Below are 55,924 nucleotides of genomic sequence, written 5' to 3'. Positions count from 1 at the left end.
CGCGCTTTACGCCCAATAATTCCGGACAACGCTTGCCCCCTACGTATTACCGCGGCTGCTGGCACGTAGTTAGCCGGGGCTTTCTTCTCAGGTACCGTCACTCTCATAGCAGTTACTCTATGAGACGTTCTTCCCTGGCAACAGAGCTTTACGATCCGAAAACCTTCATCACTCACGCGGCGTTGCTCCGTCAGGCTTTCGCCCATTGCGGAAGATTCCCTACTGCTGCCTCCCGTAGGAGTCTGGGCCGTGTCTCAGTCCCAGTGTGGCCGTTCACCCTCTCAGGTCGGCTACGCATCGTCGCCTTGGTGAGCCGTTACCTCACCAACTAGCTAATGCGCCGCAGGCCCATCCTCAAGTGACAGATTGCTCCGCCTTTCATAACTCCGCCATGCAGCGGATTTAATTATCCGGTATTAGCTACCGTTTCCGGTAGTTATCCCAGTCTTGAGGGCAGGTTGCCTACGTGTTACTCACCCGTCCGCCGCTAACCAACGGTTTCCCGAAGGAAACCATTAGTCCGCTCGACTTGCATGTATTAGGCACGCCGCCAGCGTTCGTCCTGAGCCAGGATCAAACTCTCCAATAAGGATTTTTCGAGTGAACACCTTCCTGGATTACTCCAAGAAAATATCCAACCGATGAGTTTGTAGCTCATTAGAAAAACTGACGAGAATTTGTTCAATTCTCTATTGTAACTCCCCGCCGAAGCGGTTCGTTTTTTACTCACTCGTTGTTCAGTTTTCAAAGATCAATCTGTGTTTCTTATCGTCATCCGCATCTCAGCGGCGACTTTTATAATATATCATACTTCCTAGCAACTTTGCAATACTTTTTTTAAAAAAAGTTTTTTGAAGTTTTTGGTGAAGTTTGATGGCCGCCGACCGGCGGCATCACCTTCGGAAAGGAAGCGAAAATTAATTTACCACACACTCGGCGAGTTCGTCAACACTTTTTCTGCGAATTAGTGTTTGAATTGCGGGAACTTCCCGTTACGAGCATATTTGGAGAGTTCTTTCTGAGGAGCAAAGCGGGCATACATGCGAAATACCGTCTTATAGCGATTCGCGATCGCCTGTCTAATATTCTGGTCCAATCGTTGGTCGCTTAAGTCCAGCAGCATTTCATCCAGTTCTTTTCGCAGTACATAATCAAGCTCTTTGCATTCTTTCTCATTGAATAGCATTCCCAGCATGATAGGACCTCCTTATATATTAGCGAACAATGAAATTTCACTTTCATCGGATTAAAGCAGCTCTTCCCTATGTAAGGTTGATTAACCGATATGGCCGGATCTCTAAACCGAATATAAGCGATTTCTGGTTTTTCAAAACAGCGAGCGCTGTAAGCTTCACTTAACACTCTTGAAGAACAACGCTCGATCCGCTTTATTAGGTATGCACAATTTCCTTGAAAATTATGACATCAACCACAATGTAATTGTACTTTCGATAATGGCGGCGACCAGCAGAAGCACGACGACCCATAGCGATGCCGTCCCCAGCTTGCGCCAGAAGCCGCGCCACTCCGTACCGATCCCTCTTCTTTTCTCGCCTGATGCAAGCATGCTTCGGAAGACCAGCCCGCCGAAAGCAAGACCATACCCGCAGGCAATCACAATGACCGGAATTTCAATGATCCCGTGCGGGAGCAAACCCTTCACAATGAGATCAAACAGACTCTCGCCGCTTGCCTGCACGATTTTCAGCAAAAAACCAATCACCATGCCGTTAACGAGAAGGAAAATGAATGGGATAACCCCGAGCAATATGCCTGACAGCATGACCAGCACACTCTTGATGCTATTGTTCAAAAATATAAACACAAAGAAGCTCCATTCCGGGTTGTCCGACATCCGCAGCTCCTGACTCATCTCTCCCAGCCCTTGAAGCTGGCTGATAAGCAGCTGCTCAAATTCCTCCGATCCCCACCCGATCGCAATCCCGCCGGCAAACAAGACGGCAGAAAGAATGAGCGCCTTCCGGATCGTGGTTAAATCTCTAAGAAAATTGCTAAAACGAAACATTCGGTACCTCCTTTATTGGTATAACTCACAAGTACGAGCATATGTTGAAGTAAACAAGCTACTGCACACTGAAGGGAGAGGGGCAGATCGTATTATGAATTCTTTTTATGTATTCAACGGCAGAAAGATCAAGCGGTTTTTCTTTGTTCTTGCCGCAGCGGTATTTGCAATCGGCGTCATTTATGTGGAGAGCGACAATATCTCGGTTTTCTCTGAAACCGGCCCGTCGGCCATTTACAGCGTGTCTACAGACAAGAAGCAGATAGCCTTGACATTTGATATCAGCTGGGGAGAAAAACGTGCAGAGCCCATTTTGAAGGCGCTAAAAGACAACGGAGTCCAGAAAGCCACCTTCTTCCTCTCCGGACCATGGAGCAAAACACATCCGGATATCGTGAATGCCATTAAGGAAAGCGGTTATGAAATCGGCAGCCACGGCTTCAAGCACGAGAATTACAGCTCCCTGTCCGACGAGGAGATTCGGAAGCAGATCATGTCGGCTCATGATATTTTAACCTCAATGACCGGACAAGAACCGAAATTAATCCGGATGCCGAACGGCGACTTTGATAAACGGGTCTTAAGCATTGCGGAAAGCCTGAACTATACCGTCATCCAGTGGGATACGGACTCAAGAGATTGGAAGAACATCGGCGTGGATAAAATCGTCGACCGGGTCGTCTCCAAAGCGCATCCCGGCGATATCGTCCTCATGCATGCCAGCGACTCCGTCAAGCAAACGCACGAAGCGCTGCCGCAGATCATTCAAGAACTCCGCAATAAGGGGTATGAGTTCGTCACCGTGACCGACTTGCTCCAGCAAGGAAGCACAAAGGGCACCGAGGTACGCGACCATGCTTCGATTCAACAAAATATTGAGGATGCCGGCGGGCTGTGATGCTGCCTCCCGCTTTCCTACCGGTAATAAAAAAAGAGCTAAGGTTTAGCTCTTTTTTTCATCCTGCGTAACTTTATGCAGCGTCAGAATTTGGTATGCATTACAGATCAAAAGAGGTACGACCATAAAGATGGTGGCATTGCTCACACCGATCTGCAGAACGCCGATGATTTCTACAATAGAAACCGCCATCATAAAGAACAGCGTCGGTATCCAGGCATTGGCGTTCGTGCTCTTTACTTTAAAATAAGCGACAATGACTGCAACGACCAGAATGGCAATCCCTAAGCCCACATCTTGTCCCAAGCTAGTCGATCCGCCAACGAAGGTGCGGAAGAACATCAGCTCAAGCAGCGCAAGAACGGCTAGCACGATCTGAATGTACTGCCAGGTTTTTTTGCGGAATATGCCTATTCCCATATAATTTAACGTCAGGTAGGCAAAAAAGCCCATCTGGGAATACACGCTCACCAAAGCCCCAGAACCCAACAAAATCAGCGGGTATATTAAAAAATCGGCTACTCCCTTAAAATCGATAAAGCCATTAAACAGCTGCAGCCCCAGACCTACAATTAAGGCCGCTACTGCCCCTACGAGCATCGTCTTCAAAAATAATTTGGACCACTTCCGTAAGCTCAACGAACCTCCACCCCCACAGATCATTATTTTACCAACGTTCACAATAAAAAACCATTCTGAATGCGACATATTTCCGCAAAAGCATCACATACTATTCACAGAACCGTAAAAAAGGAGGAAAACGGTAATGAAGTGGCCGTTATTTCGTTTATGTATTATCGTCTTCGTTGCTGCCATAACGCTTACCGCTTGCGGCCAGGAACAGAGCGCTTCCCCTCAGCTTGGATATAAAGAGATCAAATCCATGGTGGTCGACATCCTGAAGACCGACGAAGGAAAAAAAGCGGTGGAAGATGCGCTCGGTGGCGGGTCCGGTTCTTCCGGAAGCACCGGGTCGATGGGGATGCGGATGATGACCGCCCAATCCGGCGAGGAGATCCGGATGGCTGTTAAAGACACGCTTGTATCGGATGAATATAAAAAAGAAATCGAAAAAATTATGACCGACCCGAAATTTGCCGGCGATTTCGCCAAAGCGATCAATTCCCAAAGCAAACAGCTGCATATGCAGTTGATTAAAGACCCTACTTATCAAAAAGCCATTCAGGACATGCTGAAATCTCCGGACGTGATGAAGTCGTTTCTTGAGTTGACCAACACGCCGGATTACCGCAAGCAATCCATGACCGTCATGCAAGAGGCGATGCAAAATCCCCTCTTCCGCATGGAAGTGCTGGAGCTTCTGAAATCCGTCGTAAAGGACGAGCTTCAACCTAAAGTGGAGAAGAAGCAGCCGCAAGAGGGGCAGAAGCAAGAGCAAGGCGGCGGTGAAGGCGGCGGCGAGGGTGAAGGTGGCGGCGAAGGCGGCGGTCAAGGTGAAGAGGGCGGCAGCGGAAGTTAACCGTCTGGCCGGTACCCTCTCAACATATCCGGTTAAAGACACTCTTTCACCGGTTATCGTTCTTGGCTAACTGGCTGCCTCTTGAATCCAAAAACCGTAACGATTGAAACTGGGTAAATCCCATTAACAGCCTATACAGTCAGTTCATACGCATAACGGCCCATGCAGTTCTCACGCAAAACGGCCTTGTGCCCCATCAAACGCATACGGCTCATCTCCCCGGCTCATCCGCCATTACGGCACGTCCAGCTCGGAGGCACGTTAGCCTACTCGTGCGCTAACAACACATTCAGCGGCTCAGACGCCATAGAGCACATTAGCCTGCTCATATGCCACACGGCACTTCCACCTGGCTCATATGCCACACGGCACTTCCACCTGGCTCATATGCCACACGGCACTTCCACCTGGCTCATATGCCACACGGCACATTCAGCCGCTTCATATGCAAACAAGCTCCCATCAGGGAGCTTGTTTCGTTTCGCTATCGCTTATTAACGGTTGCTCTCGCACTTATTCACAATCTTGGCCGCAACCTCATCATATATCGCGGCACTTTCGGTACCTGGCTTATACACCGAAGGAGAGAAATCAGGCTCGGACGGATGGTTATCCGGCCCGCCGAGCGGCAGCTGCGCCAGCAGCTCCGTATGAAGCGTCTCGGCAAGCTTCCCGCCGCCGCCCCGACCAAATACGTAATCCTTCTCACCGCAATGGGAGCAGGCATAGTACGCCATATTCTCTACAACGCCCAATATTTCATGCTCCGTCTGGATCGCCATCGCCCCCGCTCTAGCGGCGACAAACGCTGCTGTCGCATGCGGCGTCGTAACGATGATCTCCTTGCTCTGCGGGATCATCTGATGCACGTCCAGGGCGATATCCCCCGTTCCCGGCGGAAGATCAAGAAGCATGTAGTCCAGTTCTCCCCAAGCCACATCGCTGAAAAATTGACGCAGCATCTTGCCGAGCATCGGGCCTCGCCAAATCACGGGGCTGTTCTCACGAATGAAGAAGCCCATGGACATCACTTTGACACCGAAACGTTCTACGGGATGAATCACACCGTCATCGGAAACGGTCGGCCCGATTTCGATGCCCATCATATCCGGTACGCTAAAGCCGTAAATGTCTGCATCAATCAGCCCGACCTTCTTGCCTTGCCGCGCCAGGGCCGCTGCGAGGTTCACGGTCACCGTCGATTTGCCGACACCGCCCTTGCCGCTTGCTACAGCAATGAAAGTTACGCCTGACTCCTCACTCAATAACTCATGGTTCTCCATACCGGCTGCGTGGCCCTTCGTCAGCTTCTCGCGGTCGCTTGGCTCCTGATTCCGGGGCGCTTCGCCCCCGCCTTGCTCCAGCGGACGCATCCGGATATGGATATCCTCCGCACCCATTGCCTCCAGAAGCTCCCGGATTTGCGCCTCCAAGGAAGCGCGTACATTTTCGCTGCTATAGGTTACGGATAGACGGACTGTCCGTTCTTTGACCACGATATCCCGAATACGCTGAAGCTCCATCAGACTCTTCCCGGTTTCGGGATCGGTCAGCGGCTGGAGTATCTCCTGTACCTGTTCTCTAGTCAGCATGATAAGCACCTCTGCTCTATGTAATGGAATAGACATTGCTTCGATAACATGTCTATTATACCATTACTCTGCAGCTTGTGACGACTCGGACGGGGACTCTCCAGCGGTATAACGCAAAATACCGTTATAGACGGCAGCAGCCACTTTCCGTTGGTATTTCTCATCCCGGAGCAAGTCGGATTCCTCCGGGTGGGACAAGAATCCCACCTCGACCAGGGCAGACGGCATCTGTAGAGCCTTAAGCAGATATATGGTGTCTTCCGTCTTCGCCAGCCGCTGTGTGTTCTGGAGGTTGTGTCGGATTTCGCTCTGGATCAATTCGGCAAGCTTTCTGCTCTCCTCATTGTTCGGAGGGAAAAAGGTCTGCGCCCCTCTCCAACGATTGGAAGGAATGCTGTTCAGATGCACGCTGATGAATAGATCCGCACGGCTGTCCTCGATCTTCCGCACCCGCTGCTTCAGATCCTCGGTCTTCCGCTTGGAATAGCCCTTGGTCGATTCCGAGGCAAGATCATAATCTCCTTCCCTCGTCATCACCACCAGCGCTCCGGCCTGCTGCAAATAATCGCGTAAATACAGCGTAATGGCTAAGTTTACATCCTTCTCGATCACCCCTTGGCGGCTGACAGCCCCGCCGTCAGGCCCGCCGTGCCCCGCGTCGAGCGCGATCACTTTGCCCGCCAGCGGCAGACTCCAGGTGTTGGAGGTGTTCGCAGATGGAACCTCATACGTAACGACGATCAAAATTAATGCAAGCAGGCCGGCCCCTATTATCGATTGCTTGATTCTCTTCCACGATACCCACAACGTCACCTTGTCCGAACTCCGCCTGGACATAACAAAACCACCTCGTCCCATGAGTTGTACTAACTCCATCATATGGGACAAGGTGGTTATTTATGACCTCAGACTAAACGGAGACCCGCTCCTTCATACCCTCAATCAGCACCTGAGCAACCTCTGGACGCGTAAATTCAGGCGGCGGGCAAACGCCGTCCCGCAGCAGACCGCGAACCTTCGTACCCGACAAGGTCAAGTGGTCCTCCTTCGGATGCGGGCAGGTTTTGCTCGACGCCATATTGCCGCAAGTCTTGCAGAAGAAGCTGTGCTCGAAGAACAGCGGCGTAATGCCGAGCTCCTCTGCCGTGAAGTTCTTGAAGATTTCCTGGGCCTCATACGTGCCGTAATAGTCGCCTACGCCGGCATGATCCCGGCCTACGATGAAATGCGTGCAGCCGTAGTTTTTCCGAACCATGGCATGAAAGATGGCTTCCCTTGGGCCCGCATAGCGCATGGCGGCAGGAAATACCCCAAGGAAGGTCCGATCCTCCGGATAGTAATGCTTCAGCAAGGTTAAATAGCTCTTCATCCGCACATCAGCCGGCACATCGTCCGATTTGGTCTCCCCGACCAGCGGATTCAGGAATAAGGCATCCACGATTTCCATAGCGCTCTTCTGAATGTACTCATGTGCGCGGTGAACCGGGTTGCGTGTCTGGAAACCGACAACGGTGTTCCATCCTTTGTCCCGGAAAGCCTTTCTCGTCTCGGATGGGTCGAAATAAAACTCGCGAAAACGCTCCGGCTGCGGACGATTCAGCACCTGGATCGGCCCGCCTACGTAGGTGGATGGGCGCTCAAACAGCTTTTTAACGCCGGGATGCTCCGGATCGTCCGTCTTAAATACTTGAACAGCCTCCAGCTTCTGATCAACCTGATAAATGCTCTCCACATCAATAACGCCGTAAATAACGCCGTCTTCTTCTCCGACCAGCGCTGCCTTCCGGCCAACCTCAAGCTTGGCTGCCGTCTCCTCATTCACCGCAAGCGTAATCGGAATGCTCCATACGGTTCCGTCTGAGAGCCGCATGGAAGAAACGACAGCATTATAATCCTGCTCATTCAGAAATCCTTGCAACGGCGAGAAGGCCCCTACGCCGATCAGATCCAGATCCGAGATCGTCCAGGCATTGACCCGAATTGCTTGAAAAGTGCCTGCCTGCTTCAATAAAGCTTCGCGTTCTTCTCCTTGGACGACCCGCTGCACCAGCGTTCCGCCATGGGGGAGTATTGCTGTCATGAATGATTCCTCCTCTTGTGACTCCCATCGTTGGGTATGTGGATCGGATTATTTATGAAGTCCGCACTCGGTTTTCTCATGGCCGGACCAGCGTCCTGCACGCGGATCTTCGCCAGGCATCACTTGTCTCGTGCAATATTCGCATCCGATGCTCGGATAGTTCTGATCATGCAGCGGGTTATAAATCACATCATTCGCGCGGATATAGTTCCATACGTCTTCACTGGTCCAACCGGCGATCGGATTAAATTTGACAAGTCCGAATTTCGTATCGTATTCGATCTTCTTGGCATTCGCCCGGGTAGGTGCTTGGTCTCTGCGGATCCCGGTAATCCAGGCTTCATATTGAGACAAAATGCGGGTTAACGGCTCAACCTTACGAATGTTGCAGCATTGGTTCGGATTCACGCTCCATAGAGCCTCGCCATGCTGAGCGGCCTGCTCCTCCGGCGTAATAAGCGGAGATACCCGGACAAATTCCAAGCCGTACCGCTCGGCTAACCGGTCGCGAGTCTCGTACGTTTCCTTAAAGTGAAAATCGGTATCCAGATAAAAAATATCCGTGGACGGGCTGATCTTCTGAATCATATCAACCAATACGACGTCTTCCGCACCGAAGCTGCACGCAAAGGTGATGTTCGGAAACGTGCGGATCGCATATTCGATAACTTCCTCGGCGGACTTGTGCTCAAGCTCTTCCGCCTGCACCTTGATCAAATCTTCTTTCTCCAGCAAATTCATGTTTTGGATGCCTCCCCCGATTTAAACCCGATATTCCTACTGAAATAATATGAATTACCTTCAGTATAAAACATTCCTAATAAATGTCAACCTCAAATCATCATCCGCACGAAGCCAAAAAAATCCTTCCCTGCATACGCAAGAAAGGATTTTCATCGGGTCTTTATTGAACATTTGGAGGTTCCATATGCTCGAAGAGTGACGGCTTAATCCGCTGCCAAAGATGGCTCGGCAGCTTTGATATTCGTTTTTCCAAGGCCGTCTGCGGACGGCTTGTCGCCCTGCTGAGGAGCAGGTCCTTGGTTGCTGGTACGCAGCGGCACTTCCTTCAAGAAGAACACCAGCAAGAGCGCAATGACAAGCACGAGGGCTCCTGTCAGGAATACCATGGACAGCGTGTTGCCCAGCGCATCGCGGATGCTGTCGATCATCTGCATGAAGAGCGGCTGTACATCGGCAGGAAGATTCGCTTGCGTCTGCTCAATCAACGGTTTGTTCATCAGCGTCTGCGGATTCGCAAAAGTCAGCATTTGCTGCGCCATCTGCGGATCGAGCGAGCTGAAATCAGGGGCCTGCGGCGATTGCAGCGCCTCCTTCAGGTTTTTGGTCAAGCTGTTGGACATGACCGTACCCATAACGGCGATCCCGATGGTCCCCCCCAGGTTACGGAACAATTGGGAGGAAGCCGTCACCACGCCAAGCTCCTTGTGAGGAACTGCGTTTTGCGTTGCCAAGGAGAAGACCGGCATACCGAGCCCAAGGCCGAGGCCGAAGATAATCGTACTGATAACCGTCAGCCAGAGGTTATCCATAACTACCATGATTCCCATACCGACGATCATAATCGGCACACCGATCAGCGCATAGCGCTTGTACTTGCCGCTCTTGGCGATCAACTGGCCGACGACGGCGCTCATGCCCATCATGAAGACGGACATCGGAATGGTCACATAACCTGCATAGGTCGGCGATATCCCCAGCACGCCTTGCACATAGAAGGAAATATAAATCATGGCTCCCATCAAACCGAAGTTCATAATGAATCCGATCAGATTGGAAATGGTCACGACGCTGTTCTTAAACAAGCTAAGCGGAAGGATCGGCTCCTTCACTTTCATCTCAATAAGGATAAAGATGATAGCCGATACGATGGAAGCCGCGATTAATCCGATGATCTGCGACGATCCCCATGGATATTCGGTCCCTGCCCAAGAGAAAGCCAGCAGCAGCGGAACGATCGATGTTGTCAGGAACAAGGAGCCCAAATAGTCGATCGACTGCCCCTTCTTGCGATCCACCTTCGGAAACAGCGACAATATCATGATGAAAGCAACAATGCCCAGCGGGAGGAAAATCCAGAACAGCCAGCGCCATTCGATATGGTCGACCAGATAACCGCCTAGCGTCGGCCCGAGCACGCTCGAGAATCCGAATACAGCCGTCATCAGCCCCATCCATTTGCCCCGTTCACGCGGTGCGAACAAGTCGCCGACCGCCGTGAATGCCGTAGACTGGATAATGCCTGCACCGATACCCTGAATACCACGGTAAATGATAAATTGGTACACATCCGTCGACGTACCCGTTAAAAAGGCACCCAGCATGAAAAACAATATCCCAATAAGTATAAACGGCTTCCGTCCGAACATGTCGGACAGCTTACCGACCAGAATGGTCGCAATCGTGGAGGTTAATAAGTAGATGTTAATCGTCCACGTATAATAATCCATTCCATCCAAGATCGCGATAATGCGCGGCATCGCCGTGCTTGTAATCGTCTGGTTGATTGCAGCGAAAAACATCGCGGCCATGATTGCGATCATGATGGATATTTTGCGTTTAAGCGTTAAGTGCTCCATATTCTTTTTCCACCCCTACCCCTTGTGTTGGTCTATATTGGACAGCATTAATGAGAAAATCCGTTTCAAATGCTGTATATCTTCTTCGGACAGTATGTCGAAGAAGCCCTGTATCATTTCTTTCTGGTCGCGCTTGACCTTCTGTATCATCTCCAAGCCCGCATCCAGAATCGTAATATTAACGACTCGGCGGTCATCCTCTGCGCGCTCCTTCTGAACATACCCTTCGGCGAATAATTTGTCCGTAAGCCCCGTAATCGCCGGCGGCGTCAGCGACAAAGCTTCCGCAAGCTCGGAAACTTTCTGCGGGCCCCGCATCTTCAATACGTACAGGACTTGAAATTGCGGAAAGGTTAAATTGTATTTCCCCGCACTCGTCTTGTTCCAATCCTGCGAAATGTTCTTGAGCAGGGCACGGAACATGGACGACACCTGAAAAAGCTCTTCGTTCCGATCCATCCGTATCCTCCTTTCCAATTACTTATCTAATTAATGATTAAATATTAATTATTTAAGTTGTTAATTAAACGACAATAAATAATATAACGCTATTTACATATGGAGTCAAGTGGGGCTATATCATTTGTCATAGACAACATCAGCGTTTTTTCACAGGCTGTGCACATATTGTGCATAAGGGCCTTTTATTTGATATTGGAATTTCCTCCTGATTCTCTTGATACGCTGAATCCGCTGTGCATAAACGGCTTATGGCTTCCATCATTGATGGCACTTATCCCCAAACGCAAAAAAGCCCTTGACCATAATTGGCCAAGGACTCTTGGATGCTGTAAATTAACGCTTGGAGAACTGAGGTGCGCGACGAGCTGCTTTAAGACCGTATTTCTTACGTTCTTTCATACGAGGGTCGCGAGTCAGGAATCCAGCTTTTTTCAGGGAACCGCGAAGCTCCGGATCTGCTTTCAGAAGAGCACGGGAGATGCCGTGACGGATCGCGCCGGCTTGACCGGAAATACCGCCGCCATGAGCGATAACGAGCACGTCATACTTACCAGCTGTTTCTGTCAGATTCAAAGGTTGTTTAACGATCAGTTTGAGGGTTTCCAAACCGAAGTATTCATTAATATCACGTTTATTGATGACAATGCGTCCTTCACCCGGTACGAGGCGTACACGTGCTACCGAGTGCTTACGACGACCTGTCCCATAGTATTGTACTTGAGCCATGAAACTGTCCTCCTTTTTAATTAACCGCGAAGTTCGTAAACTTCTGGTTTTTGTGCTTCATGTGGATGTGCTGTGCCTGCATATGCTTTCAGTCTCAGCTTCATTTTCTCGCCCATGCGAGTTTTAGGAAGCATACCGTGAACTGCGCTTTCGATCACGCGTTCCGGGAATTTTGCAATCAGGTCTTGAGCTGCAGTTACTTTCAATCCACCTGGATGCAGGGAGTGACGATAGTACTTCTTGTTCTCCATCTTCTTGCCAGTGAGGCGGATTTTCTCGGAATTGATAACAATTACGAAATCCCCTGTGTCAACATGTGGAGTAAATTGAGGCTTATGTTTGCCGCGGATCAGAGCCGCAACTTCACTTGCCAAACGGCCAAGCGTCTTGCCTTCGGCATCAACGATGTACCATTTGCGCTCAACTTCATTTGGCTTCGCCATATAGGTGGTACGCATGTATAGTTCCTCCTTGTATTCGTCCGAAAATCATTTCATTATCATCATTTATCTTCGTTCATGTGTAATGCATGTTCATGTTGTAGCTTCGTGTTACGTCATTCTGTGGCATCTTCTTAACCGGGGCTGTGGGAGAGCCGTTAAGAAAACACAACTAATATAATACAGGATTCAACCTGCTTACGCAAGTGTTTTTTAGGCTTTCCAGGTTATGCTTCCCGCTTTACTCGAACAAGTCGCCAAACACGTCAAGAACCGTTCTAGCCACTCTGTATGACAGCCTCGCTTGCAGCGGCTCCCACCCGTCTACTAACTGAAGCACAGCGTGTTCAGGTCGTTTGAATGGATGGAGTCTCCGCTATCGAGGGGATATCATATTCCACTTCCCACAGCATCAGACCTTTGCTCATGGCGGTAGGCCCGGCTGCTGCCCGGTTTTTGGCTTCCAGAATCGCCCGCATATCATCCGGATGGCGTCTGCCTTCACCCACTTCGATCAGCGTCCCCATAATAATCCGGACCATATGCTGAAGGAAGCCGTTGCCGGTCAAATACGTATGAATGATTCCTTGATCTTTCGTGCCCGGTCGGCACATCGACGTATCCGTCTCGATCCAGGCGTCGAATATCGTACGTACATGGGACGGCTTCGTCGACTTGCGTGATGCAAACGTCGTGTAATCATGCGTCCCGATCAGATGAGAAAGTCCCTGCCGCATGGCTTCGATATCCAGCTTCCCGTAATGATGGATCTGGTATCTGCGGTTAAAAATATCAGGGAACTGGTTCGCATTGATCGTATAGCGGTACGTTTTACGCTTGGCTGCGCGGCGGGAATGGAAATCCTCCGGCACCTCCATCGCTTCCGTGACCACGATATCTTCCGGCAGCCAGGTATTTAAGGCCATGCACCAACGCTCCAGCGGGATTGGGGAAGCCGTGTAAAAATTAAACACCTGACCGCGCGCATGCACGCCGGCATCCGTCCGTCCCGATGCTGTGATTTTCAACTGCTCACCGGATAAGCGGTGAATAGCCTCCTCCAAATAATCCTGAATCGTGTGGCCACCCGGCTGGGTTTGAAAGCCGTTATAATCGGTACCGTCGTAACTGACTTTCATCAGAAGATTCCGCATGCTGCCCTCCTGTAATGCTTGCCGTCTACTACACGATCCCCATTACGCTAAGGTGCCGGCATCCGATCGGATCCATTCCCCTTCAGAGCGGTGTAGACGTTCTTGATGATCAAAAAAAGAGCCCCAAAGGAGCTCCTTTTCATCATGCTTGGCTAAAACCCTTCGAGTCAGCCGCATGACTAGAAGGTCCCCGTTATCATTGCCCATGGGGCAGTCGAGACGAGTCGAACCATCGAATGCTCGACTAGATCTCGTACCACGTCCCCTGCTGGCTCTACCCCGTATTCGCAGGGCGAATAAACATGCGTAGAGCCGGGCATACATAACTACAGTCACTTCATGAAAACAATCTTACGCGCGATCCACCAGTTCCAAGTAAACCATTGGAGCTGCGTCACCACGACGAGGACCCAGCTTCAGGATACGAGTGTATCCGCCTGGACGCTCTGCGTAACGAGGTGCGATTTCGGAGAACAGTTTTTGAATTGCGTCCTGTTCGCCATCCACCGTCTCACGACGTACGAATGCAGCTACTTGACGACGAGCATGAAGATCACCCTTCTTTGCCCGCGTGATCAGCTTCTCAGCGATCGAACGAACTTCTTTCGCTTTCGCTTCTGTCGTTTGAATGCGCTCATATAAGAAAAGGTCGGTTACCAGGTCACGGAACAACGCTTTACGCGCACTGGAATCGCGGCCCAACTTTTGGTATGCCATCTGTTATTCCCTCCTTTGCTAAGCTAAGCCGATTGAAAGCTTAATCTTCCGTACGAAGTCCCAGGCCAAGCTCTTCGAGCTTCTCTTGTACTTCCTCCAAGGATTTGCGTCCGAGGTTCCGGACTTTCATCATATCCTCTTCGGTTTTCGTGGTCAGCTCTTGTACCGTATTAATGCCGGCACGCTTCAAGCAGTTGTAGGAACGAACGGAAAGATCCAGCTCCTCGATCGTCATTTCAAGCACTTTTTCTTTCTTGTCTTCTTCCTTCTCAACCATGATCTCTGCGTCCTTCGCTTCGTCAGTCAGACCCACGAAGAGGAACAGATGCTCCGTCAAGATTTTGGCGCCGAGGCTTACAGCCTCCTCCGGCCGAATGCTTCCATCCGTCCAGATTTCAAGCGTCAATTTGTCGTAGTTGGTTACTTGACCAACACGCGTATTTTCCACGCCGTAATTAACACGGCTAATCGGAGTATAGATCGAATCGACGGGAATGACGCCGATAGGCTGGTCATCGCGTTTGTTCCGATCCGCCTGGACATAGCCACGACCGCGACTAGCAAAAATACGCATATGAAGTCTTGCACCAGGGCCGAGCGTTGCAATATGAAGATCCGGATTCAGAATCTCCACATCGCTATCCGCGCGAATGTCACCAGCGGTAACAACCCCTTCACCCTCCGCATCAATCTCGAACACTTTTTCTTCGTCGGAATGAATCTTGAGCGACAAAGCTTTCAGGTTCAGAATGATTTCGGTCACGTCTTCCATGACACCCGGAATCGTGGAAAATTCATGCAGTACGCCATCGATTTGAATCGATGTAACCGCAGCGCCCGGGAGCGAGGACAGCAGAATGCGGCGAAGTGAATTCCCCAGCGTTGTGCCGTAACCGCGCTCCAGCGGTTCCACTACGAATTTCCCATAGGTTCCTTCTTCATTGACATCAACGGTCTCAATTTTCGGCTTTTCGATTTCAATCACGCAAGTACCCCTCCTTCAAACGTCGCTCCTATATGAAACTGTCATCTTATCCAGTAATCCATGTAGTAGTATGCCTAAACAACCATTCTTAGCAGATTGCACTAGTTTTATACCACACTAACAGGATGACTTCATTATACGCGACGACGTTTTGGTGGGCGGCATCCGTTATGCGGAATTGGTGTAACGTCTTTGATCAGGTTGACTTCAAGGCCAGCTGCTTGCAGGGAACGAATCGCTGCTTCACGACCAGCGCCAGGACCTTTAACCATTACTTCCACCGATTTCATACCGTGCTCCATAGCCGCTTTGGCAGCTGTTTCAGCAGCCATTTGCGCAGCGAACGGGGTCGACTTACGGGAGCCTTTAAATCCAAGGCCGCCGGAGCTTGCCCAAGAAATCGCGTTTCCGTGAGGATCCGTAATCGTTACGATCGTATTGTTGAACGTGGAACGGATATGAGCCACGCCACTTTCAATATTTTTGCGGTCACGACGTTTAGTACGTACGACTTTTTTTGGTTTAGCCATTGTCTGTTATCCCCCTTTCTTATTTCTTCTTGTTCGCTACGGTACGACGAGGACCTTTGCGTGTACGAGCATTGGTTTTTGTACGTTGTCCACGAACAGGCAAGCCGCGACGGTGACGAATACCGCGGTAGCAGCCAATCTCCGTAAGACGTTTAATATTTAAGGAAATTTCACGACGCAGGTCACCTTCTACCTTAACCATTTTGTCGATCGTTTCGCGCAATTTGCTGACTTCATCTTCTGTCAAATCACGAACACGAGTGTCCGGATTGATGCCAGTTTCCTTCAGAACTTTCTGGGAAGTCGTTTTACCGATTCCGAAAATGTAAGTCAAGGCGATCTCAACGCGTTTGTCACGTGGCAAATCCACACCAGCTATACGAGCCATTTTACGCTACACCCCCTTCTTTAACCTTGTTTTTGTTTGTGCTTCGGATTTTCACAGATAACCATTACGTTCCCTTTGCGGCGAATGACTTTGCATTTTTCGCAAATAGGCTTTACAGAAGGTCTTACCTTCATGCTAATTACCTCCTCCAAGTTTTACGTTGTAAAACCAGCTTCGTAACTAAACGGACGTTTGTAGCCGCTGCTGAGTTTTACATCTGTAAAACCGCTTCGCAGCTCTTTGATTCCCCAGGGGAACCGAAAATCTATTTACGGTACGTGATGCGACCTTTGGTCAAATCGTACGGCGAGAGTTGAACAACCACTTTGTCTCCTGTAAGAATACGGATAAAGTGCATCCGCAACTTTCCGGAAACATGAGCGAGAATTTGATGACCATTCTCCAGCTCGACTCTAAAGGTAGCATTCGGCAACGGTTCAATAACCGTTCCTTCGACTTCAATGACATCTTCTTTAGCCACAATTAGTCTCCTTTCTGATCAGCCTTGGATTTATCGGATACAAACCGGCTTACGGCAAACCGCAGCTTTCCGTTTGTGACCCGACCGCTTTCTTGCAAACTGTTTACAACTTCACTGCTAATGAAGGGCTGGGGCTCCAGATGAAGAACATTCTTCTTCTTCGCTCCGTCAAACTTCCGTTTGTCCCCATCCGCGATCCATGCGAACCTGGAATCCTCCATCGAAACGATAACGGCATACTGTCCGGCATCTCTGCCCTTCAGCACTTTAACAATCTGGCCGACTTGCATCGTGACTTCCTTGTTCAAGTTCATCACCTATTCCGGCAGCTTCGTCAAAATTTCCATACCGTCCGGCGTCACCGCTACCGTATGCTCGAAGTGAGCGCACATGGAGCCATCGACCGTTACTACCGTCCAGTTGTCTTCCAGCGTCTTAACATGCCGTTTTCCGGCGTTAACCATCGGTTCAATCGCAAGCACCATGCCCGGCTTTAGCCTTGGTCCCCGGTCGGGTACGCCGTAATTCGGAATTTGCGGATCCTCATGCAGTTCTGTACCCACACCATGACCGACGTATTCCCGGACGACAGAAAAGCCTGCATCCTCGATATAGCGCTGGATGGCGTGAGAGATTGTAAACAAGCGGACATCCGGTTTGACAAGCGCGAGTCCGGCATAGAGCGACCCTTCCGTTACGTCCAGCAGACGCTGGGCTTCTTCGGAAATTTCGCCGACCCCGTAGGTCCATGCCGAGTCACCATGGTAACCCTCGTACTGCGCACCAATATCAAACGTTACGATATCGCCTTCGATTAATTTGCGTTTGCCTGGAAATCCATGCACCAATTCTTCATTGACTGATGCGCAAATGCTGGAAGGAAATCCGTTGTAGCCTTTGAAAGATGGCACAGCGCCTTGGCTTCGAATGAACTTGTCGGCCATAAGGTCCAGTTCCCCGGTCGTAATGCCCGGTTCTACATGAGCGGCAAGGAGCTTGTGGCATTCCGCCACAATTCTTCCTGCTTCTCTCATCAAGCTCAGTTCCGCTTCGGATTTACAAATGATCATTATCGTTAACCTCGCAGTAAAGACGCAATTTGTGCGGAAACCGCGTCGATTTCCTGATCACCATCGATTTGACGCAAAAGACCTTTGTTCTCATAAAACGTGAGGAGTGGTGCTGTTTTGTTGATATATTCGTCCAAGCGAATGCCGACGCTCTCTTCGTTATCGTCGGAGCGCTGATACAATTCGCCGCCGCATTTATCACAAATGCCTTCCTGTTTAGGAGGATTAAAGATCACATGATAAGTCGAACCGCAAGATTTGCAAATCCGGCGGCCTGTAAGGCGGGCCAGAAGCTTATCCCGATCCACTTTCAGGTTGATGACATGATCAAGACTGGTGTTCATGCGGGAGAGAATGTCATCCAGCGCTTCCGCTTGCGAAAGGGTTCTTGGAAAACCGTCCAATAAGAAACCTTTTTCGCAATCGGACTGCTGCAATCGCTCTTCCACGATACCAATCGTTACATCATCAGGCACCAGCAGGCCTTGATCGATGTACTCCTTCGCTTTCACTCCAACCGGAGTGCCCTGCTTGATCGCGAGGCGAAATGCATCGCCGGTCGAGATATGAGGGATACCGAATTCATTCACGATATGCTCTGCTTGCGTTCCTTTTCCTGCCCCAGGAGGACCCATGAATAAAATGTTCACTTAAGTCACTCCCTCCTCTTGCCAGTAGCAAGAACAACACAATAGGCGCCGGGAAGCAGTAAAGCCTACTCGCCGGAACCTATCGCCTATTTATTGATAAAACCTTTGTAATGACGTTTGATCAGCTGGCTCTCAATTTGCTTCATCGTATCCAGTGCAACACCGACAACGATGAGCAAGGAGGTTCCGCCGATCTGAACCGTACGTGGAAGTCCTGCAAGCGCCCCGAAGAACACTGGAAGCACAGAGATCACGGCCAGGAACAGAGCTCCTGTCATGGTCAGACGGGTCATCACCCGTGTCAGATACTTCTCGGTTGCCTTACCAGGACGGATGCCTGGTACATAACCGCCGTTCTTCTTCATGTTATCCGCCATTTGGTTCGGGTTCATCTGCACGAATGTGTAGAAGAAGGTGAAACCAATGATCATGAGAACATAGAGGACCATTCCAAGCGGGCTGTCATATGCCAAATTCGCGGTAACCCATTTCGCCCAAGCCATGTCAGCCCAGAAGCTGGATAGGATGACCGGGAATTGGAGCAGCGACATCGCGAAGATTACCGGGATTACCCCTGCAGCGTTAATCTTCAATGGAATGTGCGTGTTCTGTCCACCGTACATTTTATTGCCTACAACACGCTTCGCGTATTGTACAGGAATCTTGCGGATCCCTTGCTGGATGAATACAACACCCGTGATGATCAGAACCAGAATCAGAAGGATGATGACACCCTTCAGCGTATTCAGGAAGATTTGGTTATCCTGAATGAAGTTCGATTCGACCAAAGTCCGGATATGCATCGGGATTCCAGCAGCAATACCTGCAAAGATAATAATCGATATTCCGTTGCCGATTCCCCGTTCGGTAATCTGCTCACCGAGCCACATCAGGAATGCGGTACCCGCAGTAAGCACGATTGCAATGACGAGATAATCCACGAACGTTGCTCCAGGAATCATGTCGGCGCCATATAAACGGTTGAAACCGACCGACATCCCGAAGGCCTGAATGAGACCCAATATTACCGTACCATAACGGGTAATCTGAGCCAACTGCTTCTTACCGTGTTCCCCTTGTTTGTTCCATTCCGTAAACTTCGGAATGACGTCCATCGATAACAGCTGAACGATAATGGACGACGTAATATATGGAAATATCGAGAGAGCAAAGATCGAAAACTGCGACAGTGCGCCCCCCGAGAACGTGTTAAGGAGACCAAACAATTCGTTTCCTGCTTGATTCGTCTGCGTAAAGACTTCTTTATTGACACCGGGTACCGGTACAAACGATCCGAGACGGAAAATGATCAAAACGAACAGTGTGAACAATATCCGTTTCCGTAGGTCCTCGACACGCCATATATTTTTCAGGGTCTTAACCATTAGATCACCTCGGTTTTACCGCCGGCAGCCTCGATCTTCTCTACCGCAGATTGAGAAAACTTATTAGCTTTTACAGTCAAAGAAACGGTAACTTCACCGTTGCCAAGAATTTTGATTCCGCTCTTCGTATTGTTAACAATACCGCTCTCAACCAAAACTTCTGGAGTCACTTCAGTACCTGCTGCAAAGCTGTTAAGCTCTTCGATGTTCACAATCGCGTACTCTTTGCGGGTTGGGTTTACGAAACCACGCTTTGGAAGACGACGATACAACGGGTTCTGTCCGCCTTCAAAGCCTGGACGCACACCACCGCCGGAACGAGCGTTTTGTCCTTTGTGACCGCGACCTGATGTTTTACCCGTACCGCTGCTCGTACCGCGGCCAACGCGCTTGCGCTCTTTGCGGGAACCAGGTGCTGGGCTCAGCTCATGTAACTTCATCGTTCGTTGCACCTCCTTAATATGTCCGGGATCTCTTTCCCGGGATTAACCTTCGATTTCTTTAACAGAAACCAGGTGATTTACTTTCTTGATCATTCCGCGAATCGCAGGATTGTCGTTTTGAACCACGGAATGGTTGATTTTACGAAGTCCGAGTGTCTTCACGGTTGCACGCTGATCCTCTGGACGTCCAATCACGCTGCGTACGAGGGTGATTTCAAGTTTAGCCATGAGATTCCCTCCTTAACCCAACAGCTCTTCGACGGATTTGCCGCGAAGCTTGGCAACATCTTCAGCACGCTTCAGGCGGGACAAGCCCTCCAAAGTCGCATTGACCATGTTCATGGAGTTCGAAGAACCTAGAGATTTTGTCAAAATGTCGCCTACGCCAGCCAGCTCGAGCACGGCACGAACCGGACCGCCGGCGATAACCCCAGTACCTTCGGATGCCGGCTTCAACAATACTTTGCCTGCTCCGAAGTGACCTTGCACAAGGTGAGGAATGGTAGTTCCAACGAGTGGAACGTGGATCAGGTTTTTCTTAGCATCTTCGATACCTTTGCGGATTGCATCCGGTACTTCGCCTGCTTTACCGATACCTGCTCCTACCCAACCTTTGCCATCACCGACAACTACCAGTGCACTAAAGCTGAAACGGCGTCCGCCTTTAACAACCTTAGCAACGCGGTTAATATTTACAACTCTTTCAGTCAGTTCTAAAGTGTTAGGATCTACACGCAAGTCGTTTACCTCCTTTTGAAGTTATCTTAGAATTCAAGGCCTGCTTCGCGAGCTGCTTCTGCAAGAGCTTGAATACGTCCATGGTACAAGTATCCTCCGCGGTCGAATACAACAGACTTGTATCCTTTCTCCGCAGCACGTTTTGCAACGAGTTCGCCAACCTTACGAGCGGATTCTACGTTACCGCCGTTTTGGATGTCGCTGCTCAATTCTTTATCAAGCGTAGAAGCCGATGCCAAAGTTACGCCGGCAACATCGTCGATCAGTTGAGCGTAGATGTGTTTCGAAGAACGGAACACATTCAGACGAGGACGCTCAGCAGTTCCTTGAATTTTCTTGCGGACACGCAGGTGTCTTTTCAAGCGAGCTTTGTTCTTGTCTTGTTTCGTGATCATGCTTCCCTTTCACTCCCTTCAGTTTTGCCTTAACAGCTTCACTTTTAGACGCATCGGGTAAGTAAGGAAGAACAGGTTAGCTATCGGTTTTGGCCATCGCCAAACGCTTAAGCTACCTTATTTCTTCTTACCAGCCTTACCTTCCTTACGGATAATGCGTTCACCTTCGTATTTAATCCCTTTACCTTTGTAAGGCTCAGGCTCACGTACGGAACGAATCTTAGCAGCGTATGCACCTACGCGCTCTTTATCGATACCACGTACCGTAATTTTTGTGTTGGAAGCCACTTCGAACTCGATGCCTGCTTCCGGCGTGATTTCAACTGGGTGGGAGTAACCCACGTTCAGTACGATTTTATCACCGGATTTGCTTGCACGGTATCCGACGCCGACGAGCTCAAGGTTTTTCGAGAATCCTTCAGTTACGCCGTTGACCATATTCGAGACAACGCTGCGGGTCGTGCCGTGAAGAGAACGATGCAGTTTGTTGTCGGATGGACGAACAACATTGATTTCGTTGTTTTCTACAGAGATCTGCATGTCTTTATGCAGTTCGCGAGTCAAAGTACCTTTCGGTCCTTTTACCGTAATTACATTGTTATCGAGTTTAACCTCGACACCGCTAGGGATAGCGATTGGTTTACGACCAATACGGGACATTCATTGCACCTCCTATCTTGTGACGTTGATTACCATACGTAGCAGAGAACTTCTCCGCCGGCTTTGGCTTGACGAGCTTCTTTGTCGGTCATAACTCCCTTAGATGTGGAGATGATCGCGATACCCAAACCACCAAGTACACGAGGTACTTCGTTGCTCTTTGTATATACGCGGAGACCTGGCTTACTGATTCTTTTCAGACCTGTGATTACGCGCTCGTTGTTGGAGCCATACTTCAGGAATACACGAATGATCCCTTGTTTATTGTCTTCAACAAACTCCGCATCACGGATGAAGCCTTCACGCTTCAAGATGTCAGCGATTTGTTTCTTAATCGTCGAAGCAGGCATTTCTACGGTTTCGTGACGAACAGTGTTCGCGTTACGAATACGAGTAAGCATATCTGCAATTGGATCGGACATAGTCATGTAGGATAAACCTCCTTCCCGGTTATAAACTTCTTACCAGCTTGCTTTTTTCACGCCAGGAATCTGGCCTTTATAAGCTAATTCACGGAAACAAATTCTGCAAATTTTAAACTTCTGCAGTACCGAATGTGGACGACCGCAACGCTCACAACGGGTGTATGCCCGAACTTTGAACTTTGGTGTGCGTTGTTGTTTAACTTTCATCGAAGTTTTTGCCACTTAGCCTGACACCTCCTAAATAGTTTCGGAGAAAAGGACAACCGTCTTATTTCGCAAATGGCATGCCCAGTTGAGCAAGCAATTCACGGGACTCTTCATCGGTTTTAGCTGTCGTTACGATAACGATATCCATACCGCGAACCTTATCCACTTTGTCATACTCAATTTCAGGGAAAATGAGCTGTTCTTTCAGACCGAGCGTATAGTTGCCGCGTCCGTCAAATGCTTTGGTGGACACGCCCTGGAAGTCACGTACACGTGGGAGTGTAACGTTGAACAGCTTGTCGAGGAAGTAGTACATACGCTCACCGCGCAATGTCACCTTCACACCGATCGGCATGTTCTCACGCAGTTTGAAGCCCGCGATGGATTTCTTAGCACGGGTGATAACCGGTTTTTGACCAGCAATCAGCTGCATGTCGTTTACAGCGGAATCAAGCACCTTCGAGTTTGCTACAGCGTCACCTACACCCATGTTGATGACAACCTTCTCGATTTTTGGTACCTGCATTACTGTTTTATAGCTAAACTTCTGCATCAGAGCAGGAGTTACTTCATTCAAAAAACGTTCTTTCATTCTTGCTGCCATGATTCAAGGACCTCCTTTCTAAACCGTCTTATTTATCGATAACTTCTCCGGATCTCTTCGCTACGCGAACCTTCTTGCCGTTGTCCAGTACTTTGTAACCGATACGGGTTACTTTTCCGCTCTTCGGATCAACGTGCATAACGTTCGATACATGGATCGGAGCTTCCTTCTCGATGATACCGCCTTGAGGGTTCATTTGGTTCGGCTTTTGGTGCTTCTTGATCATGTTCACACCTTCAACCAGAACGCGGTTTTCACGAGGATATGCTGCGATAACACGGCCTTTTTTGCCTTTATCCTTACCGCTGATGACGATAACCGTATCATCTTTTTTCACGTGCAATTTATTGTTGTGGGATTCCAGAACTTTTTTTGCTTTAGGCATTCGTTACACCTCCTATGACTAGCCAGTTCATCGATTTATCGGGTACCCGCTAAGCCGATAAGCACCGCTTTTCGGGTTATTAGATTACTTCCGGAGCCAAGGAAACGATTTTCATGTAGTCTCTTTCGCGAAGTTCGCGAGCAACTGGTCCGAAAATACGAGTTCCGCGTGGGCTTCTGTCGTCTTTAACAACAACTGCTGCATTCTCGTCAAAAGAGATGTAAGAACCGTCTTTACGGCGTACGGAACGCTTCGTGCGGACAACTACTGCTCTAACTACATCACCTTTTTTGACAACGCCGCCTGGTGTTGCTTGTTTGACGGAGCATACGATCAAATCACCGATTTGAGCTGTACGGCGACCAGTACCACCCAATACGCGGATACACATCAGTTCCTTCGCACCGGAGTTGTCAGCAACAGCCAAACGAGTAAATGGTTGAATCATTTAAATGTCCTCCTTCCATCGAAAACTGATCAGTTTCTTAGATGATAACCGCTTTTTCTACCACTTCAACCAGTCTCCAGCGCTTGTCTTTGGAGAGAGGGCGAGTTTCCATGATTTTAACGGTATCTCCGATTTGAGCTTCATTGTTCTCATCATGCGCTTTAAATTTTTTCGTGTATTTAATGCGCTTGTGGTACAAGTCATGCTTCTTATAAGTTTCAACAGCTACAACAATGGTCTTATCCATTTTGTCGCTGACAACTTTACCGATTTGCACTTTACGAGCATTGCGTTCTTCGCTCATTTGTTAGCCTCCTTCCTGAATACAGACGACCTTTCGCCTGTCTCATTAACTAATCCCAAGTTCTCTTTCACGGATAACGGTTTTAGCACGAGCTATTTCTTTGCGAACGTCACGGATCCGAGTTGGATTATCAAGCTGGCCCGTAGCCAATTGAAAACGGAGGTTAAAGAGTTCTTCTTTAAATCCGGCGATTTTTTGCTCGATTTCTGCAGTGGTTAAGTTGCGCAGTTCATTAGCTTTCATTTGCTTCACCACCCACTTCTTCTCGTTTCACAAACTTCGTTTTCACAGGCAGCTTGTGAGCGGCGAGACGCATCGCTTCGCGGGCGATTTCCTCGGACACGCCTCCAAGTTCAAACATGATCTTGCCTGGTTTAACTACGGCAACCCATTTCTCAACGTTACCTTTACCGCTACCCATCCGGACCTCGAGAGGCTTTTGAGTGATCGGCTTATCTGGGAAAATCTTGATCCATACTTTACCGCCGCGGCGAATGTAACGAGTCATCGCGATACGCGCAGCTTCGATCTGACGGTTCGTGATCCAGCCTGGCTCCATTGCTTGCAGACCGAATTCGCCGAAGTTCAGTTCAGTACCGCCTTTAGCTTGACCTCTCATATGGCCGCGCTGTTGTTTGCGGTGTTTTACACGTTTTGGTACCAACATGATTAGTTGCCTCCTTCCTGAGCAGCTTGTTTCTTAGCCGTAGGAAGAACCTCTCCACGATAGATCCATACTTTCACGCCGATACGGCCGTAAGTCGTATGCGCTTCTGCTGTACCATAGTCGATGTCTGCACGAAGCGTATGAAGTGGAACAGTTCCTTCACTGTAGCCTTCTGTACGAGCAATCTCGGCTCCGCCAAGACGTCCGCTGACCGATGTTTTAATCCCTTTCGCTCCGGCACGCATTGTTCTTTGAATTGCTTGCTTCAGCGCACGACGGAAGGATACACGACGTTCCAGCTGTTGTGCAATGCTTTCAGCAACAAGAATTGCGTCCAGTTCAGGGTTCTTGATTTCAGAAATGTTGATGTGAACTTTTTTGCCGCCGGCGATCTTCGTTACTTGACCGCGCAGAACTTCAACTTCGGAACCACCCTTACCGATAACCATGCCTGGCTTCGCAGTGTGGATCGTTACGTTCACACGATTCGCTGCTCTCTCGATTTCAATACGGGATACAGCGGAGTCTTTCAATTTATTCTTCAGGTATTCACGGATTTTTACGTCTTCCAGCAAAAGATCACCGAAATCTTTGCCTGCATACCATTTGGATTCCCAGTCACGGATAATACCGATACGGAGTCCTACTGGATTTACCTTTTGGCCCACACGTTTTCCCTCCTTATTTTTCAGCTACCACCAAAGTAATGTGGCTGGTGCGTTTATTAATCCGGCTTGCACGTCCCATTGCACGCGGGCGGAAACGTTTCATTGTCGGTCCTTGGTTAACATACGCCTCGGTTACCACCAGCTTGTTAACGTCCAAGGAATAGTTGTGCTCAGCATTCGCGATCGCCGAGTTGAGCAGCTTCTCAACTACTGGAGACGCAGCCTTTGGAGTGTGACGCAGAATTGCGATGGCTTCACCGACTTGCTTGCCGCGAATCAAGTCAACAACGAGTTGAGCTTTACGAGGAGCAATCCGTACCATTCTTGCATGTGCTTTTGCTTCCATTGTTTAACCTCCTCTCAAACAAAGAGCTTCGATAATTATCTTCTCGTTTTCTTATCGTCTTCGTGACCTTTGTAAGTACGAGTTGGAGCAAACTCACCCAACTTGTGTCCTACCATGTCCTCTGTTACATATACAGGTACATGCTTGCGGCCATCATATACACCGAACGTGTGACCGATAAATTGCGGGAAAATAGTGGAGCGGCGGGACCAAGTTTTGATCACAGCCTTCTTGTTTGCGCTGTTCATTTCCTCCACTTTCTTGAGCAGGTATCCGTCGACGAAAGGTCCTTTTTTCAAACTACGGCTCATATAGAAATCCTCCCTTCACCAAATTGTCTCGTTACCATCCAAAGCCTCTCACGAAGCGATGCACTCTCGCGCATTACTTCGTGCGGCGGCGAACGATATATTTGTCAGAAGCTTTACCTTTTTTACGGGTCTTGGCACCAAGGGTTGGTTTACCCCATGGAGACATAGGCGATTTACGTCCGATTGGAGCGCGGCCTTCACCACCACCGTGTGGGTGATCGTTAGGGTTCATGACGACACCTCGTACTTCAGGACGTTGTCCGAGCCAGCGGCTGCGTCCAGCTTTACCGATCTTGATCAACTCATGGTCTTGGTTACCCACAGAACCGATGGTTGCACGGCAAGTTTTCAGGATGTGACGAACTTCACCGGAAGACAAACGTACTGTAACGTACTTTTCTTCTTTACCGAGAAGCTGTGCTTCCGTACCAGCAGCACGAACTAATTGTCCGCCTTTGCCTGGCTTCAATTCAATGTTGTGGATAACGGTACCAACCGGAATGTTCTCCAATGGAAGAGCGTTACCGATTTTGATGTCCGCACCAACGCCGGATACGATTTGATCTCCGACTTTCAGACCTTTTGGAGCGAGGATATAACGCTTCTCACCATCTGCATAGTGGATCAGCGCGATATTAGAAGTACGGTTCGGGTCGTATTCAATCGTAGCAACGCGACCTGGAATGCCGTCTTTGTTCCGTTTGAAGTCAATGATACGGTATTTACGCTTGTGTCCGCCGCCATGGTGACGAACCGTAATTTTACCTTGGTTGTTGCGGCCGGCTGTTTTGCTCAGCGGCGCCAAGAGCGATTTCTCCGGCTTGTTCGTGGTGATTTCTTCGAAAGTCGACACGGACATGTTGCGTCGAGCCGGGGATGTCGGTTTATACTTTTTAATAGGCACTGTGTTTTCCCTCCTTACTTAGCAGTTTTCTTATTCAACCGATTCAAAGAACTCGAGCGGCTTGCTGTCCGCTGTCAGCGTTACAATAGCTTTCTTCCATTCGGTTGTGTAACCGGAATAACGGCCATAACGCTTCGGCTTCGCAGGAACACGCATCGTATTCACACTCGAAACTTTAACTTTAAAAATAGATTCAACAGCTTGCTTGATCTCGGTCTTGTTCGCACGAATGTCAACTTCGAAAGCATATTTCAGCTCTGCCATGTAGTCAGCCGTACGTTCCGTGATCACCGGGCGCTTGATTATATCGCGAGGGTCTTTCATTACGCGAGCACCTCCTCTACCTTCTGAACTGCTTCTTTCGTAATGATCAGTTGATCGTACGACAGTACGTCAAGAACATTAATGCCATCAGCCGCTACGAACTTCACACCTGGGATGTTACGAGCGGAAAGGGCAACATTATCATCGTAGCTAGGAGCAACGATCAGAGCTTTACGTCCTACCTTAAGATTGCTCAAGATATTAGCAAACTCTTTCGTTTTTGGCGCATTCAGCGTCAATTGATCCAATACGATAATTGCGTTGTCGTTCACTTTGGAAGACAAAGCGGATTTGATCGCCAGACGACGAACCTTCTTAGGAAGTTTGAATGTATAGCTGCGCGGAGTTGGTCCGAATACCGTTCCGCCGCCTTTCCATTGTGGTGCGCGGATCGAACCTTGACGAGCACGGCCGGTGCCTTTTTGTTTCCAAGGCTTACGTCCGCCGCCGCGTACTTCAGAACGTCCTTTTACTTTATGCGTACCACGACGAAGGGAAGCGCGCTGCAGCAATACTGCGCTGTGCATAACATGCACGTTCGGCTCGATACCGAATACTGCTTCGTTCAATTCTACTTCGCCAACTTGGCTACCGCTGACATTATAAAGTGCTACTTTAGGCATTGTTTGCTCCTCCTTTCTTTAGGCGACTATTTCTTCACCGTTTGTTTAATTTGCACAAAGCCTTTTTTCGGTCCAGGTACGGAACCTTTAACAAGGATAACGTTGCGTTCAGCATCAACCTTGATAACTTCAAGCTTTTGGATCGTTACCGTATCATGTCCCATATGTCCTGGCAGACGCTTGCCTTTCGGAACACGGTTAGCTTGGATCGAACCCATGGAACCAGGTCCGCGGTGATAACGGGAACCGTGGGACATTGGTCCGCGGCTTTGTCCCCAACGCTTGATTACGCCTTGGAAACCTTTACCCTTGGAAATTCCAGTAACGTCAACAAATTCGCCTTCTGCGAAGACATCCGCCTTCAGCTCTTGGCCGACCTCGACACTCGCGAGGTCAACACCGCGAATTTCGCGAACGTAGCGCTTAGGTGCAGTGTTTGCTTTTTTCGCATGTCCTGCTTCTGGCTTGTTGGCATTGTTTTCTTTCTTATCGGAGAAACCGATCTGGATCGCTTCGTATCCGTCGTTCTCCAGGTCTTTTTTCTGCAAAACAACACAAGGACCTGCTTCGATAACCGTTACAGGAATTACATTACCTTCTGCGGTAAATACTTGAGTCATCCCGAGTTTTCTACCTAAGATACCTTTCATGTTGACACCTCTTTTCCCTTCACTAATTCGTTATGCTATTACAGTTTGATTTCGATATCTACACCGGACGGCAGGTCCAAGCGCATCAAGGCATCCACAGTTTGTGGAGTCGGGTTCACGATGTCGATCAAGCGTTTGTGAGTACGCATTTCGAACTGTTCCCGAGAATCCTTATACTTGTGCACCGCACGGAGAATGGTAATTACTTGCTTTTCAGTTGGAAGCGGGATCGGACCGGAAACACCAGCACCCGAACGTTTTGCTGTCTCAACAATTTTCTCAGCGGATTGATCAAGAATTCTGTGGTCGTATGCTTTCAAGCGAATACGAATTTTTTGCTTTGCCATTTTATTCCCTCCTTCTATCGCCCAATTTGGTATCGGACATACTCCGTGAAAATTTTCCGAACACCTGCCTCATGGCAAAGGGGCCGGGTGTGTCGGTAACCTCTCACATCATCGCAACGTCGCAGAACAACATTCACTATTATATAGAAAAGATAGGCGCATTGCAAGCATAAAATCAGAATTTATTCATACCTTGCATTTCCTCTTTTTTTCTACTATAGAATAAGGTTTCCCGGCCGTGCTTATCCCCTTATTCCTGCATCGTGGACAACGTCCCGACATAGATATGAAGTATGCCGCTGCTCGTACGTTTCGGATCCCGCGGTATTAAAAACAAAGAGCCTGATCGTAAAAGATCAGACTCTGTTATCGTTACATCACACTGTTGCTCGTTACATCACGCTGTTGCTTTATATGTTCAGGCTGTTCGATAAGCCTAAATTACTTAATGATGGAAGCTACGGAACCAGCACCTACGGTACGGCCGCCTTCACGGATGGAGAACTTTGTTCCTTCTTCGATCGCGATTGGAGCGATCAGTTGAACGGTTACGGTGATGTTGTCACCAGGCATAACCATTTCGGAACCTTCTGGCAGGTTGATCACACCAGTTACGTCCGTAGTACGGAAGTAGAACTGTGGACGGTAGCCAGTGAAGAAAGGCTTATGACGTCCGCCTTCTTCTTTGCTCAGTACGTATACTTGAGCAGTGAACTCAGTGTGTGGCTTAACGGAAGCTGGCTTAGCAAGTACTTGACCACGCTCGATTTGAGTACGGTCGATACCGCGAAGCAGAGCACCGATGTTGTCACCAGCTTGAGCGGAATCCAGCAATTTACGGAACATTTCAACGCCCGTAACAACGGATTTCTTAGTCTCTTCTTCGATACCAACGATTTCGATCTCGTCGCCGACTTTGATTGTTCCGCGCTCAACACGGCCAGTAGCAACTGTACCACGACCTGTGATGGAGAACACGTCCTCGACAGGCATCAAGAAAGGCTTGTCAGTGTCGCGCTCAGGCAATGGGATGTACTCGTCGATTGTTTTAAACATCTCAACGATTTTGTCAGCCCAAGGACCGTCTGGGTTTTGCAGCGCTTCACGAGCGGAACCGCGAGTGATTGGAGTGTCATCGCCTGGGAAGTCATATTCGCTCAGGAGATCACGAACTTCCATTTCAACCAGTTCCAGAAGCTCTTCGTCTTCAACCATGTCGCATTTGTTCAGGAATACAACGATGTAAGGTACGCCTACTTGGCGGGACAGCAGGATGTGCTCGCGAGTTTGCGGCATTGGGCCGTCAGCTGCGGATACAACCAGGATAGCGCCGTCCATTTGAGCTGCACCAGTGATCATGTTTTTAACATAGTCAGCGTGTCCTGGGCAGTCAACGTGTGCATAGTGACGTGCGTCAGTTTCGTACTCTACGTGGGAAGTAGAGATTGTGATACCGCGCTCGCGCTCTTCTGGAGCTTTATCGATTTGGTCGAAGGACATAGCTGCACCGCCGTATCTTTTGGACAATACAGTTGTGATTGCAGCAGTCAGAGTTGTTTTACCGTGGTCAACGTGACCGATAGTACCGATGTTAACATGGGGTTTCGTACGTTCGTATTTAGCCTTTGCCATTTGAACAATTCCTCCTTAAGGGGATTTATATGTTTGGGCCGGTTGCGGAGGAATGAAACGGTAGCTCCATTCTCCTCCCCGACAGGTAAAACGTTATTAGAAGTTGTTCAAAGAATCGCCTTACACGACTTTTGAACTCGTGCTATTACTCTCCGCCCTTGTGCTTGGACACGATTTCTTCGGAGATATTCTTAGGAACTTCTTCGTAGTGGGAGAGTTCCATCGAGAATACGCCGCGACCTTGTGTACCGGAACGCAGAGTTGTGGAATATCCGAACATTTCGGACAGAGGCACTTTCGCACGGATAATTTGAGCGCCACCGCGTGAATCCATACCTTCGATACGTCCACGGCGGGAGTTCAGCATACCCATTACGTCGCCCATGTATTCCTCAGGCACGGTAACTTCCACTTTCATGATTGGCTCAAGCAGGACAGGTTGACACTTGTCTTTAGCTGCTTTGAGGGCCATGGAACCTGCAATCTTAAACGCCATCTCGTTGGAGTCGACATCATGGTAAGAACCGTCAACGATCGTTGCTTTAACGTCTACGATCGGGAAGCCGGCGAGTACGCCGTTCTTCATTTGCTCTTCAATACCTTGTTGTGCTGGCGCAATGTATTCTCTAGGTACAGCACCGCCGACGATCTTGCTGTCGAACTGGTTACCGCTACCTGGTTCCAGAGGCTCGAACTCAACCCAAACGTGACCGTATTGACCACGACCACCGGACTGACGAACGAATTTACCTTCAACGCGCCCTGGAGCACGGAAGGTTTCACGATAGGCAACCTGAGGCTTACCTACGTTGGTTTCCACTTTGAACTCACGACGCATACGGTCGATGATGATGTCCAAGTGAAGCTCACCCATACCTGCAAGGATCGTTTGACCGGTTTCCTCGTCAGTATGCGCGCGAAGAGTCGGATCCTCTTCGGTCAGCTTGCCGAGAGCCACGCCCATTTTGTCCTGGTCGGCTTTCGTCTTAGGCTCAACCGCGATTTCGATAACCGGATCAGGGAAGTTCATGGATTCCAGGATTACTGGATGCTTCTCATCACACAGTGTATCACCTGTACCCGTATCTTTCAAACCTACGGCAGCCGCAATATCACCGGAGTAAACTTCGGTAATTTCTTGACGGCTATTCGCATGCATCTGAAGGATACGTCCGATACGCTCGCGCTTACCTTTCGTTGCATTCAGTACGTAAGAGCCGGATTGCAAAATACCGGAGTAAACGCGGAAGAATGTAAGCTTACCAACATAAGGGTCTGTCATGATTTTGAACGCCAGCGCCGCGAATGGCTCTTCATCGGAAGAGTGACGCTCAACTTCAGTACCGTCTTCCAAAGTTCCTTGGATGCTTGGTACGTCGGTTGGAGCCGGCAAGTAATCGATAACAGCGTCCAGCATCAGCTGAACCCCTTTGTTACGGTAAGAAGATCCGCAGATAACCGGGAAGATTTTAACTTCGACAACACCTTTACGCAGAGCCGCTTTAATCTCAGGCACGGTGATTTCTTCACCTTCAAGGTATTTCATTGTCAAATCTTCGTCAAGTTCTGCAACCTTCTCGATGAGCTCGTTGCGGAGCTCTTCAACTTGATCCTTGAATTCCGCTGGAACTTCGGTTTCTTCGATATTTTGACCGAGGTCATCCTTATACATATAAGCTTTTTCCTCGATGATATCGATGATGCCGACGAAGTCGGACTCTGCACCGATCGGAAGCTGAATAGCAACCGCGTTCGCTTGCAGACGATCTCTCATGTCTTTAACAACATTCAAGTAGTCGGCGCCGATAATGTCCATTTTGTTTACGTATGCGATCCGAGGAACCCCGTATTTGTCAGCCTGTCTCCAAACGGTTTCCGACTGAGGCTCAACGCCCTCTTTCGCACTGAATACACCTACTGCCCCATCCAATACACGAAGGGAACGTTCAACTTCTACTGTGAAGTCAACGTGTCCCGGGGTGTCGATGATATTAACGCGATGACCTTTCCATTGAGCGGTCGTAGCAGCGGAAGTAATCGTGATACCGCGCTCCTGCTCCTGCTCCATCCAGTCCATCGTAGCAGCACCCTCGTGAACTTCACCGATTTTGTGCGTACGGCCTGTATAGAACAAGATCCGCTCTGTGGTGGTCGTTTTACCAGCGTCAATATGCGCCATGATCCCGATATTACGTGTATTTTTCAAGGAGAACTCTCTTGCCATGCGAATAGTCTCCCTTCAAAATTGAAGTTTATTAGCTGCTGAATCCTACCAGCGGTAGTGAGCAAACGCTTTGTTCGCTTCAGCCATTTTGTGCGTGTCTTCGCGTTTCTTAACGGAAGCGCCTGTGTTGTTGGAAGCATCGATGATCTCTGCTGCCAAACGCTCTTCCATTGTTTTCTCACCGCGGTTGCGGGAGTAGTTAACGAGCCAACGTAATCCCAGGGAAGTACGTCTCTCTGGCTTAACTTCGATTGGAACTTGGTAGTTCGCACCGCCGACACGACGAGCTTTTACCTCCAGTACCGGCATGATGTTCTTGATGGCTGCTTCAAACACTTCCATCGGATCATTGCCCGTACGTTCCTTGATGATGTTGAACGCGTTGTAAAGGATGCTTTGAGCAACACCTCTTTTACCATCCAACATGATGCGGTTGATCAGACGAGTTACCAGCTTGCTGTTGTACACTGGATCTGGCAGCACGTCTCTTTTTGTAACTGGACCTTTGCGTGGCATGGATATCCCCCTTTCTTCAGTCATGAGTCATGTTTATCCAACATGAGCTTCAATTAGCTTTTTGCTTTAGGACGCTTCGTACCGTATTTGGAACGAGCCTGCATACGGTTGTTAACACCAGCGGTATCAAGCGCGCCGCGAACGATGTGGTAACGTACACCCGGAAGGTCTTTTACCCGTCCACCGCGAACCAATACGACACTGTGCTCTTGCAAGTTATGACCGATACCTGGAATGTAAGCAGTCACCTCGATGCGGTTCGTCAAACGAACACGAGCATATTTACGAAGTGCGGAGTTCGGTTTTTTCGGCGTCATTGTGCCTACACGAGTGCAAACACCGCGTTTTTGCGGAGCGCTCAGATCAGTCTCCTCACGTTTCAAAGCGTTGAACCCTTTTTGAAGTGCTGGAGATTTCGACTTGTAAACTTTAGCTTGACGGCCCTTGCGAACCAGTTGGTTGATTGTTGGCATGTTAGCCACCCCCTTCCCGTAATTATCATCCTGTTACAAACCATTTTAAGTCCACAGACCCAGGCGGTTCATAAAAGAACAAATGAAAAGTTTTTGCCGATAGAGAAGCTGCCTTCTCAAAGCAAAAACGATTTCTCAATCATCATTTCAAGACAGCGGCCGCTGCTGCGCCGACTTCAATACCGCACGCTTCCCCAAGCTCCTTCATGGTCGGTACATAGTTGATAGGTACGCCATATCGTTCGCAGTGGGATACGATCTTGGATATCAGACGCTGGTCGCAATCTTCAGCCACATATACTTCTGTAGCCCGGCCGGTTTCAACGGCCTTCATTGTTTGTTTGGTGCCGATCTTGACGTGTGCATCCTGTAATCCTTTATCATTAGACATTAAGCATTCCTCCAAAAGAACAGGGAACAAGGCAACGATTCACGCACCTTTGCTATATTAGCATCTGCCCTAGGCGATGTCAAGCTATTAAACGTGAAAAAAAAGAAATGGCAGGGAAGGAGCCGAAAGCCGGCTTGATCAAGCAGCCCCGGCTCCTCTCACCTTCATTCCCTTTATTCTACCGAAGCGGTTTCCAGCTCCTGGCTTTCATCGTTCGCATCGTTCTGACCCTCGAATCTCACGTTGCGGTAACGGCTCATGCCTGTTCCCGCAGGGATCAGCTTACCGATGATGACATTCTCTTTCAGACCGAGCAGCTGATCGACTTTACCTTTGATCGCTGCATCTGTCAGGACGCGGGTTGTCTCCTGGAAGGAGGCCGCGGACAAGAAGGAGTCTGTCTCAAGGGAAGCCTTCGTGATACCGAGCAGAACCGGTTTTGCAACCGCTGGCTCTTTGCCAGACAGAATGGCTTCTTTGTTAGCCACTTCGTATTCATGGATATCCACGTAGGAGCCAGGCAGAAGATTCGTGTCTCCAGCGTCGACGATGCGGATTTTGCGCAGCATCTGCCGGATCATAACCTCAACGTGCTTATCGTTGATTTCTACGCCCTGGTTCCGGTATACGCGCTGAACTTCCTGAAGGATATAGTTCTGCACGCCGCGGATCCCTTTAATGCGAAGCATTTCCTTCGGATCGATCGAACCGTCGGTCAGTTCATCCCCGGCTTCGATGTGCTTGCCTTCGCTAACGCGCAGACGGGAGCCATACGTTACGGAGTAGACCTTCGTTTCGGCCTCACCTTGAATTTCAATTTCACGACGGTCTTTCGTTTCGCGGATCTCTTTCACGACGCCGTCGATCTCACTAATGGTCGCTTGACCTTTAGGGTTACGGGCCTCGAAGAGCTCCTGGATACGCGGAAGACCTTGCGTAATATCGTCACCGGCAACGCCGCCTGTGTGGAATGTACGCATCGTCAGCTGGGTTCCCGGTTCACCGATGGATTGAGCCGCGATAATACCTACCGCTTCACCAATCTCAACATGCTTGCCGGTAGCCAGGTTGCGGCCATAACACTTCTTGCAGACGCCATAACGCGCCCGGCAGCTCAGGATGGAGCGGATTTGTACCGACTCCACGCCGGCTTTGACGATTTCGGCTGCTTTATCCGAATCGATCAGCTCGTTGCGGTTAACGATGATCTCTTTTGTCTCCGGATGACGAACCGTTTCAAAGGAGTAACGTCCTTCGATCCGATCGTACAGATCCTCGATAACTTCCTTACCGTCTTGGATCCGGCTTACCGTGAAGCCTTTATCCGTGCTGCACTCGTCCTCGCGGACGATGACGTCCTGCGCAACGTCAACGAGACGACGGGTCAGGTAACCCGAGTCAGCTGTACGAAGCGCCGTATCGGCGAGACCTTTACGCGCACCGTGCGTGGACAGGAAGTACTCGAGTACCGTCAGGCCTTCACGGAAGTTCGATTTGATCGGGAGCTCGATGATCCGGCCCGACGGGTTCGCCATCAGACCACGCATACCGCCCAGCTGGGTGATCTGCGATTTGTTACCCCGCGCTTTGGAGTCCACCATGAGCATAATGGAATTGAAGCGGTCCATCGATTTCATCAAGACGTCCGTAATATCGTCTTTCGCTTTCGACCAGATGTCGATGACGCGGTCATAGCGTTCTTCGTTCGTGATCAAGCCGCGACGGTATTGGTTGGTTACCACTTTAACCTTCTCGTCGGACTCTCTCAGAATCTCGTTCTTCTCCTCAGGGACGATAACGTCGGCTACCGCAACGGTAACCCCTGCGCGAGTCGAGTACGTGAAGCCGAGCTGCTTGATCTTATCCAGAATGACAGAGGTTTCTGTCGTATGGTACGTCTCGAAGCAGCGGGCGATAATTTGACCCAGATATTCCTTGCCGACCGCGCCGCTAACCGGAAGACTTTGAATAGCTTCTTGCAGGTTGGCACCCTTTTCGTATACGAAATACTTCTCAGGTGTACCTTGAAGCAGGTTGGTACGGGTCGCCTCGTTGATGTACGGGAAGCTGGCAGGGAAGATTTCGTTAAAGATAATCCGTCCCACCGTCGTAATCAGCATCGCCTTTTGCTGCTCTTCCGTAAAGCTGGTTTTACCCAGAGCCTTAACCGGAATCGCTACACGGGCATGGAGGCCCGCAGTTCCGCGCTGATACGCGGATACCGCTTCGTTCACGCTGCCCAGAATCATGCCGGTACCCTTCTCTTCCTTGTTATCCATGGTCAGATAGAAGGAACCAAGAACCATATCCTGGGACGGCGTTACGACCGGCTTACCGTCTTTCGGGTTCAGGATGTTGCCGGATGCCAGCATCAGGAGACGCGCTTCCGCTTGGGCTTCAGCCGACAACGGAACGTGTACCGCCATTTGGTCACCGTCGAAGTCGGCGTTGTAAGCCGTACATACGAGCGGGTGAAGCCGGATGGCATGACCTTCGACGAGAATCGGTTCAAACGCTTGGATCCCGAGTCTGTGAAGCGTCGGTGCACGGTTCAGGAGAACCGGATGCTCTTTAATGACTTCCTCAAGCACATCCCATACTTCCGGGCTGACGCGTTCTACCTTGCGCTTCGCACTCTTAATATTATGAGCAAGGCCTTTATTGACCAGTTCTTTCATCACGAACGGCTTGAACAGCTCAAGCGCCATCTTCTTAGGAAGACCGCACTGGTACATCTTCAGATAAGGTCCTACGACGATAACGGAACGACCGGAATAGTCTACCCGTTTACCGAGCAAGTTCTGACGGAAACGGCCCTGCTTACCTTTCAGCATGTGGCTGAGGGATTTAAGCGGACGGTTGCCCGGCCCCGTTACCGGACGGCCGCGGCGGCCGTTATCGATGAGCGCGTCAACAGCTTCCTGCAGCATGCGCTTCTCGTTCTGTACGATAATATCCGGCGCTCCGAGATCCAGCAGTCTCTTCAGACGGTTGTTCCGGTTGATGACACGACGGTACAGGTCGTTCAAGTCCGACGTTGCAAAACGGCCCCCGTCGAGCTGTACCATCGGACGCAGTTCCGGCGGAATAACCGGGAGTACGTCCATAACCATCCATTCCGGATTGTTGCCGGAATTACGGAAAGCCTCGATAACTTCAAGACGCTTGATCGCACGGTTACGGCGTTGCCCTTGAGCCGTGCGCAGCTCTTCTTTCAGGAACTCAAGCTCTTTTTCAATATCCAGATCCTGCAGGAGCTTCTTAACCGCTTCAGCACCCATGCCGGCTTGGAAGCCGTAGCCGTACTTCTCGCGATAGCTGCGGTATTCCTTCTCGGACAACAGCTGCTTCTTCTCCAGCGGTGTGTCGCCTGGATCCGTAACGACATAAGATGCGAAATAAATGATCTCTTCCAGGGATCTTGGGGACATATCCAGCGCCAGACCCATCCGGCTCGGAATGCCTTTGAAATACCAAATATGCGAAACCGGTGCAGCAAGCTCAATGTGCCCCATCCGTTCACGACGGACTTTGGCACGCGTTACTTCAACGCCGCAGCGATCACAGACCACGCCTTTATAACGGACACGCTTATACTTACCGCAATGACATTCCCAGTCCTTCTGGGGACCGAAAATCCGTTCACAGAACAAACCTTCCTTCTCGGGCTTCAATGTACGGTAGTTAATCGTCTCCGGCTTCTTAACCTCTCCGCGCGACCACGAGCGGATTTTCTCTGGGGAAGCAAGACCGATCTTCATGTACTCAAAATTGTTAACGTCCAACAAGGAGCAACCCTCCTCAACTTAGTCCTATTTATGTGCTATACAGTCAAGATCACCGCCGCCGCATCATAGCAGGGCGGCGGTGATGAAATGACCGTTATTCCACTCCGACTTCAGCGCCTTCCAAGTTAAGGCTCAGTTTGTCACCTTGAACATCATCTTCATCATCGAGCTCTTTCATCTCGATTTCCTCTTCATTCTCGCTGAGGATCTTAACATCCATACCAAGCGATTGAAGCTCTTTAATCAATACCTTGAACGACTCAGGAACGCCCGGCTCCGGCACGTTCTCGCCCTTGACGATGGATTCGTAGGTTTTCACCCGGCCGACCACGTCATCGGACTTGACGGTAAGAATTTCTTGCAGTGTATAAGCGGCACCATAAGCTTCAAGCGCCCACACCTCCATCTCACCAAAGCGCTGTCCGCCGAACTGAGCTTTACCACCCAGCGGCTGCTGCGTAACGAGCGAGTATGGTCCCGTGGAACGAGCATGGATTTTATCGTCAACCATGTGCGCGAGCTTGATCATGTGCATGACGCCGACCGTAACTTCACGCTCGAAGCGTTCACCGGTACGACCGTCGTAAAGCACGGTTTTACCGTTGCGCTGCATGCCGGCCTCTTCCATCGTATCAAACACGTCGTATTCGTTCGCGCCGTCAAATACCGGCGTTGCAACGTGAATGCCGAGCTGAAGGGCAGCCATGCCCAAGTGAACCTCAAGCACCTGACCGATGTTCATCCGCGACGGAACCCCGAGCGGGTTCAGTACGACTTGAACCGGTGTGCCATCCGGCAGGAACGGCATGTCTTCCTCAGGGAGAATACGGGCAACGACACCCTTATTACCGTGACGTCCGGCCATCTTGTCACCTTCGGAGATTTTACGTTTCTGCGCAATGTAGACGCGAACCAGTTGGTTGACGCCCGGCGGCAGCTCGTCGCCATTCTCGCGCGTGAACACCTTCACGTCAACGATGATTCCGTCACTACCGTGAGGAACGCGCAAGGAAGTGTCGCGCACTTCGCGAGCCTTCTCACCGAAGATCGCATGCAGGAGGCGCTCTTCTGCCGTCAGTTCGGTAACACCCTTAGGCGTTACTTTACCGACCAGAATGTCGCCGGCGCTGATCTCGGCACCGATGCGGATAATACCGCGCTCGTCAAGGTTCTTCAGCGCTTCTTCACCCACGTTCGGGATATCGCGCGTGATTTCCTCAGGACCAAGCTTCGTATCGCGGGCTTCGGATTCGTATTCCTCGATATGAATCGATGTGTATACATCCTCTTTCACCAGCTTCTCGGAGAGGAGAATCGCATCCTCGTAGTTGTAGCCTTCCCAAGTCATGAACGCAACGACGACGTTGCGGCCCAGTGCCAATTCGCCAAGTTCGGTCGACGGTCCGTCAGCGAGGATATCGCCTTTCTTGACCACGTCTCCGCGTTTGACGATCGGACGCTGGTTGATGCATGTTCCTTGGTTCGAACGCATAAATTTGTGTAATTTATATTTAATTATATCGCCTTTGACTTCCTGTCCATCCACGGTTTCCACGCGGCGGAGCCAGATTTCGTTGGCGGATGAGCGCTCAATAATCCCGTCGTATTTGGACACAATACATACACCGGAATCTTTAGCAGCCTTGTGCTCCATCCCGGTACCGACAAGCGGTGCTTTCGGAACGAGAAGCGGAACGGCCTGCCGCTGCATGTTCGATCCCATCAGCGCACGGTTGGAGTCGTCGTTCTCAAGGAACGGAATGAGCGCCGTTGCAACCGACACAACCTGTTTCGGCGAAACGTCCATGTAGTCTACACGGTCGCTCGGCATTGGCAGGATGTTATCGGACTGCTTATTGTAACGAACGATAACCATGTCATCGGCGAAGGTGCCGTCTTCATTGAGCTCGGCGTTTGCCTGAGCGACGATGTAGTTATCTTCTTCGTCGGCAGTCAGGTAATCGATTTGCTCGGTGACTTTCCCGGTCTTCGGATCAACCCAGCGGTATGGAGCTTCAATGAAACCATACTCGTTGATGCGGGCAAACGTTGACAAGGAGTTGATCAGACCGATGTTCGGTCCCTCCGGCGTCTCGATCGGACACATACGGCCGTAGTGACTGTGGTGAACGTCCCGTACTTCGAAGCCTGCGCGTTCACGAGTCAGACCGCCTGGTCCCAGTGCGGACAAACGACGCTTATGCGTCAGTTCCGCCAGCGGGTTCGTCTGGTCCATGAACTGAGACAGCTGGGAGCTTCCGAAGAACTCCTTGATCGAAGCGATCACCGGACGGATATTAATCAGCGCCTGCGGCGTAATCACGTTCGCATCCTGGATCGACATTCTTTCACGCACCACGCGCTCCATACGGGACAAACCGATACGGAACTGGTTCTGAAGCAGCTCGCCCACGGAACGCAGACGACGGTTGCCCAGGTGGTCGATATCATCGGTGTTGCCAATGCCATGCAGCAGGTTGATGAAGTAGCTGATGGAAGAGATGATATCGGCTTGCGTAATATGCTTCACCGATTTGTCGATATTGCCGTTTGCAATGACTTTGACCACTTTCCCATCCTCGATCGGAGAGAATACGTCAATCGTCTGCAGCGTAATATCGTCGCTGTCCATCACACCGCCGGTTACATGGTATTTCTTGAAGCCGACGCTTTTCTCGAGATAAGGCATGATCTCGTCCAAAAGACGACGGTCCACAGTTTGACCCGCTTCCGCAATAATCTCGCCCGTTTCGACGTCGATCAGGCTCTCAGCCAAACGGTGGTTGAAGAGACGGTTCTTGATGTGAAGCTTCTTGTTGATTTTGTAGCGTCCGACATTCGCCAGATCATAACGCTTCGGATCAAAGAAACGAGCGACCAGGAGGCTCTTCGCATTCTCCAGCGTCGGCGGCTCGCCCGGACGAAGACGTTCATAAATTTCGATGAGCGCTTTCTCGGTGGAGTCCGTGTTGTCTTTATCCAGCGTGTTTTGAATATATTCATCATTGCCCAGCAATTCCAGAATCTCGGCATCGGTACCGAAGCCAAGAGCCCGCAGCAGAACCGTTACCGGGATTTTGCGGGTACGGTCGATCCGGACATAAATAATGTCCTTCGCATCCATCTCCAGTTCCAGCCATGCTCCGCGATTCGGGATCACTGTTGCTGTGTAAGTCGATTTACCGTTTTTATCCACTTTTGTGCTGAAATAGACGCTGGGAGAGCGAACCAACTGGCTGACAATAACCCGTTCGGCACCATTGATAATGAACGTTCCGGTTTCCGTCATTAACGGGAAGTCACCCATGAACACTTCCTGCTCCTTGACTTCGCCGGTCTCCTTGTTAATGAGCCGGACTTTTACGCGGAGCGGCGCCGCATAAGTAACGTCGCGTTCTTTCGCGTCATCGACGGTGTATTTCGGTTCTCCAAGGCTGTAGTCAATGAACTCGAGCACCAAATTTCCCGTGAAATCCTGAATCGGCGAGATGTCCTGGAACATTTCGCGGAGTCCTTCCTCCAAAAACCATTCATAAGATTTTTGTTGGATTTCAATCAGGTTCGGAACTTCGAGTACCTCGTTGATACGAGAATAACTGCGCCGAGTGCGTCGACCATATTGAACAAGATGTCCTGCCAACTTAAACTCACCCCTCATGTCTACTCACTTAAAAATTCATTGCGAACCTCTGTTTGTAACACTATAATGGAACATACAGAGCATACACCCATAAATAGAGAAAAGCCCTTATCGAATACCTTTCGAAAAAAGAGCAGCTTATCCATGGTTATGATAATCATCTCATATCTTGTAGATTTGCCTAAAACGTACATATTATACGTCAAGACGACATACTTTATGCATCTTTCCGCACAATAATGCTTGACATTTCAGCAAACTAAAGACAAAGAGACCATCCTAATACTGACATTTTATAATAATACCATATCAGAATACCCAAGTCAACAGCCCATGCTGTATTTTATTTTGCATTTCAAGAGTCTTCGGTATGAAAATCCGTTAAGCCTCTCAGAGGACTCTATCTTCTCCAGAAGTTTCGCCTTGCTGACAAGTCCTGTGGAATCGAAGGTCTTCATCCACGGTGATCCGCTCATCTTCGTTCAGGCTTTGGTCGCTTTGAATATCCGATATCCCTTATCCTTCGTCACTTCCTCCACCTGATCAAACAACGCTTCCAGCTTGGCCTTCGCGGACGGAGCCCCCTGCTTCTTCTGAATCACAACCCACAGCTGGCCTCCCTGGCGCAAATGATTCCATGCTTCCGCAAAAATCGTATGCACTGTTTCCTTCCCGGCACGGATCGGCGGGTTCGTCAACACCACGTCGAACGCTTGATCCTTGACCGCCGCAAACAAATCGCTCTCCAGAATCGTCACATTGGCAATGCCGTTATGCCTCGCATTTTCCCGGGCAAGCTCCACGGCACGGCTGTTAATGTCGATCATGGTTACATGTCCTTGCGGGGCCAGTCTGGCCGCCGTCAGTCCAATCGGGCCGTATCCGCAGCCCACATCCAGCACGGAAGCATCCGGCGCGAATTCCATCGCGTCGATCAGCACCCGGCTGCCATAATCAATGCCGCTCTTGGAGAACACCCCGGCATCGCTGATGAAGCTCAACGAGTGTCCCCGGAGCTCGGCCTTCAGCACTTTACGGTCATGTGCGGTTTCCGGCTGATTCGAGTAATAATGTTGATTCGGCATTCTTCCCTCCTGTAAATCGTAGCACCGTCGTTCCATCATGATCCATAAGATCATGACTGGACTAGGGCGCACTGTCCCTTCATTAACCAGTATGTCCTATCTTTTTTAGAAACAGTATAAAAGATTTCCCGCCACAATAACAAACCCCTTGAACCAAAATTCAAGGGGTTTGTCTCATGCTGACGATTCTGTTATGGAAGCAATTACTTCACTTCTACGGAAGCGCCTGCTTCTTCCAACTTAGCTTTAACAGCTTCAGCTTCGTCTTTGGATACTTTTTCTTTCAATGGTTTTGGAGCGTTGTCAACCAGTTCTTTTGCTTCTTTCAAGCCAAGACCAGTGATTTCGCGAACCACTTTGATTACGTTGATCTTGGAAGCGCCAGCGCTTGCCAGGATTACGTCGAACTCGGATTGCTCAGCAGCTTCAGCTGCACCAGCGCCACCTACAACAGCTACTGGAGCTGCAGCAGTTACACCGAATTCTTCTTCGATTGCTTTTACAAGATCGTTCAGTTCCAGAACAGACATACCTTTAATTGCTTCCAAGATTTGCTCTTTGCTCATTTAAGTTGAACCTCCATTTATAATTAAGATTTAATAGTTGTTGTTACACCGCTCGGGCAAGCCCAAGCTTATGCGCTTTGCTCTTCCTTCTCAGCAACGGCTTTAACTGCAAGCGCGAAGTTGCGCACTGGAGCTTGAAGCACGCTGAGGAGCATGGAGAGGAGACCTTCGCGGGATGGAAGTTCTGCCAGAGCTTTGATTTCGCTCTCTCCAACCACACGACCTTCTACTACTGCGCCTTTCAATTTCAACGCTTCGTTCTTCTTCGCAAAATCATTCAGGATTTTTGCTGGAGCGACAGCGTCATTGGTACCAAACGCTACAGCTGTAGGTCCAGTCAATACTTCGTCAAGCTCGGACAGCTCAGCAGCTGCAGTCGCACGGCGAAGCAACGAGTTCTTCAATACTTGGAACTCAACGCCAGCTTCACGAAGCTGCTTACGCAGTTCGGTAACTTGCGATACGTTCAAACCACGGTAGTCTGCAACAACAGTCGTCACGCTCTCGCGCAATTTCGCTGCAATCACCTCAACCGCTTCTTGTTTCGCTTGAATCACTTTTGCGTTTGCCAATGTTTACACCTCCTGGTTGTATTAGTAGCGCTAGGAGCAAATCACTTGCCCCCCGCTCTTCCTACGGGCACTAAAAAAGCCTCCGTAGAATCACGAAGGCCTGATGAATCATCATTTGACCGGAATGTCCGGACAAGCTGCTGACGTTCTATCATAACACCTCGGTAGGAAATTAAGCCTGCTTAGGGCACCTACTGTCTACGGTAAGCATATTCAACTTTAGGGGTCAGTCTCTAAGACTCACAACTGTTACATAATATCAAATGTCCATGACCAAAGTCAATGGAAAAATATTATCTATAAACAGCTGTGCTCACGCGAGCGCTAGGTCCCATGGTCGAGGAAACAGCGATGCCTTTCAGGTATACACCTTTAGCGGCAGCCGGCTTCGCACGATTCAATGCATCGATGAGAGCTTTGAGGTTCTCATTCAGTTGATCTGCACTGAAGGACACTTTACCGATCGGAGCGTGAATTTGACCTGCTTTGTCCAGACGGTACTCGATTTTACCAGCTTTGATTTCTTGAACAGCCTTGGCAACCTCGAATGTAACCGTACCGGCTTTAGGGTTAGGCATCAGGCCTTTACCACCGAGCAGACGGCCAAGTTTACCGACTTCGCTCATCATATCAGGTGTAGCTACGCAGACATCGAAATCGAACCAGCCTTGTTGGATTTTGTTGATCATGTCCTGATCGCCAACAAAATCTGCGCCAGCCGCTTCCGCTTCCTTCGCTTTTTCACCTTTTGCAAATACCAGAACGCGTTGTGTCTTACCTGTACCGTGTGGCAGTACAACAACACCGCGAACAGCCTGGTCTTGTTTACGAGGGTCTACACCCAAACGCACAGCCACTTCGACAGTTTCGTCGAATTTAGCCGTTGCAGCCTTCTTCACAAGCTCTACAGCTTCCAAAGGCTCATAAGTTGCTTCGCTGTCGATCAGCTTCGCAGCTTCAACGTATTTCTTACCGTGTTTAGCCATGATTGTTTTTCCTCCTTTGTGGTGTTAGCGGAATTTCCTCCCACATGATCCGGATGCCACGCATCCGGTTTAACGTTCGAGAGACGATTAGTCCTCGATTGTGATACCCATACTACGGGCAGTACCTTCTACCATCTTCATTGCAGCTTCAACAGATGCAGCGTTCAGGTCAGGCATTTTCGTTTCAGCGATTTGACGCACAGCGTCGCGCTTAACGGTAGCGACTTTCTTCTTGTTAGGCTCGCCGGATCCTTTTTCGATCTTAGCAGCCACGCGAAGCAGAACAGCAGCCGGTGGAGTTTTCGTGATGAACGTAAAGGAACGATCCTCGAATACCGAAATTTCAACCGGGATGATCAGACCAGCTTGATCAGCGGTACGCGCGTTGAATTCTTTACAGAATGCCATGATGTTGACACCCGCTTGACCCAATGCAGGACCTACTGGAGGAGCTGGATTCGCTTTACCTGCAGGAATTTGCAGTTTAACAACTTTGATAACCTTTTTAGCCATGGTTGACACCTCCTTGCATCAATAGTGGTAGCGGACGATGTTAGACGCCCTCCCACAAGAAACCCGAAGAACGAAATCTATATCTTCTCCACTTGAGTGTAATCCAGCTCAAGCGGGGTTTCCCGTCCAAACATGTTGACGTGAACCTTCAACTTGCTCTTATCAGCCAAAATCTCTTCCACGGAGCCCACAAAATTCGCAAAAGGACCAACCTTGATCCGAACGGATTCTTTGATATCGAATTCGATCTTCGGTTTCGGTTCCTCCATGCCCATATGCTTCAGAATCTGTTCCACTTCTTCCGGAAGCAAAGGCGTCGGTTTAGAACCGGATCCCGTCGAACCGACAAACCCGGTCACTCCTGGCGTGTTGCGGACAACATACCAAGAATCATCAGTTTGAATCATTTCGACCAAGACATATCCCGGGTAAACTTTCCGCATGACCGTTTTCTTCTTGCCATCCTTGTTTACCACTTCTTCTTCCATCGGAACAAGAACGCGGAATATTTTGTCCTCCATGCCCATGGACTCGACACGTTTTTCCAAATTGGCTTTGACTTTATTCTCATACCCGGAATAGGTATGAACTACATACCATCTTTTTTCCATATCAAGCCACCTGGGACCCTTCTAAATAATCGCTTCGATCACAGCGGAAATGCCGATGTCTATAACCCAAAAATAAATCGTGACAAACACAATGGTGCCTAGAACGATTAGAGTATAGTTCGTCAGTTCTTTACGATTGGGCCAGCGAACCTTTTTAAGTTCCGCCCAGCTTTCAGAGAAAAAGGAAAACAGAGACTTGAAACCACGTTTCACGCCGACTACACCTCCAAATGAAAACTATCTGGTTTCGCGATGAGGAGTTTGCTCGTTACAGAACTTGCAAAATTTCTTCATCTCCATGCGGTCGGGGTGATTTCGCTTGTTTTTGGTGGTTGTGTAGTTTCTTTGTTTGCAGCTTGTACAAGCCAAAGTGATAATTACCCGCATGATGTGCACCTCCCGAAGACGTCCTTCTTCACCAGAAGAACCGATATTGATCCTAGTAGAAACAATCTTGCTTCCTAGGGGGAAGCCTGATTATTTCTGCGAGATGAATAAAACCGCTGTTCCAAGCGCTTGTAACAACGATCCATTCATAAAACACGCGAATTTAGGCCTACCTAAAACACTTTATCATATGGATAGAGCCATTTCAAGCCTTTTTCTCTCTGACCGCGGGCTGCAATAAATGCCATTAACAACTAAACCGAGGCACCGGTCGTGAAGTTCTTGCAGGCATCCTGCGTTGAACAGCAAAGCTGCGCCGAAGCGTATTCTCAACATGACAGCCGTTTACGTCTATACCAGTATGTTCAATCTTCCAGCCGATAAAACACCGGATGGGCACTTTTTAAGGGATTCATGCTGCCCGGACGGACCTATAGCATATCAAGGACTGCACCGCCGTTCAAGCTTGGAAGCCGATCGACCGCAGCCTATGGTCCAGATAATGAAAAAAAGGCTCTGATCGGAGCCTTCCCTTAACCGCCTGCCAAGCCTTTAGTTATCCCTGACCTCCAGATACCGTTCAAGCTTGCGCTTGACCCGCTGGAGAGCATTATCGATCGATTTCACATGACGCCTTAAATCTACCGCGATTTCCTGGTAGGAACGTCCGTCCAGATAGAGCATCAGGACCTTACGCTCCAGATCGCTCAAAATCTCGGACATCTTGTCCTCCAGACCGACGAACTCCTCTTGATTAATGATCAGTTCTTCCGGATCGCTTACCGCCGTGCCGCAAATAACGTCCAGCAGCGTACGGTCGGAATCCTCATCATAAATAGGCTTGTCCAATGAGACATACGAATTGAGCGGAATATGCTTCTGTCTCGTGGCCGTCTTGATCGCCGTAATAATTTGCCTGGTAATGCAGAGCTCGGCAAAGGCCTTGAACGAGGACAGCTTATCCCCTTTAAAATCACGTATTGCCTTGTACAGCCCGATCATGCCTTCCTGGACGATATCCTCCCGGTCGGCTCCTATCAGAAAATAAGAACGGGCTTTAGCACGTACAAAATTCCGGTACTTATTGATCAAATACTCCAGCGCCCCGCTGTCACCTTCACGGACCGCTTCGACAATGTCTTCATCACTTATCACATCATACCCTGACAACATGACTTCCTTGAGGTCCACACTCAATAGAATCCCTCCGGCCCGGAACGCACGGTAGCCCGTCACTCGCTTGAAATATATGACAAGTATATATGATGTCTACTAGACCGTCAACCACGATCTACCTAATATAGAGTGATATTAACATTAAATGTAAGATTTTCATAGTTTCTCGGAGGATACTCGTAGATTTGCAATAGCATACGCTTGCAGGACTACTCCCTCCGCCAACGCTCGAACATCTGTCTTATGTCGGGCGGAAGCTTGCCGTCGAGGGTATTTCGGCCTTTGGTCTGCTCCTTGGCAATCTTCTGCTTCACCTCGCGCTCGCTCTGCTCGACTTCATTCAGCAGCTCCCTTGCGGATAAGCGGAGAGCGCCGCGGGCAAAGATGATATGCTGTTCGATGAGATCGCTGGTTGCTACATAGATTTTGCGCCGGCGATGGCTGAATTCCCCGACCAGGCGCTCGATGCATTCGTCCGCGGTTTCCTTCTCCTTCGTGAAGTATACCTGGACCTTGCCCTGCGTATAAGATTTGCCCAATCCCGGCACCCGGTACGCGTCAAAAATCGCGATGACCCGAAGTCCCGAATAAGCTTGATAATCCGCCAGCTTTGCAAGCAGCACATCCCGTGCTTCCTCCATGCTGCTGCTTGCAAGCTTGGCAAGAAACGGCCAGCCGCCGATCATATTATAGCCATCGACCAGCAGCACATCCCGCCAATCGGCCATCGCGGCTAACCCTGAAGGCGACGACGGCGAAGCACTTCGTACATCACGACACCAGCGGCAACCGAAGCATTCAGCGAATTGATCGTTCCGGCCATCGGAAGCTTAACCAGCACATCGCATTTTTCGCGGATCAGACGCCCCATCCCTTTATTTTCGTTTCCGATGACGATCGCTACCGGCCCGTCGAACACGTCGGTGTCGTACAGCTCCTGCACAGCATCAACCACGGTGCCTACGACCCAAACGCCCATCTCCTTCAGCTGGTCGATCGTCTGGCCGAGATTGGTTACTCTTGCGACAGGCACATACTCCACGGCGCCTGCCGACGTCTTGGATACCGTTGCCGTAATCTGCGCCGATCTGCGCTTGGGCAAAATGACGCCGTGCGCGCCGGTGCAGTCCGCCGTTCTGAGAATCGATCCAAGGTTATGCGGATCCTCGATTTCGTCCAGCAGCAGCAAAAATGGCGGCTCTCCCTTATCTTCTGCGGCTTTCAGCAGATCGTCCACCTCGACGTACGCGTACGGCGCGACCTGTGCCACGACCCCTTGATGCTGAATGCCCGGAGCCATCTGATCCAGCTTGCGCTTGTCCACATGCGAGATGACGACGCCCAGCTTCTTCGCTTCCGCGATAATCGGCTGGGTTAAGTGCTTCTGAGCATTTTCAGCGATCCATATTTTATTGATTGTTCGTCCCGACCTCAGCGCTTCCGTGACGGAATGCTTGCCTGCGACAATTTCCTCTTCCTGCATGCTGTACCCTCCTGCGTATAAGCCGAGACGGGCGGCATGTGCCGCCAGCCGGCTGCTCGATTCGTTTCTCATGATGCATTGATTTATTGACTCCAAGCCTGTCTATTATTTCGAATGTTCAACATACTCGATGCTTTTGCCGACAAGCTCGCGAATCCGGTCCTGCCGCCCCGTATAATATAAATACCCTACCAAGGTTTCAAAGGCCGTCGCATGGCGATATTCCAGCACATCCGCATTTTTCGGAACGCTGCCGGATTTGGCATTGCGCCCCTGGCGAACGATGTCCTGCTCCTCTTCCGTGAGGAGCGGCTCCAGGTACGCCAGAATCCGGCTCTGGGCCTTCGCCGAGACAAGTCCCGTCGCCGTCCGGTGCAGGTGATTCGGCCGAAGATTCGGCCGGGATATCAAATACTGCCGCACGGCGACCTCATAAATCGCATCCCCGATATAGGCCAGCACTATCGGCGGAATGAGCCTTGCCGGCTTCGACGGCGGAAAGTCGAACCAGCCGAAGGCCGGCTCCTGAAAGTCCGGCCCGCTCATTTGCGCTTCCAGCGCATGCCCTGCGCAGTATCCTCCAGCACGATGCCTTTGGCCGCCAGCAAGTCGCGAATCTCGTCCGCTCTTCCCCAGTTTTTGTTCTTTCTGGCCTCCACACGCTCGGCAATCAGGCGTTCAATCTCCTCATCCAGCATTTCGTCCTCGCCCGTGTTCACGATCCGCAGCACGCCGTTCATCTCGTTAAAGGCATCAAGCACCTCCCGCAGATCCGCCGCCGGAATCGAAGGCTCCTGCAGCAGCTGGTTCGCTTCGCTCGCCCACTGGAACATCGCCGTTATCGCATCGGGCGTATTGAAATCATCCTGCATTTTCTGATGAAATTCGGCAAGAACCGCCGACATTTTATTCCGGATCTCCTCGCCGGCTTCAGCATCCGGCGAGCCGACTGCCGCGCTTAACCGGTGCTTGACGTTTGCGGCGGCATTGGCAAGACGCTCCACGCTGTTCTGCGCCTGATTCATAACCTCTTCGCTGAAGTTGAGCGGATTGCGGTAATGGGTGGACAGCATAAAGTAGCGTACCGCTTCCTTCGTATATTGTTCGCGCAAATCCTTGACCAATACGCCGTTTCCGAGCGACTTCGACATCTTCTCGTTGTTGATGCGAATGTATCCGTTATGCATCCAGTAGTTCGCTAGCGGCTTCCCTGTCAGCGCCTCGGACTGCGCCACCTCGCACTCATGGTGCGGGAACTGCAGATCCTGGCCGCCGCCGTGGATATCGAGCGTATCCCCTAGATAGCGGCGCGCCATGGCCGAGCACTCGATATGCCATCCCGGACGGCCGTCACCCCACGGGCTGCTCCAGTATATTTCGCCGGGCTTTGCAGCCTTCCACAGCACGAAATCCTCCGGATTTTCCTTGCGCTTATCCACCTCGATCCGGATGCCGAACTGCAGCTCATCGAGATTTTGCTGGGACAGCTTCCCGTATCCGTCGAATTTGCGGGTGCGGAAGAAAACATCGCCTCCGTTCTCATAAGCGAAGCCGCGATCGACCAGGTCCTGAATAAATTCAATGATGTTGTCCATGTTGTCCGTTACCCGCGGATTCAGAGTCGCCCGCGGGATGCCGAGGCCGTCGAGGTCCTCATAGTAAGCCTTGATAAACTTATCCGCGACCTCCGGAACGGTGGTCCCGGTCTGTTCGGCTTTACGGATCATTTTGTCATCGACATCCGTAAAGTTCACGACATAATTGACGTCATTGCCCTGCTGCTCGAAGTACGCGCGAACGACGTCGAAAAAGATCATCGGACGCGCATTTCCGATATGAATGTAATCGTACACGGTAGGACCGCACACATAAATCTTAACCTTGCCTGCCTCCTGGGCAACGAATGTTTCTTTCATACGGGTCAATGTGTTATAGATTTGCAGCGCCATGTTGTATCCCCTCATTCCTTTCATCTAGATTGCGTCCGGCGTGCGAGAAGCCCCCGATTTTCGGGGAGAGCGCTCCTTGCAGCGTCCGCAACGGAATCGAATTCGTCGATATTGATAAACGGTTCAATGCTTTCGCTCGCAATCGCTTGTTATTCCTTATTAATCGAAGACAGCATAACCTCCGGCGCGGACTTCTTCAGCTCCCGTCTCGTCTCCTCCAGCTCCGCACGCAGCTGGTCGATCTCTTTCTGCATCGAGCGAAGGGTATCGACGATCGGGTCCGGCAGGTTTGTATGATCCAGACGGTCGCGAACCCGCTCCCCGTTCTGCTTCACCACTTTGCCGGGATTGCCGACCACGGTGCTGTTCGGCGGAACCGGCCGCAGCACCACCGCGTTGGAGCCGATATTACAGTTATCCCCAATCGCAAAGGAACCTAGCACTTTCGCGCCGGAGCCGATGACAACGTTGTTGCCGATCGTCGGATGGCGCTTGCCCTTCTCCTTGCCGGTACCGCCGAGCGTTACCCCTTGGTAAATGACGACATCGTCCCCGATTTCACAGGTCTCGCCAATGACAACCCCCATGCCATGGTCGATAAACAGCCTTTGCCCGATCCGGGCGCCGGGGTGGATCTCGATCCCGGTCATAAACCGGCTGATCTGGGATATGATCCGGGCCAGCGTGTACCAGCGCCGCTTGAATAAGGCATGGGCAACCCGATGGGCCCATAATGCATGAAGCCCCGAGTAGGTGAATACCACTTCAAAAAGCCCCCGGGCAGCCGGGTCATTCTCAAACACTGTCCGAATATCCGATTTCATCTGTTTGAACATGAACGCTCCCTCTTTCCCTGTTCCAATCGCGTTATGCATCTGTCCCTCATCGTTATTCCCTATAACAAAAACGCCTCTGCAGCTTATCGCTGCAGAGGCGTTCGACCGCGGTTCCACTCTGCTTAGAATCGGCCTTCTGATCCTCCCTTAACAGGGCATTGATCATAAGCCAATTCCTCTTCAAGTCATTAACGGCAGACGACCGGCATGATCTAACGATGGTGTTCGCTTCAACCATGCAGCTCACAGGTGCATTTCCGCTGCAGGCTAACGGGACAACTCTCAGCCGGCAGCTTGATCTGCCGATTGTCCTCTCTGGAACGTGCCTGTTTGATGCGTACTTCTCCTGATCCAAGCTATTATACGTTTATTTGTTGATATAGGTGAAGCCACCCTCCTCTAAAGGACGCTCCGTTGACGGATTGTGCTTTCGATCGCTGTTGTTTTCGGATTTCTTATTAATCACTTTCTCAAGGGGGAAATCCGAAAACAAAGGCGAACGCGTTGCTTCTACAGCTCAATTCCGTCCACTGCGCTACTTCTTCTTAAGGAGTTAATATCTGAACCTTTATCAAAGAATATTCCACTTATAGTTGAGTGTAATTATAACTGATGAAACACGGAACTGACAAGAAGGATTATCTGCCTGGAAAAGCCTATTCTTACGCGCCCTTGATCTGCGAACGCAGTCGGTCCAGCACCCGGTCTCTGCCGAGCAGCCAAATCGTCTGGTTCAGGTCCCGGCCGTGCGTCTGCCCGGTCAATGCGACCCGGATCGGCATGAAAAGCTGTTTGCCCTTGAAGCCGGTCTCCTTCTGGACTTCCTTAATGAGTGCCGCAATCTTCTCTGCGGTGAACTCGTCCGATTGCTCGATTTTGTTAAGGAACGCGGACAGTACGGCAGGCACTTGCTCGCCGCTCATGATCTCAATGCCTTCCGCATCCAGCTCGAGATGCGTGCGGAAGAAGACCTCCGACAGATCGACGATATCCGAAGCGGCCGTCATCTGTTCTTGATAGAGCGCCACCAGTGCACGCGCCCAGGCTTCCTGCTCGGGAGTCAGCTCCGCAGGCAGGCGGCTCGCCTTCTGCAAGTGCGGGATCGCCAGCGCTGCCACCCGCTCCGGATCGGCGCTCTTGATGTAGGTGTTGTTGATGTGAGCCAGCTTATTCGCATCGAAGACGGCCGGGCTCTTGGACAGCCGGTTCTCGTCAAAGATCGAGATCAGCTGCTCCTTGGAGAAAATCTCCTCTTCCCCTTCCGGCGACCAGCCGAGCAGCGAAATAAAGTTGAACATCGCCTCCGGCAAATAACCGAGCTGATCGTACTGCTCAATGAACTGGATGATCGATTCATTCCGCTTGCTCAGCTTCTTGTGATCCTCGCCGACGATGAGCGTCATATGGCCGAAGCGAGGCGGCTCCCAGCCGAAGGCTTCATAGATCATCAGCTGCCGCGGCGTGTTGGAGATATGGTCCTCACCGCGCAGCACGTGGCTGATCTTCATCAGATGGTCATCTACAGCCACGGCGAAATTGTAGGTCGGAATTCCGTCCTTCTTGACGATGACGAAGTCGCCGGTCTCTTTGCTGTTAAAAGAGATCGTTCCCTTCACCATATCGTCAAACGTGTATACGCGATCATCCGGTACTCGGAAACGGATGCTCGGCACGCGTCCTTCCGCTTCCAGGGCAAGACGCTCCTCTTCGGTCAGGTTCCGGTGCTTACCGGAATAGCGCGGCGTCTCCCCGCGGGCCATTTGCTCCTCCCGCTCCTGCTCAAGTTCCTCTTCCGTGCAGTAGCAGCGATAAGCAAGCCCGCGATCCAGAAGATCCTGCCAGTACTGCTTATAAATATCTAGGCGCTCGGTTTGACGGTACGGGCCGTATTCGCCCCCGACATCCACGCTCTCGTCCCAATCCATGCCAAGCCATTTCAGGTATTTAAGCTGGCTTTGCTCTCCGCCTTCCACATTGCGCTTCACATCCGTATCTTCGATCCGGATAATGAATTTCCCGTTGTTCTTGCGGGCGAACAAATAATTGAATAATGCCGTTCTGGCATTGCCGATATGTAAATGTCCCGTCGGACTCGGTGCATAGCGCACGCGGACTTCTCCGGTCATTTGCAACCCCTCCGCTTCTAATTCTTCAATGATTCCTGCAAACATCCTTCAAGATGATAGCATACCTTTCACAAGGCAGACAACCGATTGCGCCGCGATGCCTTCCCCGCGGCCGGTGAAGCCGAGCTGCTCGGTCGTGGTTGCCTTGACGTTGACTTGCTCAACCTCGGCATCCAGCGCCTTCGCGATTACTTCTACCATCTGCGGAATATAAGGAGCCATCTTCGGCTTCTGGGCGATGATCGTAGCATCGACGTTCCCTAATTTATACCCTTTCTCGGCAGCCATGACCCACACCTGTTCAAGCAGCTTGAGGCTGTCCGCATCTTTAAATGCGGGGTCGGTATCCGGGAAATGGCGCCCGATATCGCCAAGCCCCAGCGCTCCGAGAATCGAATCCGCAATCGCATGCAGCAGCACGTCGGCGTCCGAGTGCCCGAGCAGCCCTTTTTCATAAGGAATCGTAACTCCGCCAATGATGCAAGGCCTGCCCTCCACAAGCTGATGCACATCAAATCCATGTCCAACACGAATCATTCTACACTCTCTCCCTTACGTTTCTGTAAAAATGCGGCGTATTCCAGGTCTTCCGGCGTGGTGATCTTGATGTTGCTGTATTTCCCCTCGACCACCTTCACCGGATAGCCTGCCCATTCCATCAGCATCGCGTCATCCGTTCCGGTAAACCCTTCGCTTGCGGCCTTCTCATGCACCGGAAGCAGCTCGGAAAGACGAAAAGTCTGTGGGGTCGCAGCGGCCCACAGACTTTGACGGTCCGGGGTGCCTGTTATCAGCCCCTGGCCGTTCACCTGCTTGATCGTATCCTTCACAGGCACTCCCAGCACGGAAGCGCCGACCTCCATCGCCGCATCGCGGCAAGCTTCAATCTCCTCGGGGGTAATAAACGGTCTGACCCCGTCATGTATCATGACCCATTCGGAGGAGAGCTGCTTCATGCCTTGAAAGACGGAATGCTGTCTTTCGCTGCCTCCCGGGATGACTGCCGTCACCTTGTCCAGCCCGTATTCCTCCACCCAGGATTTGCAGCGGGGAACATCCTCCGCCCCGGTGACGAGCACCAGCTCTTGCAGCCACGGCAGCCGGTTGAACACCGAAAGCGTATGGATGATGATCGGCTTGCCGCCCAGAGCCAGATACTGCTTGCTCTCCCTGGTTCCCATTCGCGTTCCCTTGCCCGCCGCCACGATGACGGCGCCAAAGCTGTTCTTCATGCGCCAAACTCCTGTCTTAGCCCCTGCCGTCCGCTTGGCCGGCAGGCGGATATGTATATCCCCATCATACTCCGTTTACTGGGCTTTTTCCAACAGTTTCGGTTTGGCGAAGATCATCCGGCCCGCCGAGGTTTGCAATACGCTCGTGACGAGCACTTCCATCATCGTGCCGATATATTCGCGCCCGCCTTCAACGACGATCATCGTGCCGTCATCCAAATAGGCGACGCCTTGGCCATGCTCCTTGCCGTCCTTGATAATCTGCACGAGGATTTCTTCGCCCGGCAGAACGACCGGCTTGACCGCATTGGCCAAATCATTGATGTTCAGCACCGATACGCCTTGCAGCTCGCATACCTTGTTCAAATTGAAATCGTTCGTGACCACCTTGCCCTGCAGCACTTTAGCGAGCTTCACGAGCTTGCTGTCCACCTCGGAGATTTCTTCGAAGTCCCCTTCATAGATGAGTACCTTTACATCCAGCTCTTTCTGGATTTTATTCAAAATATCAAGTCCGCGGCGCCCGCGATTGCGCTTGAGCAAATCCGACGAATCGGCAATGTGCTGCAGCTCCTCCAGTACAAACTCGGGAATGACAATCGTTCCTTCGATGAACCCGGTTTTG

General features: G+C 50.5%; 70 protein-coding genes, 1 rRNA gene and 1 other annotated feature (2 of these 72 running past the window's edge). Of the genes, 2 read left to right on the top strand and 69 right to left on the bottom strand.

All coding sequences use genetic code 11. From position 1 onward, the window contains the following. The 3 genes from MKX76_RS26265 to MKX76_RS26255 all read right to left on the bottom strand — a co-directional run. Positions 1–589 (bottom strand): 16S ribosomal RNA (locus MKX76_RS26265); it reaches 965 nt to the left of the window's first position. A 375-nt stretch (positions 590–964) separates the two neighbouring features. After that, complete coding sequence (locus tag MKX76_RS26260) at positions 965–1,195, bottom strand: hypothetical protein (RefSeq protein WP_007132529.1); 231 nt, start codon at positions 1,193–1,195, stop codon at positions 965–967. A 222-nt stretch (positions 1,196–1,417) separates the two neighbouring features. Beyond that, positions 1,418–2,026 (bottom strand): stage II sporulation protein M, encoded by a 609-nt coding sequence (locus MKX76_RS26255; RefSeq protein WP_028406977.1) that lies wholly within the window; start codon positions 2,024–2,026, stop codon positions 1,418–1,420. A gap of 94 nt (positions 2,027–2,120) precedes the next feature. Here MKX76_RS26255 and pdaB point away from each other — a divergent pair, with 94 nt between their 5' ends. Beyond that, a complete protein-coding gene (gene pdaB, locus MKX76_RS26250) occupies positions 2,121–2,924 on the top strand; it encodes a polysaccharide deacetylase family sporulation protein PdaB (protein ID WP_028406976.1) in 804 nt (267 codons plus the stop codon). Positions 2,925–2,969: 45 nt separating this feature from the next. Here pdaB and MKX76_RS26245 read toward each other — a convergent pair whose 3' ends face one another. After that, the gene (locus MKX76_RS26245) at positions 2,970–3,563 is read right to left on the bottom strand and encodes a KinB-signaling pathway activation protein (protein ID WP_007132532.1); all 594 of its coding nucleotides are present in this window, start codon (positions 3,561–3,563) and stop codon (positions 2,970–2,972) included. A 127-nt stretch (positions 3,564–3,690) separates the two neighbouring features. On the opposite strand from MKX76_RS26245, the gene gerD reads away from it, so the two are divergent. Further along, on the top strand, positions 3,691–4,404 hold the full coding sequence (gene gerD / locus MKX76_RS26240) for a spore germination lipoprotein GerD (RefSeq protein ID WP_028406975.1): 714 nt from the start codon (positions 3,691–3,693) through the stop codon (positions 4,402–4,404). Positions 4,405–4,898: 494 nt separating this feature from the next. On the opposite strand, the gene MKX76_RS26235 is transcribed toward gerD, so the two are convergent. The 65 genes from MKX76_RS26235 to MKX76_RS25915 all read right to left on the bottom strand — a co-directional run. Next, positions 4,899–5,996 (bottom strand): Mrp/NBP35 family ATP-binding protein, encoded by a 1,098-nt coding sequence (locus MKX76_RS26235; RefSeq protein ID WP_251537809.1) that lies wholly within the window; start codon positions 5,994–5,996, stop codon positions 4,899–4,901. Positions 5,997–6,059: 63 nt separating this feature from the next. Beyond that, the gene (gene cwlD, locus MKX76_RS26230) at positions 6,060–6,833 is read right to left on the bottom strand and encodes an N-acetylmuramoyl-L-alanine amidase CwlD (RefSeq protein WP_144870394.1); all 774 of its coding nucleotides are present in this window, start codon (positions 6,831–6,833) and stop codon (positions 6,060–6,062) included. Positions 6,834–6,906: 73 nt separating this feature from the next. Then, complete coding sequence (gene sat, locus MKX76_RS26225; protein ID WP_007132536.1) at positions 6,907–8,076, bottom strand: sulfate adenylyltransferase; 1,170 nt, start codon at positions 8,074–8,076, stop codon at positions 6,907–6,909. 48 nt (positions 8,077–8,124) lie between these two features. After that, entirely contained in the window at positions 8,125–8,817 is a 693-nt protein-coding gene (locus MKX76_RS26220) for a phosphoadenylyl-sulfate reductase (protein WP_007132537.1), read from the bottom strand. Positions 8,818–9,023: 206 nt separating this feature from the next. Further along, positions 9,024–10,676 carry an MDR family MFS transporter gene (locus tag MKX76_RS26215; RefSeq protein WP_341034846.1) on the bottom strand — a complete coding sequence of 551 codons (1,653 nt, stop codon included), beginning with the start codon at positions 10,674–10,676 and terminating at the stop codon, positions 9,024–9,026. Positions 10,677–10,691: 15 nt separating this feature from the next. Beyond that, positions 10,692–11,135, bottom strand: coding sequence for a MarR family winged helix-turn-helix transcriptional regulator (locus MKX76_RS26210; protein WP_028406969.1), 444 nt, complete (start codon positions 11,133–11,135; stop codon positions 10,692–10,694). 336 nt (positions 11,136–11,471) lie between these two features. Beyond that, on the bottom strand, positions 11,472–11,864 hold the full coding sequence (rpsI, locus tag MKX76_RS26205) for a 30S ribosomal protein S9 (protein ID WP_007132540.1): 393 nt from the start codon (positions 11,862–11,864) through the stop codon (positions 11,472–11,474). 20 nt (positions 11,865–11,884) lie between these two features. Further along, a complete protein-coding gene (rplM, locus tag MKX76_RS26200; RefSeq protein WP_007132541.1) occupies positions 11,885–12,322 on the bottom strand; it encodes a 50S ribosomal protein L13 in 438 nt (145 codons plus the stop codon). A 329-nt stretch (positions 12,323–12,651) separates the two neighbouring features. Next, the gene (gene truA / locus MKX76_RS26195) at positions 12,652–13,458 is read right to left on the bottom strand and encodes a tRNA pseudouridine(38-40) synthase TruA (RefSeq protein WP_341034845.1); all 807 of its coding nucleotides are present in this window, start codon (positions 13,456–13,458) and stop codon (positions 12,652–12,654) included. Positions 13,459–13,809: 351 nt separating this feature from the next. After that, a complete protein-coding gene (gene rplQ, locus MKX76_RS26190) occupies positions 13,810–14,175 on the bottom strand; it encodes a 50S ribosomal protein L17 (RefSeq protein WP_007132543.1) in 366 nt (121 codons plus the stop codon). 40 nt (positions 14,176–14,215) lie between these two features. Beyond that, on the bottom strand, positions 14,216–15,160 hold the full coding sequence (locus MKX76_RS26185) for a DNA-directed RNA polymerase subunit alpha (protein ID WP_007132544.1): 945 nt from the start codon (positions 15,158–15,160) through the stop codon (positions 14,216–14,218). A gap of 134 nt (positions 15,161–15,294) precedes the next feature. Beyond that, positions 15,295–15,690, bottom strand: a complete 396-nt coding sequence (gene rpsK, locus MKX76_RS26180) for a 30S ribosomal protein S11 (RefSeq protein WP_007132545.1) — start codon at positions 15,688–15,690, stop codon at positions 15,295–15,297. A 19-nt stretch (positions 15,691–15,709) separates the two neighbouring features. Then, on the bottom strand, positions 15,710–16,078 hold the full coding sequence (rpsM, locus tag MKX76_RS26175; protein ID WP_007132546.1) for a 30S ribosomal protein S13: 369 nt from the start codon (positions 16,076–16,078) through the stop codon (positions 15,710–15,712). Between the two features lie 20 nt (positions 16,079–16,098). Further along, positions 16,099–16,212 carry a 50S ribosomal protein L36 gene (rpmJ, locus tag MKX76_RS26170; RefSeq protein WP_003333770.1) on the bottom strand — a complete coding sequence of 38 codons (114 nt, stop codon included), beginning with the start codon at positions 16,210–16,212 and terminating at the stop codon, positions 16,099–16,101. Between the two features lie 131 nt (positions 16,213–16,343). Next, positions 16,344–16,559 carry a translation initiation factor IF-1 gene (gene infA, locus MKX76_RS26165; RefSeq protein WP_007132547.1) on the bottom strand — a complete coding sequence of 72 codons (216 nt, stop codon included), beginning with the start codon at positions 16,557–16,559 and terminating at the stop codon, positions 16,344–16,346. 2 nt (positions 16,560–16,561) lie between these two features. Then, positions 16,562–16,867: a KOW domain-containing RNA-binding protein gene (locus tag MKX76_RS26160; protein WP_028406460.1), complete on the bottom strand. Its 306-nt coding sequence runs from the start codon at positions 16,865–16,867 to the stop codon at positions 16,562–16,564. A gap of 9 nt (positions 16,868–16,876) precedes the next feature. Next, positions 16,877–17,629 carry a type I methionyl aminopeptidase gene (gene map / locus MKX76_RS26155; protein WP_341034844.1) on the bottom strand — a complete coding sequence of 251 codons (753 nt, stop codon included), beginning with the start codon at positions 17,627–17,629 and terminating at the stop codon, positions 16,877–16,879. A 5-nt stretch (positions 17,630–17,634) separates the two neighbouring features. Further along, on the bottom strand, positions 17,635–18,279 hold the full coding sequence (locus MKX76_RS26150) for an adenylate kinase (protein WP_007132550.1): 645 nt from the start codon (positions 18,277–18,279) through the stop codon (positions 17,635–17,637). A gap of 86 nt (positions 18,280–18,365) precedes the next feature. Beyond that, entirely contained in the window at positions 18,366–19,664 is a 1,299-nt protein-coding gene (gene secY, locus MKX76_RS26145; RefSeq protein ID WP_341034843.1) for a preprotein translocase subunit SecY, read from the bottom strand. Beyond that, positions 19,664–20,104 (bottom strand): 50S ribosomal protein L15, encoded by a 441-nt coding sequence (gene rplO / locus MKX76_RS26140; RefSeq protein WP_007132552.1) that lies wholly within the window; start codon positions 20,102–20,104, stop codon positions 19,664–19,666. Before rplO ends, secY begins: the two co-directional genes overlap by 1 nt. Positions 20,105–20,149: 45 nt before the next feature. Further along, positions 20,150–20,335: a 50S ribosomal protein L30 gene (rpmD, locus tag MKX76_RS26135; RefSeq protein ID WP_007132553.1), complete on the bottom strand. Its 186-nt coding sequence runs from the start codon at positions 20,333–20,335 to the stop codon at positions 20,150–20,152. A 12-nt stretch (positions 20,336–20,347) separates the two neighbouring features. Beyond that, entirely contained in the window at positions 20,348–20,845 is a 498-nt protein-coding gene (gene rpsE, locus MKX76_RS26130; RefSeq protein ID WP_007132554.1) for a 30S ribosomal protein S5, read from the bottom strand. 26 nt (positions 20,846–20,871) lie between these two features. After that, positions 20,872–21,240, bottom strand: a complete 369-nt coding sequence (rplR, locus tag MKX76_RS26125; RefSeq protein WP_007132555.1) for a 50S ribosomal protein L18 — start codon at positions 21,238–21,240, stop codon at positions 20,872–20,874. A 117-nt stretch (positions 21,241–21,357) separates the two neighbouring features. Next, positions 21,358–21,900 carry a 50S ribosomal protein L6 gene (rplF, locus tag MKX76_RS26120; RefSeq protein ID WP_007132556.1) on the bottom strand — a complete coding sequence of 181 codons (543 nt, stop codon included), beginning with the start codon at positions 21,898–21,900 and terminating at the stop codon, positions 21,358–21,360. Positions 21,901–21,929: 29 nt separating this feature from the next. After that, the gene (rpsH, locus tag MKX76_RS26115) at positions 21,930–22,328 is read right to left on the bottom strand and encodes a 30S ribosomal protein S8 (RefSeq protein ID WP_007132557.1); all 399 of its coding nucleotides are present in this window, start codon (positions 22,326–22,328) and stop codon (positions 21,930–21,932) included. A gap of 33 nt (positions 22,329–22,361) precedes the next feature. Next, positions 22,362–22,547: a type Z 30S ribosomal protein S14 gene (locus MKX76_RS26110; RefSeq protein WP_013312154.1), complete on the bottom strand. Its 186-nt coding sequence runs from the start codon at positions 22,545–22,547 to the stop codon at positions 22,362–22,364. A 46-nt stretch (positions 22,548–22,593) separates the two neighbouring features. Continuing rightward, positions 22,594–23,136, bottom strand: a complete 543-nt coding sequence (rplE, locus tag MKX76_RS26105; RefSeq protein WP_007132558.1) for a 50S ribosomal protein L5 — start codon at positions 23,134–23,136, stop codon at positions 22,594–22,596. A gap of 28 nt (positions 23,137–23,164) precedes the next feature. Continuing rightward, positions 23,165–23,521, bottom strand: coding sequence for a 50S ribosomal protein L24 (gene rplX / locus MKX76_RS26100; RefSeq protein WP_007132559.1), 357 nt, complete (start codon positions 23,519–23,521; stop codon positions 23,165–23,167). A 79-nt stretch (positions 23,522–23,600) separates the two neighbouring features. Beyond that, on the bottom strand, positions 23,601–23,969 hold the full coding sequence (gene rplN / locus MKX76_RS26095) for a 50S ribosomal protein L14 (protein WP_006212911.1): 369 nt from the start codon (positions 23,967–23,969) through the stop codon (positions 23,601–23,603). Between the two features lie 37 nt (positions 23,970–24,006). Further along, the gene (gene rpsQ, locus MKX76_RS26090) at positions 24,007–24,273 is read right to left on the bottom strand and encodes a 30S ribosomal protein S17 (RefSeq protein ID WP_007132560.1); all 267 of its coding nucleotides are present in this window, start codon (positions 24,271–24,273) and stop codon (positions 24,007–24,009) included. A gap of 45 nt (positions 24,274–24,318) precedes the next feature. Next, entirely contained in the window at positions 24,319–24,516 is a 198-nt protein-coding gene (gene rpmC / locus MKX76_RS26085; protein WP_007132561.1) for a 50S ribosomal protein L29, read from the bottom strand. Continuing rightward, positions 24,506–24,940, bottom strand: a complete 435-nt coding sequence (gene rplP, locus MKX76_RS26080) for a 50S ribosomal protein L16 (RefSeq protein ID WP_007132562.1) — start codon at positions 24,938–24,940, stop codon at positions 24,506–24,508. Before rplP ends, rpmC begins: the two co-directional genes overlap by 11 nt. A gap of 2 nt (positions 24,941–24,942) precedes the next feature. After that, positions 24,943–25,608, bottom strand: coding sequence for a 30S ribosomal protein S3 (rpsC, locus tag MKX76_RS26075; protein ID WP_007132563.1), 666 nt, complete (start codon positions 25,606–25,608; stop codon positions 24,943–24,945). Positions 25,609–25,621: 13 nt separating this feature from the next. Continuing rightward, positions 25,622–25,954 (bottom strand): 50S ribosomal protein L22, encoded by a 333-nt coding sequence (rplV, locus tag MKX76_RS26070; RefSeq protein ID WP_007132564.1) that lies wholly within the window; start codon positions 25,952–25,954, stop codon positions 25,622–25,624. Positions 25,955–25,989: 35 nt separating this feature from the next. Then, positions 25,990–26,265 (bottom strand): 30S ribosomal protein S19, encoded by a 276-nt coding sequence (gene rpsS / locus MKX76_RS26065; protein ID WP_007132565.1) that lies wholly within the window; start codon positions 26,263–26,265, stop codon positions 25,990–25,992. 73 nt (positions 26,266–26,338) lie between these two features. After that, on the bottom strand, positions 26,339–27,169 hold the full coding sequence (gene rplB / locus MKX76_RS26060) for a 50S ribosomal protein L2 (protein WP_007132566.1): 831 nt from the start codon (positions 27,167–27,169) through the stop codon (positions 26,339–26,341). A 30-nt stretch (positions 27,170–27,199) separates the two neighbouring features. After that, on the bottom strand, positions 27,200–27,493 hold the full coding sequence (gene rplW / locus MKX76_RS26055) for a 50S ribosomal protein L23 (protein ID WP_007132567.1): 294 nt from the start codon (positions 27,491–27,493) through the stop codon (positions 27,200–27,202). Next, complete coding sequence (rplD, locus tag MKX76_RS26050) at positions 27,493–28,116, bottom strand: 50S ribosomal protein L4 (protein WP_007132568.1); 624 nt, start codon at positions 28,114–28,116, stop codon at positions 27,493–27,495. The genes rplW and rplD overlap by 1 nt, the downstream gene beginning before the upstream one ends. A gap of 26 nt (positions 28,117–28,142) precedes the next feature. Next, complete coding sequence (gene rplC, locus MKX76_RS26045; protein WP_007132569.1) at positions 28,143–28,766, bottom strand: 50S ribosomal protein L3; 624 nt, start codon at positions 28,764–28,766, stop codon at positions 28,143–28,145. 38 nt (positions 28,767–28,804) lie between these two features. Then, positions 28,805–29,113, bottom strand: coding sequence for a 30S ribosomal protein S10 (gene rpsJ / locus MKX76_RS26040; protein ID WP_006676490.1), 309 nt, complete (start codon positions 29,111–29,113; stop codon positions 28,805–28,807). Positions 29,114–29,554: 441 nt separating this feature from the next. Then, positions 29,555–30,745, bottom strand: a complete 1,191-nt coding sequence (gene tuf / locus MKX76_RS26035; RefSeq protein WP_007132570.1) for an elongation factor Tu — start codon at positions 30,743–30,745, stop codon at positions 29,555–29,557. A gap of 145 nt (positions 30,746–30,890) precedes the next feature. Further along, complete coding sequence (fusA, locus tag MKX76_RS26030; RefSeq protein WP_007132571.1) at positions 30,891–32,969, bottom strand: elongation factor G; 2,079 nt, start codon at positions 32,967–32,969, stop codon at positions 30,891–30,893. Positions 32,970–33,014: 45 nt separating this feature from the next. Further along, positions 33,015–33,485: a 30S ribosomal protein S7 gene (rpsG, locus tag MKX76_RS26025; protein ID WP_007132572.1), complete on the bottom strand. Its 471-nt coding sequence runs from the start codon at positions 33,483–33,485 to the stop codon at positions 33,015–33,017. 53 nt (positions 33,486–33,538) lie between these two features. Beyond that, positions 33,539–33,958, bottom strand: coding sequence for a 30S ribosomal protein S12 (rpsL, locus tag MKX76_RS26020; RefSeq protein ID WP_006212930.1), 420 nt, complete (start codon positions 33,956–33,958; stop codon positions 33,539–33,541). Between the two features lie 142 nt (positions 33,959–34,100). Then, positions 34,101–34,349 (bottom strand): ribosomal L7Ae/L30e/S12e/Gadd45 family protein, encoded by a 249-nt coding sequence (locus MKX76_RS26015; RefSeq protein ID WP_007132573.1) that lies wholly within the window; start codon positions 34,347–34,349, stop codon positions 34,101–34,103. A 173-nt stretch (positions 34,350–34,522) separates the two neighbouring features. Beyond that, positions 34,523–38,137 carry a DNA-directed RNA polymerase subunit beta' gene (rpoC, locus tag MKX76_RS26010; RefSeq protein ID WP_007132574.1) on the bottom strand — a complete coding sequence of 1,205 codons (3,615 nt, stop codon included), beginning with the start codon at positions 38,135–38,137 and terminating at the stop codon, positions 34,523–34,525. 94 nt (positions 38,138–38,231) lie between these two features. Further along, entirely contained in the window at positions 38,232–41,777 is a 3,546-nt protein-coding gene (gene rpoB, locus MKX76_RS26005; protein ID WP_028406470.1) for a DNA-directed RNA polymerase subunit beta, read from the bottom strand. Between the two features lie 482 nt (positions 41,778–42,259). Continuing rightward, a complete protein-coding gene (locus MKX76_RS26000; protein WP_213616965.1) occupies positions 42,260–42,862 on the bottom strand; it encodes a class I SAM-dependent methyltransferase in 603 nt (200 codons plus the stop codon). Positions 42,863–43,065: 203 nt separating this feature from the next. Then, entirely contained in the window at positions 43,066–43,428 is a 363-nt protein-coding gene (rplL, locus tag MKX76_RS25995) for a 50S ribosomal protein L7/L12 (RefSeq protein ID WP_007132577.1), read from the bottom strand. Positions 43,429–43,496: 68 nt separating this feature from the next. After that, positions 43,497–44,000 (bottom strand): 50S ribosomal protein L10, encoded by a 504-nt coding sequence (rplJ, locus tag MKX76_RS25990; protein WP_007132578.1) that lies wholly within the window; start codon positions 43,998–44,000, stop codon positions 43,497–43,499. Between the two features lie 63 nt (positions 44,001–44,063). Continuing rightward, positions 44,064–44,222: a sequence feature (ribosomal protein L10 leader region), on the bottom strand. 71 nt (positions 44,223–44,293) lie between these two features. Further along, the gene (rplA, locus tag MKX76_RS25985; protein ID WP_213616963.1) at positions 44,294–44,986 is read right to left on the bottom strand and encodes a 50S ribosomal protein L1; all 693 of its coding nucleotides are present in this window, start codon (positions 44,984–44,986) and stop codon (positions 44,294–44,296) included. Positions 44,987–45,073: 87 nt separating this feature from the next. Continuing rightward, positions 45,074–45,499, bottom strand: a complete 426-nt coding sequence (gene rplK, locus MKX76_RS25980; protein WP_007132580.1) for a 50S ribosomal protein L11 — start codon at positions 45,497–45,499, stop codon at positions 45,074–45,076. Between the two features lie 77 nt (positions 45,500–45,576). Beyond that, positions 45,577–46,110, bottom strand: coding sequence for a transcription termination/antitermination protein NusG (nusG, locus tag MKX76_RS25975; protein ID WP_007132581.1), 534 nt, complete (start codon positions 46,108–46,110; stop codon positions 45,577–45,579). Between the two features lie 21 nt (positions 46,111–46,131). Continuing rightward, positions 46,132–46,323: a preprotein translocase subunit SecE gene (gene secE / locus MKX76_RS25970; protein WP_007132582.1), complete on the bottom strand. Its 192-nt coding sequence runs from the start codon at positions 46,321–46,323 to the stop codon at positions 46,132–46,134. A 24-nt stretch (positions 46,324–46,347) separates the two neighbouring features. Then, complete coding sequence (gene rpmG / locus MKX76_RS25965) at positions 46,348–46,497, bottom strand: 50S ribosomal protein L33 (protein WP_006212941.1); 150 nt, start codon at positions 46,495–46,497, stop codon at positions 46,348–46,350. 552 nt (positions 46,498–47,049) lie between these two features. After that, the gene (gene sigH, locus MKX76_RS25960; protein WP_006212942.1) at positions 47,050–47,694 is read right to left on the bottom strand and encodes an RNA polymerase sporulation sigma factor SigH; all 645 of its coding nucleotides are present in this window, start codon (positions 47,692–47,694) and stop codon (positions 47,050–47,052) included. A gap of 188 nt (positions 47,695–47,882) precedes the next feature. Further along, complete coding sequence (locus tag MKX76_RS25955; protein ID WP_028406473.1) at positions 47,883–48,401, bottom strand: NYN domain-containing protein; 519 nt, start codon at positions 48,399–48,401, stop codon at positions 47,883–47,885. A 5-nt stretch (positions 48,402–48,406) separates the two neighbouring features. Next, positions 48,407–49,156, bottom strand: a complete 750-nt coding sequence (gene rlmB / locus MKX76_RS25950) for a 23S rRNA (guanosine(2251)-2'-O)-methyltransferase RlmB (RefSeq protein ID WP_341034842.1) — start codon at positions 49,154–49,156, stop codon at positions 48,407–48,409. A 105-nt stretch (positions 49,157–49,261) separates the two neighbouring features. Continuing rightward, entirely contained in the window at positions 49,262–49,702 is a 441-nt protein-coding gene (locus tag MKX76_RS25945; RefSeq protein WP_007132585.1) for a Mini-ribonuclease 3, read from the bottom strand. Beyond that, positions 49,699–51,105: a cysteine--tRNA ligase gene (gene cysS, locus MKX76_RS25940; protein ID WP_007132586.1), complete on the bottom strand. Its 1,407-nt coding sequence runs from the start codon at positions 51,103–51,105 to the stop codon at positions 49,699–49,701. Before cysS ends, MKX76_RS25945 begins: the two co-directional genes overlap by 4 nt. A gap of 149 nt (positions 51,106–51,254) precedes the next feature. Next, positions 51,255–51,941, bottom strand: a complete 687-nt coding sequence (cysE, locus tag MKX76_RS25935; RefSeq protein ID WP_040740229.1) for a serine O-acetyltransferase — start codon at positions 51,939–51,941, stop codon at positions 51,255–51,257. Between the two features lie 662 nt (positions 51,942–52,603). Then, positions 52,604–54,067, bottom strand: coding sequence for a glutamate--tRNA ligase (gltX, locus tag MKX76_RS25930; protein WP_340898825.1), 1,464 nt, complete (start codon positions 54,065–54,067; stop codon positions 52,604–52,606). 48 nt (positions 54,068–54,115) lie between these two features. Further along, positions 54,116–54,604 carry a 2-C-methyl-D-erythritol 2,4-cyclodiphosphate synthase gene (ispF, locus tag MKX76_RS25925; RefSeq protein ID WP_340898822.1) on the bottom strand — a complete coding sequence of 163 codons (489 nt, stop codon included), beginning with the start codon at positions 54,602–54,604 and terminating at the stop codon, positions 54,116–54,118. Next, positions 54,601–55,299, bottom strand: a complete 699-nt coding sequence (gene ispD, locus MKX76_RS25920; protein ID WP_144870422.1) for a 2-C-methyl-D-erythritol 4-phosphate cytidylyltransferase — start codon at positions 55,297–55,299, stop codon at positions 54,601–54,603. Before ispD ends, ispF begins: the two co-directional genes overlap by 4 nt. Positions 55,300–55,374: 75 nt before the next feature. Beyond that, positions 55,375–55,924 carry the 3' portion of a PIN/TRAM domain-containing protein gene (locus tag MKX76_RS25915; RefSeq protein WP_007132591.1) on the bottom strand. Its footprint extends 539 nt past the window's final position, so only the last 550 of its 1,089 coding nucleotides appear in the window; its start codon lies off the right edge, out of view; the stop codon is at positions 55,375–55,377.

Origin of the sequence: Paenibacillus sp. FSL R5-0810, assembly GCF_038002285.1 — a bacterium.
Taxonomy (GTDB): Bacteria; Bacillota; Bacilli; order Paenibacillales; family Paenibacillaceae; genus Paenibacillus_AQ; species Paenibacillus_AQ lactis.
This window is presented reverse-complemented; position numbering and strand designations above follow the sequence as displayed.

Bases quoted from the DNA above. Each gene is read 5' to 3' on its own strand.
- MKX76_RS26260 (WP_007132529.1), bottom strand. From the start codon at position 1,195: ATGCTGGGAATGCTATTCAATGAGAAAGAATGCAAAGAGCTTGATTAT.
- MKX76_RS26255 (WP_028406977.1), bottom strand. From the start codon at position 2,026: ATGTTTCGTTTTAGCAATTTTCTTAGAGATTTAACCACGATCCGGAAG.
- pdaB (WP_028406976.1), top strand. From the start codon at position 2,121: ATGAATTCTTTTTATGTATTCAACGGCAGAAAGATCAAGCGGTTTTTC.
- gerD (WP_028406975.1), top strand. From the start codon at position 3,691: ATGAAGTGGCCGTTATTTCGTTTATGTATTATCGTCTTCGTTGCTGCC.
- MKX76_RS26235 (WP_251537809.1), bottom strand. From the start codon at position 5,996: ATGCTGACTAGAGAACAGGTACAGGAGATACTCCAGCCGCTGACCGAT.
- cwlD (WP_144870394.1), bottom strand. From the start codon at position 6,833: ATGTCCAGGCGGAGTTCGGACAAGGTGACGTTGTGGGTATCGTGGAAG.
- sat (WP_007132536.1), bottom strand. From the start codon at position 8,076: ATGACAGCAATACTCCCCCATGGCGGAACGCTGGTGCAGCGGGTCGTC.
- MKX76_RS26220 (WP_007132537.1), bottom strand. From the start codon at position 8,817: ATGAATTTGCTGGAGAAAGAAGATTTGATCAAGGTGCAGGCGGAAGAG.
- MKX76_RS26215 (WP_341034846.1), bottom strand. From the start codon at position 10,676: ATGGAGCACTTAACGCTTAAACGCAAAATATCCATCATGATCGCAATC.
- MKX76_RS26210 (WP_028406969.1), bottom strand. From the start codon at position 11,135: ATGGATCGGAACGAAGAGCTTTTTCAGGTGTCGTCCATGTTCCGTGCC.
- rpsI (WP_007132540.1), bottom strand. From the start codon at position 11,864: ATGGCTCAAGTACAATACTATGGGACAGGTCGTCGTAAGCACTCGGTA.
- rplM (WP_007132541.1), bottom strand. From the start codon at position 12,322: ATGCGTACCACCTATATGGCGAAGCCAAATGAAGTTGAGCGCAAATGG.
- truA (WP_341034845.1), bottom strand. From the start codon at position 13,458: ATGCGGAATCTTCTGATGAAAGTCAGTTACGACGGTACCGATTATAAC.
- rplQ (WP_007132543.1), bottom strand. From the start codon at position 14,175: ATGGCATACCAAAAGTTGGGCCGCGATTCCAGTGCGCGTAAAGCGTTG.
- rpsK (WP_007132545.1), bottom strand. From the start codon at position 15,690: ATGGCTAAACCAAAAAAAGTCGTACGTACTAAACGTCGTGACCGCAAA.
- rpsM (WP_007132546.1), bottom strand. From the start codon at position 16,078: ATGGCTCGTATAGCTGGTGTGGATTTGCCACGTGACAAACGCGTTGAG.
- rpmJ (WP_003333770.1), bottom strand. From the start codon at position 16,212: ATGAAGGTAAGACCTTCTGTAAAGCCTATTTGCGAAAAATGCAAAGTC.
- map (WP_341034844.1), bottom strand. From the start codon at position 17,629: ATGATCATTTGTAAATCCGAAGCGGAACTGAGCTTGATGAGAGAAGCA.
- secY (WP_341034843.1), bottom strand. From the start codon at position 19,664: ATGGTTAAGACCCTGAAAAATATATGGCGTGTCGAGGACCTACGGAAA.
- rplO (WP_007132552.1), bottom strand. From the start codon at position 20,104: ATGAAGTTACATGAGCTGAGCCCAGCACCTGGTTCCCGCAAAGAGCGC.
- rpmD (WP_007132553.1), bottom strand. From the start codon at position 20,335: ATGGCTAAACTTGAAATCACCCTCGTACGCAGCGTGATTGGACGTCCA.
- rplR (WP_007132555.1), bottom strand. From the start codon at position 21,240: ATGATCACGAAACAAGACAAGAACAAAGCTCGCTTGAAAAGACACCTG.
- rplF (WP_007132556.1), bottom strand. From the start codon at position 21,900: ATGTCCCGTATTGGTCGTAAACCAATCGCTATCCCTAGCGGTGTCGAG.
- rpsH (WP_007132557.1), bottom strand. From the start codon at position 22,328: ATGACTATGTCCGATCCAATTGCAGATATGCTTACTCGTATTCGTAAC.
- rplE (WP_007132558.1), bottom strand. From the start codon at position 23,136: ATGGCAGCAAGAATGAAAGAACGTTTTTTGAATGAAGTAACTCCTGCT.
- rplX (WP_007132559.1), bottom strand. From the start codon at position 23,521: ATGCCTAAAGCAAAAAAAGTTCTGGAATCCCACAACAATAAATTGCAC.
- rplN (WP_006212911.1), bottom strand. From the start codon at position 23,969: ATGATTCAACCATTTACTCGTTTGGCTGTTGCTGACAACTCCGGTGCG.
- rpsQ (WP_007132560.1), bottom strand. From the start codon at position 24,273: ATGAGCGAAGAACGCAATGCTCGTAAAGTGCAAATCGGTAAAGTTGTC.
- rpmC (WP_007132561.1), bottom strand. From the start codon at position 24,516: ATGAAAGCTAATGAACTGCGCAACTTAACCACTGCAGAAATCGAGCAA.
- rplP (WP_007132562.1), bottom strand. From the start codon at position 24,940: ATGTTGGTACCAAAACGTGTAAAACACCGCAAACAACAGCGCGGCCAT.
- rplV (WP_007132564.1), bottom strand. From the start codon at position 25,954: ATGGAAGCAAAAGCACATGCAAGAATGGTACGGATTGCTCCTCGTAAA.
- rpsS (WP_007132565.1), bottom strand. From the start codon at position 26,265: ATGAGCCGTAGTTTGAAAAAAGGACCTTTCGTCGACGGATACCTGCTC.
- rplW (WP_007132567.1), bottom strand. From the start codon at position 27,493: ATGAAAGACCCTCGCGATATAATCAAGCGCCCGGTGATCACGGAACGT.
- rplD (WP_007132568.1), bottom strand. From the start codon at position 28,116: ATGCCTAAAGTAGCACTTTATAATGTCAGCGGTAGCCAAGTTGGCGAA.
- rplC (WP_007132569.1), bottom strand. From the start codon at position 28,766: ATGAAAGGTATCTTAGGTAGAAAACTCGGGATGACTCAAGTATTTACC.
- rpsJ (WP_006676490.1), bottom strand. From the start codon at position 29,113: ATGGCAAAGCAAAAAATTCGTATTCGCTTGAAAGCATACGACCACAGA.
- tuf (WP_007132570.1), bottom strand. From the start codon at position 30,745: ATGGCAAAGGCTAAATACGAACGTACGAAACCCCATGTTAACATCGGT.
- fusA (WP_007132571.1), bottom strand. From the start codon at position 32,969: ATGGCAAGAGAGTTCTCCTTGAAAAATACACGTAATATCGGGATCATG.
- rpsG (WP_007132572.1), bottom strand. From the start codon at position 33,485: ATGCCACGCAAAGGTCCAGTTACAAAAAGAGACGTGCTGCCAGATCCA.
- rpsL (WP_006212930.1), bottom strand. From the start codon at position 33,958: ATGCCAACAATCAACCAACTGGTTCGCAAGGGCCGTCAAGCTAAAGTT.
- MKX76_RS26015 (WP_007132573.1), bottom strand. From the start codon at position 34,349: ATGTCTAATGATAAAGGATTACAGGATGCACACGTCAAGATCGGCACC.
- MKX76_RS26000 (WP_213616965.1), bottom strand. From the start codon at position 42,862: ATGCCGAATCAACATTATTACTCGAATCAGCCGGAAACCGCACATGAC.
- rplL (WP_007132577.1), bottom strand. From the start codon at position 43,428: ATGAGCAAAGAGCAAATCTTGGAAGCAATTAAAGGTATGTCTGTTCTG.
- rplA (WP_213616963.1), bottom strand. From the start codon at position 44,986: ATGGCTAAACACGGTAAGAAATACGTTGAAGCTGCGAAGCTGATCGAC.
- rplK (WP_007132580.1), bottom strand. From the start codon at position 45,499: ATGGCTAAAAAGGTTATCAAAGTTGTTAAACTGCAAATTCCTGCAGGT.
- nusG (WP_007132581.1), bottom strand. From the start codon at position 46,110: ATGGAAAAAAGATGGTATGTAGTTCATACCTATTCCGGGTATGAGAAT.
- rpmG (WP_006212941.1), bottom strand. From the start codon at position 46,497: ATGCGGGTAATTATCACTTTGGCTTGTACAAGCTGCAAACAAAGAAAC.
- MKX76_RS25955 (WP_028406473.1), bottom strand. From the start codon at position 48,401: ATGGCCGATTGGCGGGATGTGCTGCTGGTCGATGGCTATAATATGATC.
- rlmB (WP_341034842.1), bottom strand. From the start codon at position 49,156: ATGCAGGAAGAGGAAATTGTCGCAGGCAAGCATTCCGTCACGGAAGCG.
- MKX76_RS25945 (WP_007132585.1), bottom strand. From the start codon at position 49,702: ATGAGCGGGCCGGACTTTCAGGAGCCGGCCTTCGGCTGGTTCGACTTT.
- cysS (WP_007132586.1), bottom strand. From the start codon at position 51,105: ATGGCGCTGCAAATCTATAACACATTGACCCGTATGAAAGAAACATTC.
- cysE (WP_040740229.1), bottom strand. From the start codon at position 51,941: ATGTTCAAACAGATGAAATCGGATATTCGGACAGTGTTTGAGAATGAC.
- gltX (WP_340898825.1), bottom strand. From the start codon at position 54,067: ATGACCGGAGAAGTCCGCGTGCGCTATGCACCGAGTCCGACGGGACAT.
- ispF (WP_340898822.1), bottom strand. From the start codon at position 54,604: ATGATTCGTGTTGGACATGGATTTGATGTGCATCAGCTTGTGGAGGGC.
- ispD (WP_144870422.1), bottom strand. From the start codon at position 55,299: ATGAAGAACAGCTTTGGCGCCGTCATCGTGGCGGCGGGCAAGGGAACG.